At 68.6% G+C, this 40,737-nt stretch carries 40 protein-coding genes and 2 tRNA genes; 27 read left to right on the forward strand and 15 right to left on the reverse strand.

Going from position 1 to position 40,737, the window contains the following annotated elements; genetic code table 11:
• The 6 genes from PV762_RS05820 to PV762_RS05845 form a co-directional block, all read left to right on the forward strand.
• A partial coding sequence (locus PV762_RS05820) for a TetR-like C-terminal domain-containing protein (RefSeq protein WP_421034084.1) occupies positions 1 to 369 on the forward strand: 369 nt, incomplete at its 5' end.
• Between the two features lie 82 nt (positions 370 to 451).
• Positions 452 to 1,105, forward strand: coding sequence for a protein-L-isoaspartate O-methyltransferase family protein (locus tag PV762_RS05825; RefSeq protein ID WP_421034085.1), 654 nt, complete (start codon positions 452 to 454; stop codon positions 1,103 to 1,105).
• Positions 1,106 to 1,379: 274 nt separating this feature from the next.
• Positions 1,380 to 2,750: a TolC family outer membrane protein gene (locus tag PV762_RS05830; RefSeq protein WP_421034086.1), complete on the forward strand. Its 1,371-nt coding sequence runs from the start codon at positions 1,380 to 1,382 to the stop codon at positions 2,748 to 2,750.
• A gap of 105 nt (positions 2,751 to 2,855) precedes the next feature.
• Positions 2,856 to 3,641 carry a peroxide stress protein YaaA gene (gene yaaA, locus PV762_RS05835; RefSeq protein ID WP_421034087.1) on the forward strand — a complete coding sequence of 262 codons (786 nt, stop codon included), beginning with the start codon at positions 2,856 to 2,858 and terminating at the stop codon, positions 3,639 to 3,641.
• Positions 3,642 to 3,756: 115 nt separating this feature from the next.
• Entirely contained in the window at positions 3,757 to 4,617 is an 861-nt protein-coding gene (locus PV762_RS05840; RefSeq protein WP_421034088.1) for a 2OG-Fe(II) oxygenase, read from the forward strand.
• An 87-nt stretch (positions 4,618 to 4,704) separates the two neighbouring features.
• A complete protein-coding gene (locus PV762_RS05845; RefSeq protein ID WP_421034089.1) occupies positions 4,705 to 5,076 on the forward strand; it encodes a hypothetical protein in 372 nt (123 codons plus the stop codon).
• Between the two features lie 101 nt (positions 5,077 to 5,177).
• Here PV762_RS05845 and efp read toward each other — a convergent pair whose 3' ends face one another.
• Positions 5,178 to 5,732: an elongation factor P gene (efp, locus tag PV762_RS05850; RefSeq protein WP_088406857.1), complete on the reverse strand. Its 555-nt coding sequence runs from the start codon at positions 5,730 to 5,732 to the stop codon at positions 5,178 to 5,180.
• 134 nt (positions 5,733 to 5,866) lie between these two features.
• On the reverse strand, positions 5,867 to 6,973 hold the full coding sequence (earP, locus tag PV762_RS05855) for an elongation factor P maturation arginine rhamnosyltransferase EarP (protein ID WP_421034090.1): 1,107 nt from the start codon (positions 6,971 to 6,973) through the stop codon (positions 5,867 to 5,869).
• Between the two features lie 200 nt (positions 6,974 to 7,173).
• On the opposite strand from earP, the gene uvrC reads away from it, so the two are divergent.
• The 7 genes from uvrC (at position 7,174) to PV762_RS05890 (ending at position 13,104) form a co-directional block, all read left to right on the forward strand.
• On the forward strand, positions 7,174 to 9,141 hold the full coding sequence (gene uvrC, locus PV762_RS05860) for an excinuclease ABC subunit UvrC (RefSeq protein WP_421034121.1): 1,968 nt from the start codon (positions 7,174 to 7,176) through the stop codon (positions 9,139 to 9,141).
• Positions 9,142 to 9,206: 65 nt separating this feature from the next.
• Positions 9,207 to 9,746 (forward strand): hypothetical protein, encoded by a 540-nt coding sequence (locus tag PV762_RS05865; protein WP_421034091.1) that lies wholly within the window; start codon positions 9,207 to 9,209, stop codon positions 9,744 to 9,746.
• Positions 9,747 to 9,794: 48 nt separating this feature from the next.
• A complete protein-coding gene (gene pgsA / locus PV762_RS05870) occupies positions 9,795 to 10,361 on the forward strand; it encodes a CDP-diacylglycerol--glycerol-3-phosphate 3-phosphatidyltransferase (RefSeq protein ID WP_421034092.1) in 567 nt (188 codons plus the stop codon).
• Positions 10,362 to 10,508: 147 nt separating this feature from the next.
• The gene (locus tag PV762_RS05875; RefSeq protein ID WP_067270581.1) at positions 10,509 to 10,781 is read left to right on the forward strand and encodes an HU family DNA-binding protein; all 273 of its coding nucleotides are present in this window, start codon (positions 10,509 to 10,511) and stop codon (positions 10,779 to 10,781) included.
• Positions 10,782 to 10,803: 22 nt separating this feature from the next.
• Positions 10,804 to 10,879, forward strand: a tRNA-Val gene (locus PV762_RS05880).
• 116 nt (positions 10,880 to 10,995) lie between these two features.
• Positions 10,996 to 12,909: a peptidylprolyl isomerase gene (locus PV762_RS05885; RefSeq protein WP_421034093.1), complete on the forward strand. Its 1,914-nt coding sequence runs from the start codon at positions 10,996 to 10,998 to the stop codon at positions 12,907 to 12,909.
• A 119-nt stretch (positions 12,910 to 13,028) separates the two neighbouring features.
• Positions 13,029 to 13,104 (forward strand) — tRNA-His (locus PV762_RS05890).
• A 320-nt stretch (positions 13,105 to 13,424) separates the two neighbouring features.
• Here PV762_RS05890 and PV762_RS05895 read toward each other — a convergent pair.
• Positions 13,425 to 14,150 carry a Crp/Fnr family transcriptional regulator gene (locus PV762_RS05895; RefSeq protein ID WP_421034094.1) on the reverse strand — a complete coding sequence of 242 codons (726 nt, stop codon included), beginning with the start codon at positions 14,148 to 14,150 and terminating at the stop codon, positions 13,425 to 13,427.
• A gap of 190 nt (positions 14,151 to 14,340) precedes the next feature.
• Here PV762_RS05895 and PV762_RS05900 point away from each other — a divergent pair, with 190 nt between their 5' ends.
• Complete coding sequence (locus PV762_RS05900) at positions 14,341 to 14,469, forward strand: hypothetical protein (protein ID WP_421034095.1); 129 nt, start codon at positions 14,341 to 14,343, stop codon at positions 14,467 to 14,469.
• Positions 14,470 to 15,168, forward strand: a complete 699-nt coding sequence (locus PV762_RS05905) for a hypothetical protein (RefSeq protein WP_421034096.1) — start codon at positions 14,470 to 14,472, stop codon at positions 15,166 to 15,168. It begins immediately after the preceding gene.
• 50 nt (positions 15,169 to 15,218) lie between these two features.
• Here PV762_RS05905 and PV762_RS05910 read toward each other — a convergent pair whose 3' ends face one another.
• From PV762_RS05910 to PV762_RS05920, 3 genes are all read right to left on the reverse strand, one after another.
• A complete protein-coding gene (locus PV762_RS05910) occupies positions 15,219 to 15,722 on the reverse strand; it encodes a ferritin-like domain-containing protein (RefSeq protein WP_421034097.1) in 504 nt (167 codons plus the stop codon).
• Positions 15,723 to 15,827: 105 nt separating this feature from the next.
• On the reverse strand, positions 15,828 to 17,060 hold the full coding sequence (locus PV762_RS05915) for an alpha/beta hydrolase family esterase (protein WP_421034098.1): 1,233 nt from the start codon (positions 17,058 to 17,060) through the stop codon (positions 15,828 to 15,830).
• A 103-nt stretch (positions 17,061 to 17,163) separates the two neighbouring features.
• Positions 17,164 to 17,730, reverse strand: a complete 567-nt coding sequence (locus PV762_RS05920; protein WP_421034099.1) for a hypothetical protein — start codon at positions 17,728 to 17,730, stop codon at positions 17,164 to 17,166.
• Positions 17,731 to 18,201: 471 nt separating this feature from the next.
• Between PV762_RS05920 and PV762_RS05925 the strand changes: the two genes are divergently transcribed.
• A complete protein-coding gene (locus PV762_RS05925) occupies positions 18,202 to 20,649 on the forward strand; it encodes a catalase (protein WP_421034100.1) in 2,448 nt (815 codons plus the stop codon).
• 43 nt (positions 20,650 to 20,692) lie between these two features.
• On the opposite strand, the gene PV762_RS05930 is transcribed toward PV762_RS05925, so the two are convergent.
• Positions 20,693 to 21,871 (reverse strand): ATP-binding protein, encoded by a 1,179-nt coding sequence (locus PV762_RS05930; RefSeq protein ID WP_421034101.1) that lies wholly within the window; start codon positions 21,869 to 21,871, stop codon positions 20,693 to 20,695.
• 480 nt (positions 21,872 to 22,351) lie between these two features.
• Between PV762_RS05930 and PV762_RS05935 the strand changes: the two genes are divergently transcribed.
• From PV762_RS05935 to PV762_RS05945, 3 genes are all read left to right on the forward strand, one after another.
• Complete coding sequence (locus PV762_RS05935; protein WP_421034102.1) at positions 22,352 to 22,588, forward strand: hypothetical protein; 237 nt, start codon at positions 22,352 to 22,354, stop codon at positions 22,586 to 22,588.
• 183 nt (positions 22,589 to 22,771) lie between these two features.
• The gene (locus PV762_RS05940) at positions 22,772 to 23,158 is read left to right on the forward strand and encodes a DUF4398 domain-containing protein (RefSeq protein ID WP_421034103.1); all 387 of its coding nucleotides are present in this window, start codon (positions 22,772 to 22,774) and stop codon (positions 23,156 to 23,158) included.
• 29 nt (positions 23,159 to 23,187) lie between these two features.
• Positions 23,188 to 24,093 (forward strand): OmpA family protein, encoded by a 906-nt coding sequence (locus PV762_RS05945; RefSeq protein WP_421034104.1) that lies wholly within the window; start codon positions 23,188 to 23,190, stop codon positions 24,091 to 24,093.
• A 21-nt stretch (positions 24,094 to 24,114) separates the two neighbouring features.
• Here the strand turns inward: PV762_RS05945 and PV762_RS05950 are convergent, their stop codons facing one another.
• Together PV762_RS05950 and PV762_RS05955 are read right to left on the reverse strand one after the other, a co-directional pair.
• On the reverse strand, positions 24,115 to 24,717 hold the full coding sequence (locus PV762_RS05950; protein WP_421034105.1) for a PEP-CTERM sorting domain-containing protein: 603 nt from the start codon (positions 24,715 to 24,717) through the stop codon (positions 24,115 to 24,117).
• Positions 24,718 to 24,728: 11 nt separating this feature from the next.
• Positions 24,729 to 28,106 (reverse strand): alpha-1,6-glucosidase domain-containing protein, encoded by a 3,378-nt coding sequence (locus PV762_RS05955; RefSeq protein ID WP_421034106.1) that lies wholly within the window; start codon positions 28,104 to 28,106, stop codon positions 24,729 to 24,731.
• A gap of 571 nt (positions 28,107 to 28,677) precedes the next feature.
• Between PV762_RS05955 and PV762_RS05960 the strand changes: the two genes are divergently transcribed.
• Positions 28,678 to 30,303, forward strand: a complete 1,626-nt coding sequence (locus PV762_RS05960) for an ATP-binding protein (protein WP_421034107.1) — start codon at positions 28,678 to 28,680, stop codon at positions 30,301 to 30,303.
• Positions 30,304 to 30,327: 24 nt separating this feature from the next.
• Here the strand turns inward: PV762_RS05960 and PV762_RS05965 are convergent, their stop codons facing one another.
• On the reverse strand, positions 30,328 to 30,903 hold the full coding sequence (locus PV762_RS05965; RefSeq protein ID WP_421034108.1) for a cysteine dioxygenase: 576 nt from the start codon (positions 30,901 to 30,903) through the stop codon (positions 30,328 to 30,330).
• A gap of 134 nt (positions 30,904 to 31,037) precedes the next feature.
• On the opposite strand from PV762_RS05965, the gene PV762_RS05970 reads away from it, so the two are divergent.
• Entirely contained in the window at positions 31,038 to 32,123 is a 1,086-nt protein-coding gene (locus PV762_RS05970; RefSeq protein ID WP_421034109.1) for an LLM class flavin-dependent oxidoreductase, read from the forward strand.
• A gap of 74 nt (positions 32,124 to 32,197) precedes the next feature.
• Positions 32,198 to 33,199, forward strand: a complete 1,002-nt coding sequence (locus PV762_RS05975) for an ABC transporter substrate-binding protein (protein WP_421034110.1) — start codon at positions 32,198 to 32,200, stop codon at positions 33,197 to 33,199.
• A gap of 12 nt (positions 33,200 to 33,211) precedes the next feature.
• Here PV762_RS05975 and PV762_RS05980 read toward each other — a convergent pair whose 3' ends face one another.
• A complete protein-coding gene (locus PV762_RS05980) occupies positions 33,212 to 33,904 on the reverse strand; it encodes an aspartate/glutamate racemase family protein (RefSeq protein ID WP_421034111.1) in 693 nt (230 codons plus the stop codon).
• A 127-nt stretch (positions 33,905 to 34,031) separates the two neighbouring features.
• On the opposite strand from PV762_RS05980, the gene PV762_RS05985 reads away from it, so the two are divergent.
• Both PV762_RS05985 and PV762_RS05990 read left to right on the forward strand, forming a co-directional pair.
• On the forward strand, positions 34,032 to 34,340 hold the full coding sequence (locus PV762_RS05985; protein WP_421034112.1) for a hypothetical protein: 309 nt from the start codon (positions 34,032 to 34,034) through the stop codon (positions 34,338 to 34,340).
• 193 nt (positions 34,341 to 34,533) lie between these two features.
• Positions 34,534 to 35,607 carry a hypothetical protein gene (locus tag PV762_RS05990; RefSeq protein ID WP_421034113.1) on the forward strand — a complete coding sequence of 358 codons (1,074 nt, stop codon included), beginning with the start codon at positions 34,534 to 34,536 and terminating at the stop codon, positions 35,605 to 35,607.
• A gap of 107 nt (positions 35,608 to 35,714) precedes the next feature.
• Here PV762_RS05990 and PV762_RS05995 read toward each other — a convergent pair whose 3' ends face one another.
• Positions 35,715 to 36,002 (reverse strand): hypothetical protein, encoded by a 288-nt coding sequence (locus tag PV762_RS05995; RefSeq protein ID WP_421034114.1) that lies wholly within the window; start codon positions 36,000 to 36,002, stop codon positions 35,715 to 35,717.
• A gap of 286 nt (positions 36,003 to 36,288) precedes the next feature.
• On the opposite strand from PV762_RS05995, the gene PV762_RS06000 reads away from it, so the two are divergent.
• Positions 36,289 to 37,581, forward strand: a complete 1,293-nt coding sequence (locus tag PV762_RS06000; RefSeq protein ID WP_421034115.1) for a hypothetical protein — start codon at positions 36,289 to 36,291, stop codon at positions 37,579 to 37,581.
• Between the two features lie 21 nt (positions 37,582 to 37,602).
• Here the strand turns inward: PV762_RS06000 and PV762_RS06005 are convergent, their stop codons facing one another.
• Positions 37,603 to 37,800, reverse strand: coding sequence for a hypothetical protein (locus PV762_RS06005; protein WP_421034116.1), 198 nt, complete (start codon positions 37,798 to 37,800; stop codon positions 37,603 to 37,605).
• Positions 37,801 to 37,826: 26 nt separating this feature from the next.
• Positions 37,827 to 38,126, reverse strand: a complete 300-nt coding sequence (locus PV762_RS06010) for a hypothetical protein (protein WP_421034117.1) — start codon at positions 38,124 to 38,126, stop codon at positions 37,827 to 37,829.
• A 217-nt stretch (positions 38,127 to 38,343) separates the two neighbouring features.
• On the opposite strand from PV762_RS06010, the gene PV762_RS06015 reads away from it, so the two are divergent.
• Both PV762_RS06015 and PV762_RS06020 read left to right on the forward strand, forming a co-directional pair.
• Positions 38,344 to 38,496 carry a hypothetical protein gene (locus tag PV762_RS06015; RefSeq protein ID WP_421034118.1) on the forward strand — a complete coding sequence of 51 codons (153 nt, stop codon included), beginning with the start codon at positions 38,344 to 38,346 and terminating at the stop codon, positions 38,494 to 38,496.
• Positions 38,457 to 39,206, forward strand: coding sequence for an NmrA family NAD(P)-binding protein (locus tag PV762_RS06020; protein WP_421034119.1), 750 nt, complete (start codon positions 38,457 to 38,459; stop codon positions 39,204 to 39,206). Before PV762_RS06015 ends, PV762_RS06020 begins: the two co-directional genes overlap by 40 nt.
• Positions 39,207 to 39,259: 53 nt before the next feature.
• Here PV762_RS06020 and PV762_RS06025 read toward each other — a convergent pair.
• The coding region (locus PV762_RS06025; protein ID WP_421034120.1) for a chitosanase at positions 39,260 to 40,737 on the reverse strand (1,478 nt) is incomplete at its 5' end.

The following is a 40,737-nucleotide window of genomic DNA, read 5'->3' on the forward strand; positions in this document are numbered from 1 at the left end:
GAGCGCATGGGGCTGACCCCCGCCGGCGGCATCCACAAGATCATGATGAGCGAGGCCGGCAACTTCCCGCAACTGGCCGCGTTCTACAACGACGAGGTGATCGAACCCAGCTGTGCGCTGCTGGCCGAGGTCGTGCGACGGGGGATCGCCTCGGGCGAATTCCGCGACGTCGACCCCGACGCCTGCGTGATGGTGCTGATCGGCCCGGTGCTGCACCTGGTGCTGCATCAGCACTCCATCGGCGCGGCGGGCGTCGTGCATGACCACAAGCCCGAACCCGAGGTGGTGCTGAAGCTGCAGCTCGAACTCATGTTCGAGGGACTTCTCAACCGCCCGGGAGATCCGGCCACCCCGCGGCCGGCCGCCTAGAATACCGCCCGCATTCCCGACCGCTTCCCGATTGCTTTCCCGATCGAATTTGGCGCGCCGTGCGGCGCCAGAGGACCAGAACATGAACTTCGAACAAGCCCGCTTCAACATGATCGAACAGCAGATCCGCCCCTGGGATGTGCTGGACACCTCCGTGCTGGCCCTGCTGGCGGTGGTCAAGCGCGAGGACTTCGTGCCGGCGGCCTACCGCAACGTGGCGTTCACCGATGTCGAGCTGCCGCTGGCGCACGGCCGCAAGATGCTGCCCCCGCGGGTCGAGGCCCGCTGGATGCAGGAGCTGCAGATCGAACGTCACGAGAAGGTGCTGGAGATCGGCACCGGCGCCGGCTACCTGGCCGCGCTGCTGGGCCACAAGGCACAGCAGGTCTTCACCGTCGAGCCGGACGCGCAATTGGTAGGCGCCGCCCGCGACGCGCTGCGCCGCAACGGCGTGCTGAACGTGACGGTGGTCGAGGGCGACGGCGTCAAGGGCCTGCCGGCCGAGGCGCCGTTCGACGTCATCCTGCTGTCGGGCTCGGTCGCGCAGGTGCCGCAGGCGCTGCTGGACCAACTGAAGATCGGTGGCCGCATGGGCGTGATCGTCGGCGAGGAGCCGGCCATGACCGCCCGCATCATCACCCGCACCGGCGAGCGCGAGTTCGCGACGAAGAACCTGTTCGAGACGGTGGTGCAGCGTCTGGACGGTTTCGACACGGGCTCGCATTTCTCGTTCTGAGGCGCCAGGCGTCGCCAGGGGGCTGAGGCGCCCCCGGGCGCTCAAGCAGCCCATCGCGCGTAATTGCCGTCAGGGGGTGCGAAGACTGCAAGTCGTCGCATTTCTTTCGAGGGAAGCGGGGGAGGTGATCTATAACCTCGCCCGCGGCACCCGGGTCGGATCGGAGGCGATCGACCCGACGGTGCCGAGGTACTGAATCCCGTCCGCGGCCTGGCCGCGGCCGGTCCGCAGTTGGATCGATCCGAAGAACATCACATCGACACGAGGATGCCTCATGGCCGCTGAACGCCGTCCGTCTCCGACCTCCCGCCTGCCGCGGGTCACGCTCCTGGCCGCGGCGCTCGCCTTCGCGGCGGGCGCGGCCCAGGCGCAGAGCCTGCAAGAGCTGTACGACGCGGCGCGCGCCTACGACGCGACCTTCCTCGCCGCGCGCGCGGTGGCGGACTCCGCGCAGTACCGCTACGGCCAGGCGCAGGCGTTGGCGCGCCCGAGCGTGGGCCTGGGCGTCGGCGCGACGCGCAACGAGGTCGATCTGCCGGCGATCCCCAACGGCCAGGGCGGCTCGGTCAACAGCGGGTGGCAGGGCAACACGGTCACCAATGCCGGGCTGAGCGCGAAGTACGCGATCTTCAACCGCCCGAACGCCGGCAGCATCGAACAGGCCCGCCTGGGTGTCGACGTCGCCCAGTCCGACCTGGACACGGCGGAGCAGGACCTGATCGTCCGCGTGGCGCAGGCCTACTTCGACGTGCTCGCCGCCAAGGACACGCTGTCGACCTCCAGCGCCAACAAGGCCGCGATCGCGGAGCAGCTGGCCTCGGCCAAGCGCAACTTCGAGGTCGGCACCGCGACCATCACCGACACGCGTGAGGCGCAGGCCCGCTACGACCTGGCGACCGCGCAGGAACTGGCCGCCGACAACGACCTGCGCGTCAAGCGCGTGACGCTGGACCAGCTGGTGGGTCGCGTCGGCGTCGAGCCGCGTCCGCTGGCGGTGCCGGTGGCGCTGCCGCCGGTCGCGCCGTCGAGCGTGGAGCCCTGGGTCACCCAGGCCGAGGCCGCCCATCCCGCCATCCGCAAGGCGCAACTGGGTCTGGACATCGCCAGGATCGAGATCGACCGGGCCCAGGGCGCCCGTTGGCCGACGGTCGAGCTGAACGCCTCGCTGGGCGTGCAGCGCCAGACCGGCGAGGGCGTCAGCTACACCGGCAACACCAAGCAGGGTTCGCTGGGCGTGTCGGTCAACCTGCCGGTGTACACCGGCGGCCAGATCACCAACCGCATCAAGGAAACGATGTCGTTGGAGGAGAAGTCCCGCAACGACCTGAACTTCGCCCGCCGCAGCGTCGAGGAAGGCACCAAGCGCGCCTTCTTCGGCGTCCAGTCGCTGCAGGCGCAGGTGAAGGCCTACGAGGCGGCGGAGTCCTCCACCAAGCTGGCGCTGGAAGCGACCCAGCTGGGCTACAAGGTCGGCGTGCGCGTCAACCTGGACGTGCTCAACGCCCAGACGCAGCTCTACACGACCCAGCGCGACCTCGCGAAGGCGCGCTACGACGTGCTGGTGAACAGCCTCAAGCTGCGCCAGGCGTCCGGGCAACTCCGCCCCGAGGACGTCACGGCGATCAACGCGCTGCTGGCGCCGTAAGCCCGTCATCGGGCTACCCCGAAAGAAAGCCGCCTCCGGGCGGCTGTCGTCCATCTGGCGGTCTGGTGACAGGTCTTGCGCCTGCGACGCGCGACAATCCGTCCCATGCTTTTCGTGATCTCCCCCGCGAAGTCCCTGGACTACGACACCCCGACCCCGGACGAGGTCGCGGCCCTGGCCAGCCGTCCCCAGTTCGTGCCGCAGTCGGCTGAGCTGATCGAGGTCCTCAAGACCCGGTCGCCGTCCGACATCAGCGGGTTGATGGACCTCTCCGAAGCGCTCTCGAATCTGAACGTCGCCCGATATCACGCGTGGTCGACCCGCTTCACCGACAAGAACAGCAAACCCGCCGTGCTCGCCTTCAACGGCGATGTGTACGACGGCCTGCAGGCCTCGACGCTGTCCCTGGACGACCTGCAGTGGGCGCAGCGCCATCTGGCGATCCTGTCGGGGCTTTATGGCGTGCTGCGCCCGCTGGACCGGCTTCAGCCCTACCGCCTGGAGATGGGCACCGCGCTGAAGAACGACAAGGGCGGCAACCTCTACGCCTATTGGGGCGACACCATCGCCGAGCACCTGAACGCCCGGACCGCGCAGCTCCAGTCGCCGGTGATCGTGAACCTGGCGTCGCAGGAATACTTCAGGGCCGCCGCGCGCAAGGTCCTGAAGCCGCGCGTCATCGAATGCCAGTTCGAGGACTGGAAGAATGGCCGCTACAAGATCATCAGCTTCTTCGCCAAGCGCGCGCGCGGCCTGATGGCCCGCCACGCGATCCAGCGTCGCGTCGGGACGCCGTCGGGCCTGCTGGACTTCGCCGCCGACGGCTACGCCTACGCGCCCGAGGCGAGCGAGCCGGACCGGCTGGTCTTCCGGCGCCGGATCGCCGAGTGACGGCGGGCGATCGCCGGACGCGCGTCGACCCATGAGCAGCCAAGCGTAAGCGGCGGCCCCTTTCCGGCACACCGGGATACAGGCAGACACCGATCAGTTTGATACCGTTGCGGATATGAGTAACTCGCAATACCTCACGCCCGAACTGCGCGAATGGGTGGCCGCGCAACTGCGCAATGGCATCACGCGCGAGGCCTTGTACCAGGCCATGCTCACCAGCGGCTGGCAGCCCGACATGGCGCAGCAGGCGCTGGCGGAGCACCGCCCGTTCGAGGCGCCCCTGACCCTGCCCGCGATCGCGGAGCCGGCCATCGAGGCCGGCTCGCTGCCGGAGCCCGACCTCGGCGAGCAGCGCAGCGTGCTGCTGCCCGACGGCCACCGGGTCGAGATCCTGATGACGCTGCAGCGGCCCCGGGTGATCGTGTTCGGCAATCTGCTGTCGGAGCAGGAGTGCGATGCCATCGTCAGCAATGCCGGGCAGCGCCTGGCGAGATCGGAGACGGTCGCTTCGCAGCGCGAGGGCAGCGAGGTGAACGCCGCGCGCACCAGCGAGGGCATGTTCTTCGAGCGCGGCGAGAACGAGGTCGTGGCGCGCATCGAACGCCGCCTCGCGACCCTGCTGAACTGGCCGGTGCGCAACGGCGAAGGGCTGCAGGTCCTGCATTACCGCGCCGGCGCCGAGTACCAGCCGCACTACGACTACTTCGATCCGCGGCACGCCAGCAGCAAGGCCATCCTGGAGCGCGGCGGCCAGCGGGTCGCCACGATCGTGATGTACCTGAACACGCCGACCCGAGGCGGCGCCACGGTGTTCCCCGACATCAAGCTGGACGTGATGGCGCAGAAGGGCCACGCGGTGTTCTTCAGCTACGACCGGCCCGATCCGGCGACGCTGACCTTGCATGGTGGCGCGCCGGTCGTCGAGGGCGAGAAATGGGTCGCCACAAAATGGTTACGTCAGGGCGAGTTCGTTTGACGCGGCCTTCACCGGTGGCCCGCTAGACTCCCGCTCATCGTCACGAGCGCCGGCCCCGGCCGGTGCGTCCAGAAGAAGGAAATCCTCATGAAGTCGTTGATCGCCGCCCTGGGCACCGCACTGCTGACCACGCTGGCGCAGGCGCAAGTCCAGCCGCAATCGCAGCCGCAGCCGATGGCGCCCGCCGCGGCGCCGATCCCGGCTGCCCACGCCGACATGGCCGCCCCGGCCGCGCCCGCGGCCAAGCCCGCAAAGGCTGGCGGCAAGCACAAGGCCACCGGCAAGGCGGCGAGCAAGAGCGGCAAGCACGCCACCGCGAAGAAGTCCGGCGCGAAGAAGTCCGGCGCGAAGAAGAAATCGGAGAAGCCGGCGCAGCATGCGTCGTCGGGCAAGTCCGGCGCGAAGAAGGTCGCCAACGCGAAACCGAAGAAGAGCAAGCAGCGCAGCGCTGCGGCCTGATGCCGGATCGCTGAAAACAGAAAAGCAGCCCGCGGGCTGCTTTTTTGTGGGTGCTCCCACTGCCGAGCCGCCGGGGCTCGGGAGCGGTCTCACGGCGTGTCTTAGACGCGCTTGCGGTACTCGTGGGTGCGCGTGTCGATTTCGATGTTGTCGCCCTGGGCCACGAAGATGGGCACCGGGATCTCGAAACCGGTGGCGATCTTGGCGGGCTTCAGGACCTTGCCCGAGGTGTCGCCCTTGACGGCCGGCTCGGTCCAGGTCACTTCACGCACGACGCTGGTCGGCAGTTCCACGGAGATGGCCTTGCCGTCGTAGAACACCACTTCCACTTCCATGCTGTCCTGCAGGTAGTTGATGGCGTCGCCCATGTTCTCGGCTTCCACCTCGAACTGGTTGTACTCGGAGTCCATGAACACATACATCGGATCGGCGAAGTACGTGTAGGTGCACTCCTTCTTCTCCAGGATGATCTGGTCCATCTTGTCGTCGGCCTTGAAGACGACTTCGGTGCCGGAGTTGTTCAGCAGGCTCTTCAGCTTCATGCGCACGGTGGCGGCATTGCGGCCACCGCGGCTGTATTCGGTCTTCAGCACGACCATGGGGTCCTTGCCGTGCATGATCACGTTGCCGGCGCGGATTTCTTGAGCGATCTTCATGATGATTCCGGGAGATTGGGTCGGAGAGGGGCCGGGGCCATGACCCTGACCCCTCGGTGAGAAGTCCGGTTGACACCCGGAGATCCGCGCAATCAGAACGCGGAAAAGCCGCGCATTCTAGCTCGAAAGGCCCCTCACGCGCCACCCGACAGCCCGGCAAAGGCCTGGAGGCGGGCAGTGAGATCGGGCAGCGCGGCCAGCTCGGCGCGCCACGCGCGGGCGTGCGGCGCGGCGGTGGTGAGGTCCCGAAGCGCCTGCGCGGCCTGCGAGTTCCACGGCGCCAGACCGTTCCAGGCGAGCGACAACGCGTGCCAGTGTGCCCGCAGCGGCGCGGGCGCCTCGGCCATCGACCGGGCGAGGAAGGCCTCCAGCTTCGGCCCGTGCGCGCCGTCGTCCTGGAAGTAGATCTGCCAGAGCATCGGCCGCCCGGCCCACTGCGCGCGGACGAACGAATCCTCGCCGCGCACCAGGTTCAGGTCGCAGGACCACAGCAGGCGATCGTAGTCAGCCTGGCTGAGGTGGGGCAGGGCGATCGCGCGTTGCCCGGTCCGCAGCAGGGGAGGAAGCTCCTGCTGCGGCGCGCCGGGGCACAGGAGCAGGAGCCATCCGGGTCCGAGCGCTTCGAGGAAAGACGCCAGCGGCGCGTGCGGGTAGGCGAACAGGCTGAGCACGCGTTCTCCCGCTACCGGCGCCCAGCCGTGGTCGGCCAGCCACGCGGCGCCGTCGTGGCCGTCGATGGCTCTGATCAAGCCTGGCTCGCGCAGCAGCCCGCCGGTGCGTTCGTTGAAGCCGGGATAGAAGAATCGCTTCTCCAGTCCCGCGGCCGGGCCGGAGAACTGCGGCGACTTCAAGCCGTGGCTGCGTTCGACGTAGCTTTCAGCGCTGAGGTATTCCAGGTTGATCCACGCCGGCTTCACCGCGCCTGCGGCCATCGCCGCGATGAAGGCCTCCGGCAGGTCGCAGCCGAAGGTCTCGACCACGACGTCGCCGGGCGCGGCCCGCGCGCTGTCGGCCCAGGGCAGGCAGGCGAGGCCCTCGACCGGCGTCGGCTGCATCCAGCTCAGCGGGGAGAGGTCGTCGCTCCACAGGCGCACCTGCGCGCCGCGTCCCGCGAGGTCGCGCGCCAGGCGCAGGCAGACGCCGAGATCCCCGTAGTTGTCGATGACGCGGCAGAAGATGTCCCACGTCAGCCTGTCAGGAGTCTGCGCGGCGCAAGAGGATTCGGCGGGGAGGTCGGGCATCGAGGAATTATCAGGCGGCACAATCGCGTCCCATGAGCACGACCCCCGCCGGCGCCAGCGAAGTGCCGGAGCCGATTCCCGATCCGTCCCTCGCGCCCGCGGCGCCCGAAGCGCCCGAAGCGCCGGCGGCGTCCCACGCCGACGAGTGGAACACCCAGTCCGCCGCCATCGAGGCCGCCGAGTCGCGCCGCGTCGCCGACATGGAGCGCGCCGCGCGCGAGGGCCGCGACCGGCTGCTGGCCGAGGTGCTGGCGCTGCCGGCGCTGCCCGGCGTCTACCGCTACTTCGATGCGCAGGACCATGTGCTCTACGTCGGCAAGGCGAAGAACCTGAAGCGGCGCGTCTCGAGCTATTTCCAGAAAGACCACGGCGGCACGCGCATCGGCATGATGATCGCGCGCATCGCGCGGCTGGAGACCACGGTGGTACGCACCGAGGCCGAGGCGCTGCTGCTTGAGAACAACCTGATCAAGGCGCTCAATCCGCGGTTCAACATCCTGTTCCGCGACGACAAGAGCTACCCCTACATGCGGCTGTCCGGCCATGCCTGGCCGCGCATCAGCTACTACCGCGGCGCGGTCGACCGTCGCCACCGCTACTTCGGCCCGTTCCCCAGCGCCTGGGCGGTGAAGGAATCGATCCAGCTGATCCAGAAGGTCTTCCAGCTGCGGACCTGCGAGGACACCGTCTTCAACAACCGCAGCCGGCCCTGCCTGCTGCACCAGATCCATCGCTGCACCGCGCCCTGTGTGCCCGAGGGCCAGAACGACGACTACCGCCGCAACGTCAGCAACGCGGAGCGGTTCCTGCTCGGCGAGACGCAGGAGGTGATGGACGCGCTGCAGGCGCAGATGATGACCCACGCCGAACGCTTCGAGTACGAGCAGGCGGCGGGCATCCGCAACCAGATCACCGCGCTGTCCAAGGTGCTGCAGCAGCAGGCCGTCGACGAGAACAGCGCGACGGGCCGCGACCGCGATGTCGACATCCTGGCGGTGAAGCTGCAGGGCGGACGCGCCTGCGTGAACCTGGCGATGGTGCGCGGCGGCCGGCATCTGGGCGACCGCGCGTATTTCCCCAAGCACGTCGACGACGCGACGGCCGTCCAACTGCTGGACGACGATGAGCTGACGCCGGTCGAAGGCGAAGGCGGGGGCGAGGGCGGGGGCGAGGGCGAGGGCGTTGCCACCCGCGCCGAACCGCCGAGCGCCGAACGACTGGTGCTGGAAGCCTTCATCGCGCAGCATTACCTGGAGATGGCGGTGCCGTCGCTGCTGGTGCTGTCGGAGGCGGTCGATCCCGCGCTGGCCGAGGCGCTGAGTGTGCAGGCCGGCTACCGCGTCACGACCCAGGCCCAGCCGCGCGGCCAGCGTCGCATCTGGCAGGAGATGTGCGTCAAGGGCGCGGAGATCGCGCTGGCGAGACTGCTGTCGGAAGAGGGCTCGCAGCAGGCGCGCACACGCGCGCTGATCGACGCGCTGGACCTGAGCGTCACCGAACTCGACAAGTTCCGCATCGAGTGCTTCGACATCAGTCACACGGCCGGCGAGGCGACGCAGGCGTCCTGCGTGGTCTTCGAAGGCCACCAGATGCAGAGCGCCCAGTACCGGCGCTTCAACATCGAAGGCATCACCGGCGGCGACGACTACGCCGCGATGCGCCAGGTGCTGACACGCCGTTACAGCAAGATGGCCGAGGCCGCCCAGAATGGCACCGGACGGATGCCGGACCTGGTGCTGGTGGACGGCGGCAAGGGACAGGTGTCGATGGCGCGCGAGGTCTTCCAGCAGCTCGGCGTCGACCTGAGCCTCATCGTCGGCGTTGAGAAGGGCGAAGGGCGCAAGGTCGGCCTGGAAGAACTCGTCTTCGCCGACGGGCGCGAGAAGGTCTACCTCGGACGCGATTCGGCGGCGCTGATGCTGGTCGCGCAGATCCGGGACGAGGCCCACCGCTTCGCCATCACCGGCATGCGGGCCAAGCGCGCGTCGATCCGGACGGGCGGCTCGCGCCTGGAGGACGTGCCCGGCGTCGGCCCGAAGAAGCGGGCGCAGCTGCTGCAGCGCTTCGGCGGCGTGCGGGGCGTGGCCGGCGCGAGCGTCGAGGAGCTCTGCACCGTCAAGGGCATCTCGCGCGAGCTCGCGGAGGAAATCTATCGCGCGCTGCATTGAACGGCGCGCGGCTCGTTGGGGCTTGTTGGGGCTAGTTGGAAAAAGGCATGACACCGATCGATCGAATGACCTGGATGCGAGGGCTGCGCTGGAGCGGCGAGCTGGCGCTCGCGCTGTCGCTGGCGGCCTGCGGTGGACCGACGCAGCGCCAGCCGGACCGTCCCCCGGTGCAGGAGGTCCCCGGCGGCTCGCCGGCGGCCACGCCGGTCGCTCCGGGCGGACCGGTGCCGACCTCGCCGGCCGTGCGTCGCGGCCTGCCGCTGCCGGCGCCGCAGGCGGTCCGCTCGCACGAGGACCTGCGCCGTCAGGCCGCGCAGCGTTTGGTCGCGGCCAATCCGGACGGCACCTACATGGGCGAGGTGCCGCCCGAGCTGCTGGCGATCCCCGTGCTGGAGGTGGAGCTCAACCAGGACGGTTCCATCCGGCGCATCCGCGTGCTGCGCAAGCCGACCCAGGCCGAGGACACCATCGAGGTCGCCATCGCGGCGGTGCGCCGCGCCGCGCCCTTCGGCGACGTGAGCCGGCTGCCCAAGCCCTGGAAGTTCGTCGAAGTCTTCCTGTTCGACGACGACCGGCGCTTCAAGCCGCGCACCCTCGACGATTAAGCGATCACCGACGGTTTCGCGCCGTGAAACGTGGGCACAATGCCGCCCATGTTCTGGACGCTGCCAACCTTGCTGACCTGGGCCCGCATCGTGGCCATCCCGCTGATCGTCGGGGTGTTCCACCTGCAGATGTCGCCCGCCCATCAAAACCTGCTGGCCACGGTCCTCTTCATCACGGTGGCCCTGACCGACTGGGCGGACGGCTACCTGGCGCGCAAGCTCAACCAGACCTCGTCCTTCGGCGCCTTCCTGGATCCGGTGGCCGACAAGTTCCTGGTCTGCGCGGCGCTGCTGGTGCTGCTGGAACAGCAGCGCGTGGACGCGCTGGTGGCGCTGGTCATCGTCGGACGCGAGATCGCCATCTCGGCGTTGCGCGAGTGGATGGCGCAGATCGGCGCCTCCCGCTCGGTGGCGGTGCACATGCTGGGCAAGCTCAAGACCACGGTGCAGATGGTGGCCATCCCCTTCCTGCTGTTCGACGGCAGGCTGTTCGAGGTCATCAATACCCGCCTTTGGGGCACCTGGCTGATCTACCTGGCCGCCGTGCTGACCATCTGGTCGATGGTCTATTACCTGCAGAAGGCGCTGCCCGAGATCCGGGCCAAGGTGCGCTGAAACGGTCGCCGGGCCGGTCACCCGGCGATCTGCGTTGCAACAGCGCGTATCGGGACTTCCCCCTTGTCTGGACGCGCGGGCAATGCGTCTAGAATCCGCTTCCCGCGCCGTTCGGGCGGCCTGGCAAACCAATGAGGGGGTACCTTCGTGAACAAGTCCGAATTGATCGAGCACATCGCCAAGCAGGCGGACATTTCCAAGGCGGCCGCGGGGCGCGCGTTGGAGGCTGTCATCGGCGGTGTGAAGACCACGCTCAAGAAGAACGGGACGGTGTCGCTGGTGGGCTTCGGCACCTTCAGCGTCACGAAGAGAGCGGCCCGCACCGGCCGCAACCCGCGCACGAACGAGGCGATCAAGATCAAGTCGGCGAAGGTGCCGAAGTTCCGTCCGGGCAAGGCCCTCAAGGACGCGGTGAACTGAAAGCCGGGACCTGAAGAATTCCGGGCGCTTAGCTCAGTTGGTAGAGCACCTCCCTTACACGGAGATTGTCGGCGGTTCGAGCCCGTCAGCGCCCACCAGAAAACCGAGGCAGATCCACGTGAACCGTGGACTAGAATGCCGCGGCCCAAAGGCGAACCACGGTTCGCCTTTGTCGTATGTGAAATGACCAGAGTGAAATGACCTGAGGTTGTTGATGTTCGATTTTGTTCGCAAGCACACGCGGCTGTTCCAGTTCATCCTGCTGATCCTGATCGTGCCGTCCTTCGTGCTGGTCGGCGTGGAGGGCTACAGCCGCTTCATGGATGGCGGCAACGCGACGGTGGCCACCGTGGACGGCCACAAGATCACGCAGTCCGAATGGGACCAGGCGCAGAAGACCCAGGTCGAGCGCATGCGCATGGAATCGCCGACCATGGACCCCAAGGTCTTCGATTCGCCGGAGGTGCGCAAGGACGTGCTGGAGAACCTGCTGCGCGAGCGCGTGCTCGCCGCCGTGGTGGCCGATGAGCACCGCACCATCAGCAACGAGCAGCTGATCGAGTTGATCAAGACGGATCCGCAACTCGCGCCGCTGCGCGACGTGGAGACCGCCAAGCGCATCGCCGCGCAACAGGGCATGACGGTCGACGGTCTGCTGCAGAACGTCCGCCAGAGTCTTCAGACCAACGGCGTGCTGGGTCCGATCGCGCAGAGCGCGCTGCCGACGCAGGCGAGTGCCAATCTGGCCTTCGACGCGCTGCTGCAGCAGCGCGAGCTGCAGTTCCAGACCTTCGCCGCGAAGGACTTCGCCGCGACGCTGAAGCCGACGGACGCCGACCTCGAGGCCTACTACAAGGACCCGAAGGTGTCCGCGAAGTTCCAGCTGCCGGAAAGCGCCGACATCGAGTATGTCGTGCTGGACGCCGCCGCGCTGGCGGCCGGCGTGACGGTCAACGCCGACGAGGTGCAGAAGTTCTACGACGAGAACAAGGCGCGCTTCACCAGCGATGAGGAACGCCGTGCCAGCCACATCCTGATCAAGGCGGGCGGCGACATGCCGGCGGCCGACAAGGCCAAGGCGAAGGCCAAGGCCGACGAACTGCTGGCCGAGGCGCGCAAGAACCCGGCCGGCTTCGCCGAGCTGGCGAAGAAGAACTCCGAAGACCCGGGCTCGGCCGCGAATGGCGGCGATCTGGACTTCTTCGGCAAGGGTGCGATGGTCAAGCCCTTCGAGGATGCCGTCTACGCGCTGAAGAGGGGTGAGATCAGCAACGTCGTCCAGTCCGACTTCGGCTATCACATCATCCTGCTGACGGACGTCCGGGGCGGTCAGGTGCGTCCGTTCGACACCGTCAAGGCCGGCATCGAAGCCGACCTGCGTCGTCAGCTGGCGCAGAAGCGCTACACCGAGCAGGCGGACAGCTTCAGCGACACGGTCTACAGCGACGCGGATTCGCTGAAGCCGGCGGCTGACAAGTTCAAGCTGACGATCCAGAAGGCGACGGTGCAACGCAAGGCCGCGCCCGACGCGACCGGTGTGCTGGCGTCGCCGAAGCTGCTGGAGGCGGTGTTCGCGGCGGACTCGCTGAGCAAGAAGCAGAACACGGCGGCCATCGAGGCCGGCGGCAACCAGATGGTGTCGGCGCGTGTCGTCACCTACAAGCCGGCGCGCGTGCCGCCGCTGGCCGAGGTCAAGCCGATGCTGACGATGGCCTGGGTGGCGGACCACGCCGCGCAGGCCGCGAAGAAGGCGGGCGAAGCCCGTCTGGCCGAACTGCAGAAGGGCGGCGATGCCAAGGGCCTGGGCGAGGCGCTGACGGTGTCGCGCGCCAAGCCTGGCGTGCTGCCGCAGAAGGCGCTGGACCAGGTCTTGCGCGCCGACGTCGCCAAGCTGCCGGCCTATGTCGGCGTGGACGCGGGCAACGGCGATTTCCTGGTCGCGAAGATCGACAAGATCCTGCCGCGCGATCCGGCGCTGATCGATGCCAAGCGGGCGGCGGAACAGTACGCGCGCGCCTGGAGCGCGGTCGAGATGGCGAGCTACTACAACGTGCTCAAGGCCGACTACAAGGCGGCGATCAAGCCGGCGGTGCTGAAGGCCACGGCGGCCTCGGCGCCGGCGAACTGATCGGTCCCAGGACAAGGCAACGGGCGGCACTCGCGCGGTTCGAAAGTATTTTCAGAAGAACCGCAGAAAGTGCTTCCCACAGAGGAGAAAAGTGGCCATAATCTAAGGCTTCTCCAGTGGTGGCTATAGCTCAGTTGGTAGAGTCCCAGATTGTGATTCTGGTTGTCGTGGGTTCGAGTCCCATTAGCCACCCCACCCAATAAGAAACGCCCGCAAGACGCAAGTCCTGCGGGCGTTTTCCATTGCAGTTTGCAAGCTGAGCGTGCACGTCCTGAGCGGAGGGCTGCGGGCGGGGGTGATGCGTGTTCGACAGGCACTCGCGGACGTACACCGGCACGCGCTGCACCGCCAAGGTGTTCCGCGAGACCAGCGCGTGATCCAGGAGGTCCTCCACCAAACGCTGGCAGGTGTCCAACTGGCGCTCGATGACATCTCAGCGCCTGATCCAGCGGCGCGCCGGGCGATCCTCCCGCGAGCCCCCGTCTGTACGGCGGCGAACCCAAGCCCGCCGTGGTTCACATGTCGGGGACAGGCAAGGCCGTCAGCAGTCGGTTGTATTCGTTCTTCACGACGGCGTAGCACTCGCAGGTGCGCTGCTCCAGCCCTGGACGATCCAGCACCGTGATATGACCGCGTCGATAGCGGATGAGACCCGCGTCCTGCAGGTTGCCCGCCGCCTCCGTGACGCCCTCCCGGCGCACGCCCAGCATGTTGGCGATCAATTCCTGCGTCATGACGAGGTCGTCGCCGTGCAGCCGGTCCAGGCTGAGCAGCAGCCAGCGGCAGAGCTGCTGATCCAGGGAATGGTGGCGGTTGCACACCGCCGTCTGCGACATCTGCGTCAGCAACGCCTGCGTGTAGCGCAGCAGCAGCTGCATCACCTTGCCGGCCCGGTTGAACTCCTTGAGCATCAGGTCCGATCGCAACCGCAGCAGCTGGCCGGCGCTCTGCACCACGCCCCGGCTCGGCGTGGTCTGGCCGCCCATGAAGAGCGACACACCCAGCACGCCCTCGTAACCCACGATGGAGATCTCGGCCGAGCCGCCGTCCTCGAGCACGTAGAGCAGCGACACGATGCAGGTCGTCGGGAAGTAGACGTGCGACAGCTGTCCGCCCGACTCGTAGAGCACCTGCCCGAGCGCCGCATCCACGACTTCCAGATCCGGCAGCCAGCGGGCCAGTTCGTCATCCGAGAGCGCGGCCAGGAGTCGGTTCTCGCGGGCCAACTGCATGCTCACCATCAGGGCTCCTTGCGGCTGAAAGTCGCCGATCGAGTATAGGTCGATGCATGCGGGGCTCCGGCGTCGGGGAGCGGCCATCCGATGCGTGGCGAGCGTTCGCTGGCGCACGGACCCCGCGGGCGTATCGGCGCAGGCTGTGGACTGGTCGCGATCGCCACCGTCAACTCCCTTCATCCTTCCAGGAGCTCCCATGTCCAAACGTCAGCACGGCAACAAGGAAGCGAAAAAGCCCAAGCAAGTCCGGCCGCCCACGCCGACGCCCGCCATGCCCGGTCCCGCGATCCCACCGGTGGCGCCCTCGCGCGTCGGCCGCCGGTAGATGGACGCGTCCTGCGCCGGCCGCCTGAACAGCCTGAGCCTGCTGCAACGCTGCAAGGTGACCGGCAACGACGGCGACATCGGGCACGTACGCCTGGCCCTGTTCGACACGACGGACTGGCGCATCCACTTCCTGGTGCTCGAAGCCAGCCCCTGGCTGTTCGGCCGCTGGGTGCTGATCCTGCCGTCGCTGCTGTTGCAGCCGATCGAGCGGGGGAGCATGCACATGGACGCCAGCCGTCGCACCGTCAGGATGAGCCCGACGCTGCATCCGCTTCAGGGCATCTCCGCGCAGCAGGCCCACGCCGCGCGGATGCACTACGGGATGGAGACCCCGGTCGCCGCGGACCTGCCGCTCCTCATCGAGACGGCACTGCTGGACTGCGAACTGACGTCGGGTGGCGTCGGCATCGGTCGGGTGGTGGACCTGATCTACGACGACGTGGCGTGGACGCTGCGCTATCTGCTGGTGGACACGAGCGCGTGGTGGCCCGGCGGGCATCGCGTGCTGATCGGCGTGCGCTGGATCGAGGCGATCGACATCGTGGCCAAGCAGTTGTGCCTGTCCATGGATCGTGCGTCGGTGCGAGCCAGTCCGCCGTTCCAGGACATCGCGTCCATCGATCGCGATTACGAATCCCTGCTGCATCGCGGATATGGCCGGGACCGCTATTGGGTGGAACCGCCGCTCGCTGCCTGATACGCGCGAGACGCGCCCGCAGGGGCTGACACCCCGGCGGGACGTTCGCGTCACTCTTGCGCCGCCTCGCGATTCACGGCCGCTTCGGCGAGTTCCGACATCAATTCGTCGGCGTCATACATGTCGTCGACGGCCTCTTTCAACTGCCGCGCGTCGTCGTCCAGCTGCAAGGCACTGGCGAAGGCGGCGACCGTGCCGAAGCCCGTGATGCCGTAATGCGTCATGCGCTGGTATTGCGCAATGATCGCGGCGTCCAGCACCGGACCCTCTTCCGGCGGGTCCTCGAGGACGTGCTTGAAGGCTTCCTTCACCAGGCCTTCCATGCCCTTGCAGTGCTCCTTGGCCACCTCTTCGCCCTGGTTGGCGATCAGCGCCTTCAGGAGGTCGGTGTGGTCGGCGATGCCCGCCTGGGCTTCTTCGAGCATCTGCAACAGCTTCTCGTTCGTGGCCTGCGGCGCGATCTTCTCGAGCGCGCGCGCCATCTGGTCGTTGGCGGACCAGAGGTCCTTCAGTTCGTCGACGTACAGGTCGGACAGGGATGAAATCTTGGCCATGGTGGCGCTCCAGAAAAGGGTGGATGGGGGAGGGACGGGGAAAGGAAGGGCGCACGGGATCGGTCCGGTCGCCGGCGGCGTGATGTCGCCGGCGGCTGCCCGCGCTCACGCGTCGCCGGCGCGCGGGTGCGCGGAGAAGAAGCAGATCATCTGACCGGCCGCGTCCGGCCCTTGCCAGTCGGCATGGGAGCCGCGCCGGTCGCCGCCGGACCAGGCATGGCCCGCGCCGTCGATGAGCCAGAGCTCGGCCAGCGTGCGGCCGTCGGTGGCGACGCTGGTCTTGCGCGTGTAGGCGCGTCCGCCTTCGCGACCGTGCTCGACGCGGTCCGTGGTCGTGAGGCCGGCCGTCGCATCGGCGTACACATGCTCGCCGTTGAGCGGATGCACCGTCATGTCGCGGGTGCCGTGGAAGACGATCGTCGGGATCGCCTGCGGCGGCGGCGCGGCGGGACGCGCCGTGTTGCGCGTCTCCTGTCCCGTCCGCATCATGGCGAGCGCCTCCGGCGCGCTGGCGACCGCGCCGCACGGCAGGCCCGAATGCACGCCGACCGACGCGAACAGCTCCGGGTAGGTCTGGCCGAGCACCGCCGCCATCGCACCGCCGGCGGACAGTCCCGCGACGTGCACGCGGCGCGCATCGACCTCATGCCCGGCCATGACGTGATGCGTGAGCGCCGCGAGCAGTGCCGGCTCGCCGCGACCGCGCTCCTGATGGCTGGTCTTGAACCAGTTCCAGCAGCCTTGCGGATTGACCTTCGTCGACTGCTCCGGATAGAGCACCAGCCATCCGTGGCGTTTCGCGACCTCGTTCATGCGCGTCCCGGCGGCGAAGTCGTCGGGGTTCTGCGTGCAGCCGTGCAGCATCAGCAGCAGCGGACGCGGCACCGACGGGTCGCCGGGCGGGACATAGAGCTTGTAGTCGATGGACACGCGGCCGTGCGCGTAGTTGCCGGCGAGGAACCGCTCCTCGTCCATGACTGGTGCGCGGGTCTCGCGCGCGGGGGGCGCCTCGTGACCGGCATGAGGCCGCCGGACGTCAGGGACGCCCTGGCGATCATGGACGTCCCGGGCGTCGAGCACCTCGCGCGCGACCGGCGGGGACCGCAGTCCCTCCGCCACGCCGATCTCGACGAAGCGATCGTCGATCACGCGCGCCTCGACGTCGATCACCTCACCGCGCCGCGCGTCGGTGTTGGCCTCGGCCTCGGCCTCGGCCTCGGCCGTCGTGTCGGCCGCGCCGGCCAGGGCGTTCTGGATGGAACGCGTGGCCCCCATCAGATCGCCGCCGCGCGTCTGCAAGGCAGCCCGCGACATCATTCGTTGGAAGTCGGGATTCATCAGGGTTCTTTCGTGACGCAGGCATACCGGGCGAACCCGGCGACCCGCTCGCGGACAGCGGTGCCGGCGGGGGCGGCGGTGAAGGCGGTGGCGACGCGGCCCATCACCGGGCCACGTTCTGGCCGTCGGCCGCGGCCCAGCTGCGCTCGAAATGCGCCGCGTCCTCGTCGTTCTTCGCGCGCAGGCCCATCAGGATGCCGCCGTTGCGCACGCCTTCCTCGTATTGCTTGACGCGTTCCTCCGGCATGTTCCAGCCGATCAGCGCGCCGATCAGGCCGCCGCCGGCCGCACCGGCGCCCGCACCTGCGGCGGCCGCGGCGAGCGGCCCCGCGATGATCAAGCCCAGGCCCGGCAGTACCAGACTGGTTCCGACGGCGGCGACCGCCGCGGCGATCGCGCCCACGGTACCGCCGATGGCGCCGCCGATGCCGGCGCCCTCCGCGGCCTTGTTGCCGAGTTCGGTCTCGACGCTCGATTCGCCGAAGTGGCGCTGGCGTGTGTCGTCGGACATGACCAGATCGATGTCCTTGGGCTCGTAGCCGCGATCATTGGCCGCGCTGTAGGCGGACTCCGCGCTCGCGCGATCGGGGAAGAGGCCGGTGACCAGACGGTCCTTCGCGGGGGAGGTGCCCGCGGCGGCGATGCTGGTCGTGGTGGGGGTCGTGTTCATGAAGAGTTCCTTGTTCGAAAAAGCGGGACGGAAGCGGGGGAGAGAAGACGGCGACGGGGTCCATGACGATACGAGCGGGGAAGCAGGTCCTGCTGGTCGAAGAGGCCGGTGGAGCCCGCATGCCTGGACAAGGCATACCGGGCCCCCGCTTGTCGATGCCTGCGCGCAAGGACCGTTTACCTATGAGGCGCGGCACATCCGGCGCAGGGCGTCTCGGGAAGTTCTCTCTACGGTTACGGGGTATCGGTGTCGATTACCGGTCGCGGGAACTCCGCCGGACATCGGTGCCCGCTTGGCGACGAGTTGAGCGTTCGAAGGGCGGCACTCCTCGTCGAACTCGAGCAAACCGCCGCGCCGTGAGCCGGTCACTTGGAGGCAGGACCACGAGCGGTGCTGCCGGTGTCGACGCGCGCGGCAGGAACGGTATCTGCCGCATGCCGTCGGACTTTCCGCAGAACCACGAGGACGACCATGCCTAAATCACCCACTCCGCCCGCTTCCCCTTCCCGCAAGGGATCGGCCGCCAGCAACGCCCCGGGCGACGCCGGCTCGAAGGCCGCCGCCCGCAACACCGACAGCGCTCCCGCCACCGCGCCGACCGATGACGGCGGCGACGTCGCGCTGCAGAAGTCCGTCGAGACCGGCCAGTTGGCCGCTGCCTTCCCGTTCAACGCCAACAAGGCCGGCGAGCACGGCTTCGACCAGGGCGTCACGCCTCAGGCCGGTGCGACCGCCACGCCGCCGTCGCGCGTGCCGCTGGGCAGCACGCTGTCCGAGCGCCAGACCAACGACAAGGTCGGCACGCAGGCCCCCGAAGGCCGCAACGCAACGATCGCGCCGCTGGACCGCGTGCGTGTCGACTCCTCGGGCCAGGCACTGACGACCAACCAAGGCGTGCGCATCGCCGACAACCAGAACTCGCTGAAGGCCGGTCCGCGCGGCCCGGTGCTGCTGGAGGACTTCATCCTCCGCGAGAAGATCACCCACTTCGACCACGAGCGCATCCCCGAGCGCATCGTGCATGCGCGCGGTTCCGCCGCCCACGGCTTCTTCGAGTGCTACGACGCGATCACCGACCTCACCAAGGCGGCGCCGTTCAAGGAGGCGGGCAAGCAGACGCCCGTGTTCGTGCGCTTCTCCACCGTGCAGGGCGGCGCCGGCAGCAAGGACACGGCGCGCGACGTGCGCGGCTTCGCCGTCAAGTTCTACACCGACGAAGGCAACTGGGACCTGGTCGGCAACAACATGCCGGTGTTCTTCATCCAGGACGCGATGAAGTTCCCCGACCTCGTCCACGCGGTGAAACCCGAGCCGCACCACCACATGCCCGAGGCCGCCAGCGCGCACGACACCTTCTGGGACTTCGTGTCGCTGATGCCCGAGTCCACGCACATGCTGATGTGGGTGATGAGCGACCGCGGGATCCCGCGTTCCTACGCGACGATGCAGGGCTTCGGCGTCCACACCTACCGCTTCGTCAACGAGGCCGGCGACAGCGTGTTCGTGAAGTTCCACTGGACGCCCAAGGCCGGCACGCACTCGCTGGTCTGGGACGAGGCGGTGAAGATCTCCGGCGCCGACCCGGACTATCACCGCCGCGACCTCTGGGAGCGCATCGAGTCGGGCGCGTTCCCCGAGTACGAGCTCGGCGTTCAGGTCTTCACCGAGGAGCAGGCGGACGCCTTCAGCTTCGACATCCTCGACGCCACCAAGATCGTCCCGGAGGAACTGGTGCCGGTGCGTCCCATCGGGCGCATGGTGCTGAACCGCAATCCGGACAACTTCTTTGCCGAGACGGAGCAGGTCGCCTACTGCACCGCGCACGTGATCCCGGGGATCGACTTCAGCAACGACCCGCTGCTGGCGGGGCGCATCCACTCCTACGTGGATACGCAGATCACGCGCCTGGGCGGCCCCAACTTCCACGAGATCCCCATCAACGCGCCGGTCGCGCAGGTGCACAACAACCAGCGCGACGGCGCGCATCGGCAGGCGATCCCGCGCGGGCGCGTGTCCTACGAGCCCAACTCGCTGGCCGGCGGCTGCCCGTTCCAGGCGGGCGCGGCTCAGGGCTTCACCTCCGTGGCGGCGCGGCAGCGCGGCTCGGATGAGCAGGCCAAGGTGCGCGCCAAGCCCGAACTCTTCGCCGAGCACTACAACCAGGCGCGCCTGTTCTTCGAGAGCCAATCGCCGCCCGAGCAGGCCCACATCGCCGCGGCCTTCCGATTCGAGTTGAGCAAGGTGACGGTGCCCGCGATCCGCGAGCGCATGCTGTCCTCGCTGCGCAACGCGTCGGAAGAACTGGCGGCAAAGGTGGCCGACGGCTTGAACATGCCCCTGCCGCCGGCGATGCCCCTGGCCATCGAGAACCCGCCGGAACCGGAGGTGCGCAGGTCGCCGTCGCTGTCGCTGCTGGCGCGTCCGGGCGACGGCTCCATCGCCGGCCGCAAGGTGGTGATCCTGGTGGCCGACGGCGTCATCGGACAAGGCGCCAAGGACGTCCATGCCGCCCTGTTCGCTCAAGGCGCGGTGCCGCGCTTCGCGGCGCCGCGCATCGGACCGGTCAAGACGGCCGACGGCGTGGTGATCGAGGCGGACGTGTCGCTGGAGAACGAACCCGGTTTCCTGTTCGATGCGCTGGTCGTGCCGGACGGGGAGGAGGCGATCCGCGCCCTCGGCCGCGACGCCCATGTCTACGAGTTCATCCGCGACCAGTTCCGGCATTGCAAGCCGATCCTGGCCCTGGGGGCCGGTGTCTCGCTGCTGCGCGCCGCGGGCCTGGGACCGGCGCTTGAACCCGACGCCATGACCCCCGGCCTCATCACCGGCGACTCGGCGGCCGAAGGCGTGAAGGCGCTGATCGAAGGCCTCGCGACCCATCGCCACTTCGAACGCGAATCCGACCCGCCGAAGGTCTGAGTCAACGGAGTTCCACCGGCGCCCGAGGGCGCCGGTCCGCATGTCACGTTGGCGCCGCGACCGGATGTCCCGAGACGTCGAAGGGGGGCGGCCTCGCCAGCGGGAGACGCACGAGGAACTCGCTACCTTGCCCGGCGCCTTCGCTCTTGGCCTCCACCGTGCCGTGATGCAGCGAGACGATTTCCTTGACCAGCGCCAGGCCGATGCCCAGGCCGTCCCCGCGCCGGGTCGTCGCGCCGTCGGCCTGCGTGAACATGTCGAAGATGCGGACCTGAAGATCGGCACCGATCCCCTGTCCCGTGTCCTGAACCTTCAGCACGAAGTGCGACTGGTCCACATTGAGCAGCACCGACACCTGCCCGCCGCGCGGCGTGAACTTGATGGCGTTGTTCAGCAGGTTCATCACGACCTGAAGGAGGCGGCCCCCATCGGCCTCCGCATGCACCGGCGCCGGCGGCAGCACGCCGATCAGCGCGACGCCGGCGGCGGAGGCGGCGTCCCTGCAGGCGTCCATCGCGTCCTGGAGCAACTGCAGCAGATCCACCCGGTCATAGCTCAGGGTCATCCTGCCACGGCCCGCGCGCGTCATGTCGATCAGATCCTCGACCAGCCGGTCCATCACGGCAAGCTGCCGGCTGAGGATCTTGACGGCCTGCTCCTGTCGCGCCGGTTCGGACGGCGGCGACAGCAGGCGCGTCGCCAGCCGCATCGGATGCAGCGGATTGCGCAACTCGTGCGCGATGGTGGCGAGGAAGAGGTCATGCGCCTGCCGTTCCCCGGTGAGACGCTGGACCTCGTTCTCCAGCCGCAGGGTGCGCAGCTGCAGATGCGTCGCGTCGCGGAACAGCTTGGCGAAGCCGTGCAGCGTCCCGCCGTCGTACAGCGGCAGCGTCAGTCCGCTGGCCCAGAAGCGCGAGCCGTCCTGGCGCACGTGCCAGCGCTCGTCCTCCGCGGCGCCCAGGGTGCGAGAGGCGTTGAGTTCGTGGACATGCTGCCCGCCCGCGATGTCCTCCGGAGTGAAAAGGATCCCGAAGCTCTGTCCCACGACCTCGTCGGCGGCGAATCCGGTGACGGCGTAAGCGCCTTCGGTCCAGCCGACGATCGAGCCGGCCGTGTCGAGGAAGACAATGCCGTACTGGCTGTCCCGCACGGTGAGCAGGTCCAGCACGAGGCCGAGGTCGGCCTGCAGCCAGGCTCCGTGAGCGGAGCGGTGCAGGGTCATGGTGTGGTCTCGGCGAGATTCATGGCCAGGACCTACGCAAGGACGGTGCCCGGCGGCATCGGTCACGATGACCGAGAACACCGATGGAATCGGTAATCCGGGCCGATCGACGCGAGCTCCACGTCCTGCCTGACCGATGGGGGCGACCGTCGCATCCGCCGATGGCGCTGTCCTGGATCGCCCGGACTCAAGCGCGGCGCCGTGATCTGCGACGGCATGGAAACGTGGAGCACATGACGCGATGCGACAGTCGCAGCTTGAGCTCGCGGCGCCATGGGGTCTGTGGGTTGCCACACGCAGGGTGTCATGCGGTCACTTGAGCCCGGGGACGCCCGGAGACGCCGGGAGGAGGTTCTCGCATGCGCAGGAAAAAATGGTGATGCCTGCTCAGGCTTCCGTGCTTCAATCAGCGCCACTGACCGCACGCGCACCTGGGCCTCCCAGACCTCGCGTCAGCCAGGCGCTGCGGGGGAACGGACGATGAGCAAGTCACTGATGGTCGACTTCCAGCACACGTTTGAAGACACGGGCCGATCCGTCAAGGTGTGCGCCGACGTCATCGCGAGGGACCGCTTCCTGACCTGGATCGCCACCTTCCACATGGCCCCCAAGGTCTTCGAGATGACCGGCTGCGTGTGCAAGGCCGACGACGAGAGCGCGCGCCACGCCGTGATCTGGTCGATCGGCCAGGCGCTCGACGTCAAGCGCTTCGACTGAAGTCCTGCCAGGCGCTCAAGGGGGCTGTGGCCTCAGCGCCAGGCTTTAACGCCAGACCTTGGCGCCAGACCTCAACGCCAGGCCCCGGCCTGCAGGCTCTTCGGGCCGCTACGTACGGCGCCGGACAGACGCGCCGTGTCGCTCGCCCCATGCTGGGGACTCACTGCCCTTGGAGGCACCCCCATGAACATCCCCCATTCGCCGACGCGGCATGCCGCGTTGACGCTCATCACCTTCGCTGCGCTGGTGCTTGGCGCCTGCGCCACCACGCCGGATCCCGTCGCCCAACTGGCGGTCGCCGAAGCGGCCGTCCAGGGCGCCAACACGCCGGGCACCGCGCAGCTTGCCGGCGCGCAACTCCAGCTGGCCATCGGCAAGCTCACCGCGGCACGCGCGGCCCAGACGGCCAAGGACTACGTGGGCGCCCGCAGGCTGGCCGACGAGGCCCAGGTCGACGCGCAGGCCGCGGTGGCGCACGCGCAGGCCGCGCGCTCGCAGCAGGCCTCGGCCGAATCGCAGGCCGCCGCGCGCGCCCTGGACGAAGAGGCGGCCCGCCGCACGCCGCGTTGATCCGCCCCCATCGAATCGAAGGACGCCCCATGAATGCCTTGACCCCGCTCCACCTCCTGCTCGTTTCCACCTTGGCCGCATCGTTGGCGGCATGCGGCGCCTTGCCCGATCGCCATGCGTCCCTGGACCGTGCGCACGCGCGCCATGACGCGGTGCGCGCCGATCCGCAGGTCACCCGCCTCGCCCCGAACGAGCTGATGCGCGCCGACGCCGCGTTGACCCAGGCGGACGCCGCGGCGAAGGCCGGCGCCGACAAAGCGGACATCGACCACCTGGCCTACATCGCGCAACAGCGCGTCGTCATTGCGCAGGAGGCTGCGACGTCCCGCGCCGCGCAGGCGCAGGTGGACCGCATCGCCGCCGAGCGTGATCAGAAGCGCCTGATGCTGCGCACGCAGGAAGCCGAGACGGCCCAACGGCAGCTGGCCCAATCGCGACGCGACAACGTCCGGCAGGACGTCGCGCTGACCGCGGCGAACACGCGGATGTCGCGCGATCAATCGGAGCTCGCGAACAAGGAGGTGCGGGTGAGGGAGCTGGAGACCCAGCTGACCGACCTGCAGGCGGTCCGCACCGATCGCGGCATGGTGCTCACGCTCGGCGACACGTTGTTCGAGACCGGACGAGCGACCTTGAGCGCCGAGGGAGGCCGCAGCATGGGAAAGCTCGTCGACTACCTCAAGCGCGATCCGACGCGCGGTGCGGTCGTCGAAGGGCACACGGACAACGTCGGCTCCCAGGCGTCCAACCTCGCGCTGTCGGAACGGCGCGCGGAAGCGGTGCTGAACGCGCTGGTCCGCCAGGGCGTCCGCAACGATCAGCTCAGCACGCGTTCCTACGGATCCGCGCAGCCCGTGGCCTCCAATGAGACGGCGGCCGGCAGGCAGATGAACCGGCGCGTGGAGGTGTTGTTGAGTCCGGTGAAGGTGCAGTGAGGGCGGGAGGGCCGATGGCCCTCAGCCGACGACATGCCGACGCGCGGTCTGCGCGTGCGCGTGGGCGCGGCGCGTCCGGATGCCGATGAGCCCCAACCCCAGCAGCACCAGCGCCGCGGTGCCCGGCTCCGGCACCGCCGACGCCGTCACGTCGAAGGTCAGGCTGCCTCGCAGCCATTCGCCTTCCGCGACGTCGAGCGCGAAGTCCTTGTACGCCTCGCTGAACTCAAGGCGCAGCAGACCGTCCGCGCCGACGCTAAGCCCGAACGGGCTCAGGTCGAGCGAGCCGCTGTAGCTGCCGGCGCCGCTCGCGAAGTCCGCGCCGCCGGGCGCGAACGTGAGCAGGTCCAAGCCGCTCGATCCGCCGAAGCTCACCTGCATCTCCGACAGCACGCTCGGCGCGAAGGCGTTCAGATCGAGCGACCAGGACAGCGAATTCAGCACCGCGTTCGCGCCGACATCGATGAGCCAGACCGTGTTGCCGGCTTCGCCCTGCAGGTTGATGCTCTGCGCGCCGCCGACATCGATGGCCACGGGCGTGGCCTGCACGGGGGCGCTCGCGAGGCCCAGCAGGGCGGAGGCGGCCACGACGGACGCGGCGGCGAAGTGATGGAGTCTCTTCATGATGTCGGCTTTCAATGGGAGGCGGGGACGACGAACACGACCGCCGTGCGCGCCGGCACGGTGAAGCGGCCGGAGGCGCGATCGAAGCTGGCCTGTCGGGCGCGCGTGTCCGCGGCGGCCGGCGCGGTGTGCACGGGATGCAGCGCCAGCGCATGTCCCGCCAGCGCAGGCAGCGTCAGTTCCTTCGCCGTCTTGTCGACGTTGATCAGGTAGACCAGTTCGTCGAAGTTGGCGCCCGGATATCCGGCGCCGTTCAGGCGGCCGACCAGCACCGTCGCCTCCTGGGAGGCGCCCGTGTTCAGGAAGGTCAGGCGCGCCTTGATGTCCTCGGCCGTGCGCAGCCGCAGCAGCGTCGAGCTCTTGCGGATCCGCAGCAGGTCGCGGAAGGCGTCGCGCGTCCAGGCGATGTCCGCGGCGGCCGGCTTGATCAGTGCATTCCCCAGCAAGGGTTTCGCATACGGCCAGTTGTCCGCGTTGTCGCGCGACGGCGGCAGGCCCACACCGAAGTTGTTGTCCGCGTAGGTCCAGTCCAGCCGGTTGAACCAGTCGCCGCTGTCATAGCTGTTGCGGTCCAGCGACTTGCTGCGCAGCGTGTCCGTACCGGCGTGGAAATAGGCCACCCCTTGGCTGAACGCGTTGATCGCGTTCGCCAGGATCTGCACGCGGGCGCGGTCCTCGCGGCTGGTGCCGGCAGGCAGGCGGAACGCGTTGTTGTCGAACAGGGTCAGGTTGTCGTGGTTCTCGACGTAGTTGACGACCTCGCCCGGCTCCAGCACCCAGCCCGCGGGAATGCCGCCGACGTCGATCTGCTCCAGGCGCAGCACGGCGTCCCAGCTCGTCTGCATCTGGAAGCTCCGGATCGAACCCGCCAGCGCCGCGCGGAGGCGGTCCGCCTGCCACATCAGCTCGCCGCGCGTCTGGCCGCCGTTGTGACCGTTGCCGTCGTAGAAGAAGCCGTTCACGTAGCCCTGGCTGGCAAGCAGCGCCTCGCCCGCATCGCAGCAGCCGCCGCCGCGCACCGCGTCACGGATCAGCGGATTGAAGCTGCCGATGCCCGAGCCGTTCAGCGACAGCATCTCCGCCTGCACGAAGCGCGCGCCGTTGGCGACCTCGCCGAAATTCCAGCCCTCGCCGACGATCTGCACCTCGCGGCCGGCGGCTTGTCCCACGCGGGCCTTCAGCGCCTCGATGACGGCGCGCGGGTGGTGGCCCATGATGTCGAAACGCAGCGAGCTGATGCGGTAGTCCCGCGTCCACGTGACCGCCGAGTCGATCATCAGCTTGGCCATCATGAGGTTCTCGGAGGCCGTGTTCTCGCAGCAGGTCGAGCGCTCGATGCCGCCGGCGGCGTTGTAGCGGAAGTAGTAGTCGGGCACGACCTTGTCGAGCACCGAGGTGGCGTTCTGCCCCGACGAGGTGGTGTGGTTGAAGACCAGGTCCATGCCGACGCGCAGGCCGGCGGCGTTGAGCGCCTGCACCATGCGGCGGAACTCGACGACGCGCGCGAGCGGGTCGTTCGCGTTGCTCGAGTAGCTGCCTTCCGGCGTCGAGAAGTGCTGCGGGTCGTAGCCCCAGTTGAAGCAGTCGGTGCCGGCCGTGGCGGCGACGGCGGCCTGCTGCGACTCGCCGTCCGGCGCGCCGGCGGGCGAGGGCGTGACGCAGCCCTTCTCGTTGACGGTGGCGAAGTCGAACACCGGCAGCAGGTGCACGTCGGTGAGCCCCGCGGCGGCGAGGGCGCCCAGATGGCGCATGCCGTTGGAGCCGGACTCGGCGAAGGCCAGGTACTTGCCGCGGCGGGCGGCGGGCACGGTGGCGTCGTTGATGGAGAAGTCGCGGACGTGCAGCTCGTAGATGCTCAGGTCCGACGGCGCCGACACCGTGGCGGGCGGCGCGCCGGCGTCCCAGCCGGCGGGCTTGGTCGCGGCGGACTGCAGGTCCATCACCACGCTCTGCTGGCCGCCGAGCGTCACGCCCAGCGAGTAGGGATCGGCGACGAGGTTGCGCACCAGCCCCACGCCCTTCACGAAGACCTGCACCTGGTAGCGGTAGGTCGAGCCTTGCAGGCTGCCGGCCTTGCCCAGGCGCCAGACGCCGGTCGCGGCGTCACGCGTCATCGGCTCGGTGGTCGTGCGCGTCAGCGTCGAACCGGCGATCGGCGTCGTCAGGACGAGCGCCACGTCCTGCGCGGTCGGCGCCCACAGATTGAAGGAGGTCGAACCGTTGGCGACGACGGCGCCCAGGTCCGGGACATCGTTGGCGGCGGCGTAGAGATCGTCCAGCGCCCCGGCGATCTGCGCCGTCGTCGCATTCTGGACGCGACCCTCCGCGTCCTCCTGGACCAGCACGAGTTGCCGCTGATGCAGTGCCGGCAGTCGCGCGACGTCTGCCGCGCGGACCGCGAAGACCGCGCCGCTGGCCACGTACTTGAAGCGCAAGGCGTCGGCCGGCGGCACGGTGCCGGAGAACGGGTCCAGCGTGATGAAGCCGTCGGCGCCGTTGACCGGCGCGTTGGCGGCGACGCTGATCTGACCCGTCGCCGAGTGGTACAGGCGCACGGCGCCGGTGCCAGGGGCGGGCGCAACGATACGCGGCCACTTCACGAGCGTCTTGTTGAGCCACACGGCGCGGGCATCGGTGCTGGACACCTGGCGCAGGTCCGGCGCGGCGGTGTAGACCGTCGCGTCGCGCTCGACCAGCCACACGTGGCCGACCTGGTTCTGGATCGTCAGCGCGGAGAACTCGACGCGGATGTTGTTGTCGCGGCCGTCCTTGTCGTTCTCGTTGGGCGGCATGCCGTGGACGATGAACTCCAGGCCCTTGCGGCTCGCATCGCCTTGCGGATTGAGCACGGGGATGTCGAAGACGACTTCGTCGCTGCCGGCCGCATACCCCGGCATCGCGCTGAAGGCGACGGGCTGGCTCCAGTTGTCGAGGGTGACGCCGCCGGGCAGGGCGGCCGCGTTCAGGCCGCTGCCGTTCCACAGGTGCAGGCCCCAAGCGTTGTAGGCGCCGTCGAAGCGCTTGTAGTGCACCCGCACCGTCGTGATGTCGGGCGTGGCCAGTTGCAGCGGATTGCCCGGGTAGTTGGTCCCGTCGCCCTGCAGGCGCCAGACCTCGTTCGCGCCGGCTTGAAGCACCAGGCTCTGGTCCGCGCCGCCGTTGTCCTTGTTGTCGCCGTTGTGGAAGAGGAAGCCCACGGTGCCGCTCGTGGCGGCGAGCGGGACGTCGTAGTAAACGCCGAAGTCGTCACTGCCCGCGGCGTTCCAGCCCGCGTTCCAGCTGGGGCTCTGGGCGGCGTTCCAGGTGTGGATCTGCCAGCCGGCGTGATTGCCGTCGGCGCGGCGGTAGTGGACGCGCAGCGAGGTCGCGGGAGCGTCAGGGGTTGCCACCGCGGTCACCCGCGCGCGGGACGTCGAGCCGGAGCTTGAGCCCGACACGGTGTTCGCCGGCACTTCCGCGATGAGTGCGACTCCGTTTTCGTCGACGGCCGCCGCGCTGGTGCCGGCTTTCGATGCGATCCCGGCGTCGCCGCCGCCGCACGCGGAAAGCAATCCGCTCACGCCGACTGCCCACCCGATCGCGAGCCTGATCGTCAAAGCACCCGCTACCCGTCGCGCCGTGCGCGACCACCCGTCAGCCCATGCCTGCATGTCCGTGCCTCCTCAAGGTGGTCGGATGTTAGGGAAGTAAAACTACATCCCGTGACGGTGAAATCCCGGAGTTGGATTACAGGCGTGGCTTCAAAGGGCAAGACAGGGACACGATTTAGATCGTTTGCTGGTGAAAAAGCCACGACTTCGGCGAAATGTCTGTAGTTTTGCTTCATCCCTTGGCGCTCGCGAAGGGTGGGGACCGCCTATGGGACAGCGCGGTCGCCGTTCCTTGCGACGAGGCGTCGTCTTCGGCGGCGATACTCCGCCGTCCCCTTCGCTCCGGAAGGGCCCCGCCCCAGTGCCTGCCATGACCGAAGACCAGCGCCGTCCCGCCAACGACCTCGCCCAGTTCCAGACGCTGTTCGAGCGCATGGACGAGGGCTACTGCGTCATCGAGTTCCTCGACGGTCCGCACGGCCCGTTGAGCGACTACGTGCATGTGCTGGCCAACCCGGCTTATGCCGCCAACGCCGGCATCGACAACGTCGTCGGCCAGAAGGTCCGCGAGATGGTGCCGGACGAAGCCGGCGCCTGGGTCGAGATCTACCGCAAGGTCCTGCTCACCGGCGTTCCCGTGCGCTTCGAGCGCGAGCTCGAACGGACCGGCCGTTACCTGGAACTCTCCGCCTTCCGCATCGAGCCGGTCGAGCGGCGCCAGGTCGCCGTGCTGTTCCAGGACGTCACCCGTCGCCATCGCGCCGACCAGGAACTGCGCGAGCTCAACGAGACGCTCGAGCGCCGGGTTCAGGAGGAGGTGGACCAGCGCCTGCGCACCGAGGCGGCGCTGCGCCAGTCGCAGAAGATGGAAGCGGTGGGTCAATTGACCGGCGGCATCGCGCACGACTTCAACAACATGCTGGCCGTGGTGGTCAGCTCCCTGGATCTGCTCGCGCGCAAGTTCCTGAAGGACGATCCGCAGGCCATGCGCTACGTCGACGCCGCGCGCAACGGCACGCAGCGCGCGGCGCAACTGACGCAACGGCTGCTCGCCTTCTCGCGCCAGCAGCCGCTGCGGCCCGAGGCGCTCAACGCCAATCGGCTGGTGGCGGGCATGTCCGACCTGCTGCGCCACTCGATCGGCGGCGCCATCGCGCTGGAGGCCGTGCAGGCCGGCGGCCTGTGGCGCACGCATGCCGACCCCAACCAGCTGGAGAGCGCGATCCTCAACCTCGCGGTCAACGCGCGCGACGCGATGCCCGACGGCGGTCGCCTGACCATCGAGACCGCCAACGCCTACCTCGACGAGCGCTATGTGGCCGAGCAGGTGGGCGTGCTGCCCGGGCAGTACGTGATGGTCGCGGTGACCGACACCGGCAGCGGCATGACGCCGGACGTGCTGGCGCGGGCCTTCGATCCCTTCTTCACGACCAAGGAAGTGGGTCGCGGCACCGGCCTGGGCCTCAGCCAGGTCTACGGCTTCGTCAAGCAGTCCGGCGGGCACGTGAAGATCTATTCCGAGCCCGGTCAGGGCACGACGGTGAAGATCTATCTGCCGCGCCTGCTCAACGATCAGGAAGAAGAGATCGAGTCGCAGCGCGTGCCGCCGGTGTCCGTGTCGCAGGGCCAGGAAACGGTGCTGGTGGTCGAGGACGAACCCGCCGTGCGCGCGTCCTCGGTCGACGCGCTGTCGGAGCTCGGCTACCGCGTGCTCGAAGCCGACGGCGGCGAGGCGGCGCTCAAGCTGCTCGACGCGCATCCCGAGATCGCGCTGGTCTTCGCGGACGTCGTGATGCCGGGCATGAACGGCCGCAAGCTCGCCGACGAGGCGCGCCGGCGCCGACCGGGACTGCGGGTGCTGTTCACCACCGGCTACTCGCGCAACGCGGTCGTGCACAACGGCGTGCTCGATCCCGGCGTGGACCTGTTGGGCAAGCCGTTCACGCTGGACGAACTCGCCGCCGCGGTCCGCGCGGTGCTGGACCGGCCAGACTGATCTGAGGGCCAGCGGCCTTGGCCGTCAGCCCGGCGCCGAGTACCCCGACACGAAGCGATGCGGCGTGCCGTCGGTGTCGTAGGTCGATCGCTCGATGCGGCCGATGTCGGCGCCGTAGACGTGGATGCTGATGGAGACCTGATCCTCGACGGCGTTGTGGACGCGGTGGATGTCGCCGAGGCGAGGCGAGACCACCTCGATCTGACCCGGCGACAAGCGCACCGGCGGGCCGTCCGCCACGAGCTCGTTCGGCCCCGTGAAGCGGTAGCCCTGCGAGTCCTCCGCGCCGCGCAACATGCCGATCAGTCCCCAGACCGTGTGGTCATGGATGGGCGTGGCCTGCCCCGGTCCGCAGACGAAGGACACGACCGAGAAGCGTCCCTGCGCGTCGACATGCAGCGGGTACTGCCGATAGCGATCAGCGCCCGCTTGCGCGTGGGTCTCCGGCAACCAGTCGTCGCGCGCGACGAGCTCGGCGAGCAAGGGGCGCAGCTCGGCGAGCAGCTCGGACTCGCGCAAGCCCTTGTCGATCAACGCCTCGCTGGAGGCGATGAATCGTTGCAACGGCTCCGGTGGCACGGGCTGGAGAAGGGCGCTCATGCGTCCAAGTGTGGGCGCCGTCCTGGCAGCCGTGAATCCTGCATTCCGAGCATGGAAAGTCGGATTCGTTCTTTGCGGGTGACGGCGTGGGTCTTTACGGTCTGGAGCTGTCCGACCTACCCAGAGCCACCACCATGAGCATCCAATTCATCGGCATGATCCAGTCGCAGAAGACCTCCGAGATCCACGCGGCCAGCGGGCCGGTCGTCGATCCGGACTACGTGAGCGCCTTCGCCCGGGCGCATGAGGCGGCGGGCTTCGACCGCATCCTGGTGCCGCACCATTCCACCGGCCCGAGCGCGCAACTCACGATCGCGCATGCGGCGGCGCACACCTCGCGCATCGGTTTTCTCCTTGCGCACCGGCCCGGCTTCGTCGCGCCGACGCTGGCCGCGCGGGAGCTCGCGACGCTCGACCAGTTCACCGGCGGCCGGCTGGCGGTGCACGTGATCTCTGGCGGCTCCGACGCGGAGCAGCGCCGCGACGGCGACTACCTCGACCACGACCGGCGCTACGAGCGCACCGACGAGTACGTCGGCCTGCTGCGCCGCCTGTGGACCAGCGACCAACCCTTCGATCACGAGGGCACGCACTACCGCTTCGATCAAGGCTTCAGCGAGGTCAAGCCGCGCCAGCAGCCGCACATCCCGGTGTTCTTCGGCGGCGCGTCCGACGCGGCGCTGCCGGTGGCCGGCAAGCATGCGGACGTCTACGCGCTCTGGGGCGAATCGCTGGAGCAGACCGCCGACCTGACGCGTCGCGTGCGCGCGGAGGCGGCGCGCCATGGGCGGAGCATCGGCTTCTCGGTCTCCTTCCGACCCATCCTCGCGGACACCGAGGCGGCCGCCTGGGCGCGCGCCGAGCGCATCCTGGAGGACACGCGCCGCTTGCGCGTGGCGGCGGGCTACAGCCGCGGCGGCCCGCAGCAGAGCGAGGGTGCGCGGCGCCTGCTCGCGGCGGCGGAGAAGGGCAGCCGCGTCGACAAGCGGCTGTGGACCGAGATCGCGCGCGAGACCGGCGCGCGGCATAACAGCACCGCGCTGGTCGGCACGCCGGAGCAGGTGGCCGAGGCGCTGCTCGACTACTACGACCTCGGCGTCACGACTTTCCTGGTCCGCGGCTTCGATCCGCTGGAAGACGCGATCGACTACGGCCGCGAGCTGATCCCGCGCACGCGCGCGCTCGTCGAGCAGCGGCTCGCGCAGCGCCGGGCCGCGTGAACCGGACCCTTCTTTCCCGCTGATTTCTTTCCGCTTCCTTCTTTCCGCTCCCTTTTCTCCGCTTCGAGGACCGCATGAGCTCCCACGCCGACCACACTGACAGCGCCGACGATTCCAAGGACACCATCGATGCCGACGGCCCTTCGCGCCGTCGCGCGCTGACGCAAGGCGCCGCGCTCGCGGCGCTGGCGGCCGTGCCGTACGTGCGCTCCGTGCGCGCGCAGGGTCGCGTGGTGGTGAAGGCCGGCGACCAGAAAGGCAACCTGCGCGCGCTGCTGGAAGCGGCGGACGAGCTGCGCCAACTGCCCTACGACATCCAATGGAGCGAGTTCTCCGCCGCCGCGCCGCTGGCCGAGGCGCTCAACGCGGAGGCCGTCGACTTCGGCCCGATCGGCGACGCGCCGCTGCTGTTCGCGATCGCGGCGGGCACGCGCATCAAGGCCTTCGCGGTGAACCGCTCCGATGCCTACGGCACGGCGGTGCTGGTGCGGCCGGACTCGCCGTTCAAGACGGCGGCCGATCTCAAGGGCAAGTCCATCGGCACGAACCGCGGCTCGATCGGGCACTTCATCGCGCTGAAGGCGCTCGCGTCCGCGGGCTTGAAGCCGGACGATGCGCAGGTCCGTTTCCTGCCGCCGGCGGAGGCGAAGCTCGCGCTGACGCAGGGCTCGCTCGACGCGTGGGCGACGTGGGAGCCGTACACCGCGCTGGCGGAAACGGCCGGCCACGCGCGCGTACTGGTCAGCGGGCGAGGGCAGTGGTCGGGGCTGAGCTTCCTGGCGGCGACCGACAAGGCGCTCGCGACCAAGCGCGGCGCGCTGTCGGATTTCGCGCAACGCGTGAAGCGCGCGCAGGCCTGGTCCTACCAGCACGTGCCGGAGTTCTCCGCGACGCTGGCCCGCATCATCGGCATTCCGGTCGCGGCCGCGCGCCTGCAGTTCGAGCGCCGCGCCACGCGCTGGATCGCGCTCGACGACCAGGTGCTCGCGGACCAGCAACGCAGCGCGGATTTCTATCTGCAGGTGGGGCTGCTCAAGCAGCGGCTGGACGTACGGCCGACCATCACGCTGGTCTGATCCGGTCTGCGGTCAGGGCGCCAACGCGAACTCGATCGCCGCTTCGCAATGGATGAGCGCCGTATCGAAGACGGGCACGGAGACGTTGCCGGCGGCGAGCAGCATGCCGACTTCCGTGCAGCCGAGGATCATGCAATCCGCGCCCTGATCCACGAGACGGCGCGCGACGTCCTCGAATCGGGAACGGCTGTCGCTCGTCGTGATGTCCTTGCACAGCTCGTCGTAGATGATGCGATGCACGTCCGCGCGATCGTCATCGCCGGGAATCAGGGGCTGAAGCCCGGCCGCCTTGAGGCGGTCGACGTAGAACGTCTGCTCCATCGTGAATGCAGTGGCGATCAGGCCTGGCGTCTTCAGTGCCGACTTCGTGATCTGATCCGCCGTGGCGTCGGCGATGTGCAGCAGCGGGATGCCCACGCCGCCCATCATCTGGTCGGCCAGCTTGTGCATCGTGTTCGTCGCCAGGACGATGAAGTCCGCGCCGCCGCGTTCCAGCGCCTTGGCCTCCGCGTTCAGGATCTCGCCGGCGTCCTCCCAGCGTCCCGCGGCCTGCAGCCGCTCGATGTTCGCGAAGTCGAGAGACCGGATGAGCAGCTCCGGTGAATGCAGTCCGCCGAGCCGCCAGCGCGTGATCTCGCACATCTGGCGGTAGTAGGTCTGCGTCGAGGCGGCCGACATGCCACCCAGGATGCCAATGAGCTTCATTGCTGGTCCGGCACGACGTGGGCCTTGGTTGATGTCGCACGAGGGTAGCACTCGTGACAGATACACCCGCGCTTCCCTGGCTTCCCTGGCTTCCTCCTTCAGACGTCGCATGCGCCTCCTTCCGACCTTGTGCCTGTTGTTCCCGCTCATTGCCGCTGCGCAGGGCACCTGCAACTCGATGCCGGACGATGCCGCCATGCTCGAATGCCTGCAGAAGCGTCAGGTCTTGCTTGAAAAGACGAGGAGCGCCAAGAGCGAACAGCTGAAATCCTGCATCCGCTACCGGCTCGAAGATGCCCCGGAGGGCCACCTCAAGGGCGACAAGCTTGGAAAGCAGGTCACCATCACCGACAACGGGCAATGTTCGGCGTTCATGGGCGCCAGCTGTGAATGGGACGGCCAGACTGCGAAGAAGGTGCCGGACCGCAGGCGCTGATCGATGGTCCTCATCACCGGCGGGTAGCAGGGCTCGCCAGCAAGCGCCGACGGATGCTGCCCGCCATGGAGAATTAACGGCTGTGCGATTGCCATCAACACGGCATGACCCGCTCCTATACTCCGCGTCCATCACGCCGGAGCGGCCCCGTTCAGAAGGCCTCGGCAACCGATCTTTCAACGGGGAGGAACCCATGATTTCAGCGAAGCGCACGCATGCCGCCATCCTGGCGGCGATCTCGACTTTCATCGTGGCGGCTTGCGGCGGCGGTGGCGACGCCGGCTCTGATTCGACCGCCCGGGCCTCGTCGGTTCCGGCGACGCTCAGCGCCAACCAGCAGATCTTCGAAAGCTTCGTCCTGGCACCCGCCGAGGGCAGCTACTTCCTGCACTGGAACCTGAACTACTCCGGCGCGCAGACCGCCGGCGTGAGCTATGCGTTCTCGGACTTCGGCCTGCTGACGGCGTCGCCGTTGACGAGCGGTCCGCAGCCCAGCCCGCAGAGCGCTCCGCACAACATCACCAGCACGCTGGCGCTGCCCACGCCGGGCGCGACGCGCGTACTGAAGAACGGCGCCGTCCTGGTCGCCAGCAGGACCAGCACGGTGTCGTACGTCGGCGATGACGTGCTTGTGGATTCGCTCGCCGCGGACGGCGTCACCGTGGTGTTCTCCGAGATCCGCAGCAACTACGAAACCGTGGCGTTGACCGGCCTCGTCAAGTCGGCGCCGGCGGACTTCGCGCACTTCCACAACTCGTTCTTCTCGAACGCCAACGTGCTCGACGCGACCGCGACGTATCTGCCCGGCGCCGCTTACCTGAAGTTCGACCAGACCAACAAGGGCGACCGCTACAACGCCTTCGACTGCACGACGGCGACCACCGGCACCAACATCACGCCGTGCCGCACCGCCACGACGCTGACGGCCGCGCTCACCGCCGGCATCACGTCCAACAGCGACGGCACCACGTACCGCCTGGCCAACGGCACCATCACCACGGTCGACGGCGTGCCGGTCTGGGTGGCGACCAATCCGCGTCCGCAGTCGGCCACGATGACCTCGACGGTGCAGTACCGCGTCTACTTCGAGCTGAACGGCAACGTCTACACCGGCGGACTGACCAAGGACGGCGCGCTGATGGGCGACAGCTACTACGTGTCGAATCCGGCTGGCACCACGGTCGCTCAGCGGATCACCTTCCTGCCCTTCGACATCCGCATGAACAAGGCCGCGCACGACAGCATCGCGGCGGCGATGAAGATCTGATCAGGCACTGATCAGGGGATCGCCGGCGTCGGCCTGGGAAGGCCGGCGTCGGCGGCTCGCTGAAAGGTCTGGGGACAACGGTCCAAGGACCGGTCTTTCGACAATCGTCAACGGACCGGGCGACGCCGGCCGTCCTCGTCGACCCAATACCGACCGCCGTTGCCGTCCGAGTAGACCTCGCGCTCGCGACCGTCGACGAGCAGTCGACCGATGACGGCGCCTGCGACCGCGCCGACCACGGCGCCGGTCACGGCACTGCCGCCGGCCACGGCTCCGACGACCGCGCCGCCGACGGCGCCCACGCCCGCATTGCGCGCGTCACGTGTTGCACAACCGACCGTCATGGCGGCGCATGCGGCGATGAGCGCCGCGTTCCTGAGAAGAGATGTCCTCATGGCTTTCCTCAACGATGTTGGTGGATGAACCAGCACGGCAAGCGCTGTGCCTTTCCGTTGTCTTTCCTTCCGCCTTTACCTTTGTCTTTGCGGTGCTAACGCGGTCTTGACGAGCGCGGACGTCGAAAGAGTTTGCACGGCTTCACATACTCAACACAAAGAGAAATAGTGCGCACCTGCCTCTCAGGATGGGCGATATGCGCCTCCTATACTCGCCGCCGCCAAAACGCCGGAGCGGTCCCGTCGATGGACCGCCAGGCAACGAATTCAACGGGAGGAGGACCTCATGGTCTCAGTGAAGTGCAAGAACGCCGCCGCATTGGCAGCCCTGTCGGTCCTGGTCGCAGCCTGCGGCGGAGGCGGTTCGGACGACGGCCCGGCGCCGGTCATCGCCACGCAGCCGATGAATGCCACCGTGCTGAGCGATGGCACGACGATGTTCACGGTCGTGGCCACGGGCGCCGGTCTCGGGTACCAATGGCAGAAGAACGGCGTGGCCATCGCGGGCGCCACGAGCGCGTCGTACCAGACGCCGGCGGTCACGTCCGCGGACAGCGGCGCGAAGTACACGGTCGTGGTGACGAACTCGTCGGGCAGCGTCACGAGCTCGGCCGCGCAGCTGACGCTGCAGCTGAGCGCCAACCAGCAGGCCTTCGAGAACCTGATCCTGTCGCCCGCCGCGGGCAGCTACTACCTGCACTGGAACCTGAACTACGCGGGCGGTCAGACCAGCGGCGTCAACTACGCCTACTCGGACTACGGCCTGATGTCGGCGTCGCCGCTGACGAACGGTCCGCAGACCAACGCGCAGAGCGCGGCCCGCAACCTCACGACCACGCTGGCGCTGCCCGCTCCGTCGTCGCCGACGCGGGTGCTCAAGGGCGGCGCGGTGCTGGTCGTCGGAGCATCGAGCAAGGTGACCTACGTCAGCAGCGACGTGCGCGTCGACTCGCTGGCCGTGGACAACACCACGGTGGCGTACTCCGAGGTCCGCAGCAACTACGAGACCGTGCCGCTGACCGGCCTGGTCAGCTCGGCGCCGGCGGACTTTGCGCACTTCCACAACTCGTTCTTCTCGAACGCGAACATCCTGAACGCGACGGCCACGTATGCGGCGGGCTCGAGCTACCTCAAGTTCGCGCAGACGAACAAGGGCGACCGCTACAACGTCTTCGACTGCACGACGGCGACCACCGGCGCCGCGGTCACGCCGTGCCGCACGGGCATGACGCTGACGGCCGCGATGACCGCTGGCATCGTGTCCAACAGCGATGGCACGACCTACCACCTGGCCGACGGCGCGGTCCGCACCGTCGACGGCGTGTCCGTCTGGGTGGCGACGAGCCCGCGTCCCGTGTCGGCGACGCTGAGCTCGACGGTGCAGTACCGCATCTACTTCGAGCTGGGCGGCAACGTCTACACCGGCGCGCTGATCAAGGACGGCACGCTGCTGGGCGGCGGCTACTACGTGTCGAATCCGACGGGCACCACGGCTGTCGAGCGGCTCACGTTCCTGCCCTTCGACATCCGCATGAACAAGGCCGCGCATGACAGCCTGCTGGCAGCGATGAAGATCTGACGCGGCCCTCGCCGAGCCGGTTCACCCGGCTCTTCCATCGCCGCCGGCTTTCGCGTTCATCGCGGGATCCGGCGGCGATGCCGTTTCCGGGCTCATGGATGGCAGGGCTTCCAGCTCCGCTTCGATTTCGCCGATGCATCCCCAGCAGTCGCCGCCGCAGTCGGTCGACAGCGGGTCGTCCGGTTCGTCCAGCGAGCGGCCGCAGAGCTTGCAGTTCATGGATCGCCGAATGGAATGAAGCGCCGCTACCAATTGAGATTGGCCGAGCGGCACTCACACAGCGACTCGCCCTTCGGGACCGTGCGTCCGCACCTGGTGCAGGCGTCGTTGACGGACAGGTGCAGGGCCAGGCATTTCGCCGCTCTCGGTTCGAGGCCGAGGTACATCTCGGCGTACTTCGCGGCTTCCAGTCGGTCTTGCTGTGCGAAGGCGCCGAGGAGCGCCGCGTCTTCCGGCCGCAGTTCAGAAGGCCACACGACGAAGGCCCGGCACTTGAGGCACTTGATATGCGGGCGACCCGCGGGGTCGATCAAGGGGTCACGCATGGCTTGCGGCTCGGGGATTCTTCATGTCGTGGAGGTGTAGAGCCCTGTCGACGCGGAGATCAACCCAGCAGCAGCCAGCAGACAGAACACACGCATCGTTTTGGACATGCGACCATTGTCGCCGCGTATTGCGACGCTGCACGGGAGCAGGCAACGCGCTTGCCCCGTTCGGTCTGGGCCGCTCCGCGGTCGGACGTCACCAGAAGGGAGCACGACGATGATGATCATCATGGGCTCCTTCGGGCATGTGGGATCCGAAGTGGTGAAGGCCTTGCTGCGCGAGGAGCAGGAGGTCATCGTCGTGACGCACGACCAGGGTCATGGGTGGCGATGGAAGGCACCGGCGCGCAGGTCGCGCTGGCGGACGTGAACGATCCCGATGCCCTGCGCGCCGTGTTCAGGCAGGGACGGCGGGCGTTCCTGCTCAACCCGCCGGCGGCGGTGGACGGCGATACCGACAAGACCGAGCGGCGCACGGTGGCGCGTCTTCTCGAGGCCTTAAAGGACAGCGGCCTCGAGAAGGTGGTGGCCGAGTCGACCAGCGGCGCCCGTCGCGGCGAGCGCCTGGGCGACTTGAATGTGCTCTGGGAGCTCGAGGAGCGGCTGCAGCACCAGCCGATTCCCGCGGCGATCAATCGCGCCGGCTTCTACATGAGCAACTGGGATGCGCAGCTCGACGCGATGCGCGAGTCCGGGGAGCTCGTCTCGCTGTTCCCTGCCGACCTGCGACTGCCGATGGCCGCCCCGCGCGATCTCGGCGAGATCGCGGCGCGCCGGCTGATGTCGTCGCTCGACGATGTGGGCGTGCAGCACGTCGAGGGCCCCGAGCGCTACTGCGCGAACGACGTCGCCGCCGCGTTCGCCGCGGCGCTGCAGCGGGACGTGCGCGTGGTCGTCACGCCCCGGGAGCAGTGGGAGGCGTCGTTCCGCGGATTGGGGTTCTCGCAGGCGGCGGCGGAGTCCTATGCGCGCATGACCGGCGCCACGCTCGACGGCCTCGAACTGCCCGAGGTGTCCATCAAGGGACGCGTCACGATCGACGCGTACGTGAGCGATCTGGTCGAGGCGACGCGTCCGTAGCGTGACCGCAGTCCTTCGGACCGGGGTCACGCCGGGTCGGCTTCAGTCCGCGATCACTTGATCGAGAAGCTGTCCCCGTACACCTTCCAGTTGAGCGGCGTCTTCAGGTCCAGGTTCCCGGCCTTGAGCCACACGCGCTGCGCGGTCTCGACCCGGCTCACGTCGCTGTGCGCTTCCTCCGTTTTCATCGCCGCCACGCGGGCGTCGAGGAAGGCGTTGAGGTAGGTCGTCTCATTGCCGCCCTGCGCCGGCGTCTTGGCCTTGGCCATCGCCGCCTTGCGGATGCCGCCGAAGCTCACGCCGCTGTTGCCGGGACCGTGCATCACGATCGCGTCGTAGTAGATGAACTGGCCCAGCGTCCGCAGCCCGTCGTTCTTGGCCTGCTGGACCGACGGATTGAAGTAGGACCGGTCGCGCTCGTGATCCTGCGCCTGCTGGAACACCGTGTCGCTCGCGGCCGTCTTCCAGTCGCCCTGGAAGTTGGGATCGAGGCCCGCATGCGAGGCGCTGCCGTTGACCGAGCGCAACGCGTTCAGGTACTTCGCCAGCACGTTGTTCGGCTTCACCGAGTTGTAGTACTGGACCAGCTCCAGCATGTCGCCGGTGCCCGAGCAGAACCCGATGATGCCGGCCGTGTAGCCGCGGCCGTCGCGGATGTCCTCGATGTAGCGGTACTGCGCCTTCCAGTCCAGCGACGAGTTCTCCGCGCTGGAGACGATCTGCATCGCGATGTCCTTGGCCTTCGGGTCGGACAGGCCAGCCGATGGCGCCGGAGCCGGCGCAGGGGCCGGCGAAGGTGCCGGTGCCGGGGAGGGCGCGGGGGCTGGAGAAGGCGCAGGCGCTGGGGAAGGCGCAGGGGCCGGCGACGGAGCGGGCGCGGGGGCGCCGACCGCCTTCAGCTTCCAGCGCTGGTTCGCGCCGCCGGTGCAGTCCCACTGCTGGATCGCGCCGCCGGCGGCCATCGAATGGTCCTTCACGTCGACGCACTTGCCGCTGTGGCGCGCCTTCAACGTGTAGCCGTCGGCGGACGGCGCGAGCAGGAAGCGCTGGTTGTCCGTCGGCGCCGTCGCCCATTGTTGGATCAGCGCGCCGTTGCCCGTCGAGACGTCGGTCACGTCCAGCGACTTGCCGCTGGCCACGCTGACCAGGCGGTAGCTGCCGCCCGTGTCGGCGCGCAGCTCGAAGCGCTGCGTCGTCTGCGTGCCGCAACCGCTCTGCTGCAGTTTCGCGCCGTCGGCGCGCGTGTTGCCGGACAGGTCCAGGCACAGGCCGGACTCGCCGGACTCGATCGTGTAGATGCCCGCGGCGACCGTGACGGCGCCGGCGGCGAGGGCGCGCGCGTCCGGCGCGTTCTCGCTGGCGGCATCGGACGCGGCCGACGCCGCGACCTCGGCCGACTGCGCAAAGACGCTCTTGCCGTCGTCGCCGCCCCCGCCGCCGCAGGCGGTCAGGCAGGCGCTGGCGACCGCCAGCAGCGCCGGCGCGGTCAGGAGAGTCGAGGCACGCGGAGGCCGCGGAGCGGCGGGGAAGG

It is taken from the genome of Mitsuaria sp. CC2 (genome assembly GCF_048957715.1).
Lineage (GTDB): Bacteria > Pseudomonadota > Gammaproteobacteria > Burkholderiales > Burkholderiaceae_C > Roseateles.

Bases quoted from the DNA above. Each gene is read 5' to 3' on its own strand.
- PV762_RS05825 (WP_421034085.1), top strand. From the start codon at position 452: ATGAACTTCGAACAAGCCCGCTTCAACATGATCGAACAGCAGATCCGC.
- PV762_RS05830 (WP_421034086.1), top strand. From the start codon at position 1,380: ATGGCCGCTGAACGCCGTCCGTCTCCGACCTCCCGCCTGCCGCGGGTC.
- yaaA (WP_421034087.1), top strand. From the start codon at position 2,856: ATGCTTTTCGTGATCTCCCCCGCGAAGTCCCTGGACTACGACACCCCG.
- PV762_RS05840 (WP_421034088.1), top strand. From the start codon at position 3,757: ATGAGTAACTCGCAATACCTCACGCCCGAACTGCGCGAATGGGTGGCC.
- PV762_RS05845 (WP_421034089.1), top strand. From the start codon at position 4,705: ATGAAGTCGTTGATCGCCGCCCTGGGCACCGCACTGCTGACCACGCTG.
- efp (WP_088406857.1), bottom strand. From the start codon at position 5,732: ATGAAGATCGCTCAAGAAATCCGCGCCGGCAACGTGATCATGCACGGC.
- earP (WP_421034090.1), bottom strand. From the start codon at position 6,973: ATGCCCGACCTCCCCGCCGAATCCTCTTGCGCCGCGCAGACTCCTGAC.
- uvrC (WP_421034121.1), top strand. From the start codon at position 7,174: ATGGAGCGCGCCGCGCGCGAGGGCCGCGACCGGCTGCTGGCCGAGGTG.
- PV762_RS05865 (WP_421034091.1), top strand. From the start codon at position 9,207: ATGACCTGGATGCGAGGGCTGCGCTGGAGCGGCGAGCTGGCGCTCGCG.
- pgsA (WP_421034092.1), top strand. From the start codon at position 9,795: ATGTTCTGGACGCTGCCAACCTTGCTGACCTGGGCCCGCATCGTGGCC.
- PV762_RS05885 (WP_421034093.1), top strand. From the start codon at position 10,996: ATGTTCGATTTTGTTCGCAAGCACACGCGGCTGTTCCAGTTCATCCTG.
- PV762_RS05895 (WP_421034094.1), bottom strand. From the start codon at position 14,150: ATGGTGAGCATGCAGTTGGCCCGCGAGAACCGACTCCTGGCCGCGCTC.
- PV762_RS05900 (WP_421034095.1), top strand. From the start codon at position 14,341: ATGTCCAAACGTCAGCACGGCAACAAGGAAGCGAAAAAGCCCAAGCAA.
- PV762_RS05905 (WP_421034096.1), top strand. From the start codon at position 14,470: ATGGACGCGTCCTGCGCCGGCCGCCTGAACAGCCTGAGCCTGCTGCAA.
- PV762_RS05910 (WP_421034097.1), bottom strand. From the start codon at position 15,722: ATGGCCAAGATTTCATCCCTGTCCGACCTGTACGTCGACGAACTGAAG.
- PV762_RS05915 (WP_421034098.1), bottom strand. From the start codon at position 17,060: ATGAATCCCGACTTCCAACGAATGATGTCGCGGGCTGCCTTGCAGACG.
- PV762_RS05920 (WP_421034099.1), bottom strand. From the start codon at position 17,730: ATGAACACGACCCCCACCACGACCAGCATCGCCGCCGCGGGCACCTCC.
- PV762_RS05925 (WP_421034100.1), top strand. From the start codon at position 18,202: ATGCCTAAATCACCCACTCCGCCCGCTTCCCCTTCCCGCAAGGGATCG.
- PV762_RS05930 (WP_421034101.1), bottom strand. From the start codon at position 21,871: ATGACCCTGCACCGCTCCGCTCACGGAGCCTGGCTGCAGGCCGACCTC.
- PV762_RS05935 (WP_421034102.1), top strand. From the start codon at position 22,352: ATGAGCAAGTCACTGATGGTCGACTTCCAGCACACGTTTGAAGACACG.
- PV762_RS05940 (WP_421034103.1), top strand. From the start codon at position 22,772: ATGAACATCCCCCATTCGCCGACGCGGCATGCCGCGTTGACGCTCATC.
- PV762_RS05945 (WP_421034104.1), top strand. From the start codon at position 23,188: ATGAATGCCTTGACCCCGCTCCACCTCCTGCTCGTTTCCACCTTGGCC.
- PV762_RS05950 (WP_421034105.1), bottom strand. From the start codon at position 24,717: ATGAAGAGACTCCATCACTTCGCCGCCGCGTCCGTCGTGGCCGCCTCC.
- PV762_RS05960 (WP_421034107.1), top strand. From the start codon at position 28,678: ATGACCGAAGACCAGCGCCGTCCCGCCAACGACCTCGCCCAGTTCCAG.
- PV762_RS05965 (WP_421034108.1), bottom strand. From the start codon at position 30,903: ATGAGCGCCCTTCTCCAGCCCGTGCCACCGGAGCCGTTGCAACGATTC.
- PV762_RS05970 (WP_421034109.1), top strand. From the start codon at position 31,038: ATGAGCATCCAATTCATCGGCATGATCCAGTCGCAGAAGACCTCCGAG.
- PV762_RS05975 (WP_421034110.1), top strand. From the start codon at position 32,198: ATGAGCTCCCACGCCGACCACACTGACAGCGCCGACGATTCCAAGGAC.
- PV762_RS05980 (WP_421034111.1), bottom strand. From the start codon at position 33,904: ATGAAGCTCATTGGCATCCTGGGTGGCATGTCGGCCGCCTCGACGCAG.
- PV762_RS05990 (WP_421034113.1), top strand. From the start codon at position 34,534: ATGATTTCAGCGAAGCGCACGCATGCCGCCATCCTGGCGGCGATCTCG.
- PV762_RS05995 (WP_421034114.1), bottom strand. From the start codon at position 36,002: ATGAGGACATCTCTTCTCAGGAACGCGGCGCTCATCGCCGCATGCGCC.
- PV762_RS06000 (WP_421034115.1), top strand. From the start codon at position 36,289: ATGGTCTCAGTGAAGTGCAAGAACGCCGCCGCATTGGCAGCCCTGTCG.
- PV762_RS06005 (WP_421034116.1), bottom strand. From the start codon at position 37,800: ATGAACTGCAAGCTCTGCGGCCGCTCGCTGGACGAACCGGACGACCCG.
- PV762_RS06010 (WP_421034117.1), bottom strand. From the start codon at position 38,126: ATGCGTGACCCCTTGATCGACCCCGCGGGTCGCCCGCATATCAAGTGC.
- PV762_RS06015 (WP_421034118.1), top strand. From the start codon at position 38,344: ATGATGATCATCATGGGCTCCTTCGGGCATGTGGGATCCGAAGTGGTG.
- PV762_RS06020 (WP_421034119.1), top strand. From the start codon at position 38,457: ATGGAAGGCACCGGCGCGCAGGTCGCGCTGGCGGACGTGAACGATCCC.